At 40.4% G+C, this 57,671-nt stretch carries 56 protein-coding genes and 1 tRNA gene (2 of these 57 cut by a window edge); 48 read left to right on the forward strand and 9 right to left on the reverse strand.

Annotation, left to right across the window (positions count from 1 at the left end; all coding sequences use genetic code 11):
* From BLP46_RS01990 to BLP46_RS02080, 19 genes are all read left to right on the forward strand, one after another.
* Positions 1 to 419: the end of a beta-ketoacyl synthase N-terminal-like domain-containing protein gene (locus BLP46_RS01990; protein ID WP_092974824.1), read on the forward strand. Its footprint begins 6,418 nt before the window's first position; the window shows 419 of its 6,837 coding nt (coding positions 6,419–6,837); its start codon lies beyond the left edge, outside the window; its stop codon occupies positions 417 to 419.
* 24 nt (positions 420 to 443) lie between these two features.
* Positions 444 to 5,120 carry a beta-ketoacyl synthase N-terminal-like domain-containing protein gene (locus BLP46_RS01995; protein ID WP_092974827.1) on the forward strand — a complete coding sequence of 1,559 codons (4,677 nt, stop codon included), beginning with the start codon at positions 444 to 446 and terminating at the stop codon, positions 5,118 to 5,120.
* Between the two features lie 206 nt (positions 5,121 to 5,326).
* Positions 5,327 to 6,253, forward strand: a complete 927-nt coding sequence (locus BLP46_RS02000; RefSeq protein ID WP_092974829.1) for an ABC transporter ATP-binding protein — start codon at positions 5,327 to 5,329, stop codon at positions 6,251 to 6,253.
* The gene (locus BLP46_RS02005) at positions 6,246 to 7,043 is read left to right on the forward strand and encodes a hypothetical protein (protein WP_092974832.1); all 798 of its coding nucleotides are present in this window, start codon (positions 6,246 to 6,248) and stop codon (positions 7,041 to 7,043) included. Before BLP46_RS02000 ends, BLP46_RS02005 begins: the two co-directional genes overlap by 8 nt.
* 55 nt (positions 7,044 to 7,098) lie before the next feature.
* Positions 7,099 to 7,911 (forward strand): hypothetical protein, encoded by an 813-nt coding sequence (locus BLP46_RS02010; protein WP_092974835.1) that lies wholly within the window; start codon positions 7,099 to 7,101, stop codon positions 7,909 to 7,911.
* Between the two features lie 65 nt (positions 7,912 to 7,976).
* Complete coding sequence (locus BLP46_RS02015) at positions 7,977 to 8,189, forward strand: hypothetical protein (protein ID WP_092974838.1); 213 nt, start codon at positions 7,977 to 7,979, stop codon at positions 8,187 to 8,189.
* A gap of 2 nt (positions 8,190 to 8,191) precedes the next feature.
* Complete coding sequence (locus tag BLP46_RS02020) at positions 8,192 to 8,920, forward strand: ABC transporter ATP-binding protein (RefSeq protein WP_092974842.1); 729 nt, start codon at positions 8,192 to 8,194, stop codon at positions 8,918 to 8,920.
* Complete coding sequence (locus BLP46_RS02025) at positions 8,921 to 9,655, forward strand: ABC transporter permease (protein ID WP_092974846.1); 735 nt, start codon at positions 8,921 to 8,923, stop codon at positions 9,653 to 9,655. It begins immediately after the preceding gene.
* 215 nt (positions 9,656 to 9,870) lie between these two features.
* Complete coding sequence (locus tag BLP46_RS02030) at positions 9,871 to 10,596, forward strand: 4'-phosphopantetheinyl transferase family protein (RefSeq protein ID WP_092974849.1); 726 nt, start codon at positions 9,871 to 9,873, stop codon at positions 10,594 to 10,596.
* A gap of 14 nt (positions 10,597 to 10,610) precedes the next feature.
* A complete protein-coding gene (locus tag BLP46_RS02035) occupies positions 10,611 to 11,288 on the forward strand; it encodes an MBL fold metallo-hydrolase (RefSeq protein ID WP_092974852.1) in 678 nt (225 codons plus the stop codon).
* 27 nt (positions 11,289 to 11,315) lie between these two features.
* A complete protein-coding gene (locus BLP46_RS02040) occupies positions 11,316 to 12,272 on the forward strand; it encodes an acyltransferase domain-containing protein (RefSeq protein WP_092974855.1) in 957 nt (318 codons plus the stop codon).
* A gap of 29 nt (positions 12,273 to 12,301) precedes the next feature.
* On the forward strand, positions 12,302 to 14,578 hold the full coding sequence (gene fabD / locus BLP46_RS02045; protein ID WP_092974858.1) for an ACP S-malonyltransferase: 2,277 nt from the start codon (positions 12,302 to 12,304) through the stop codon (positions 14,576 to 14,578).
* Positions 14,579 to 14,601: 23 nt separating this feature from the next.
* The gene (locus tag BLP46_RS02050) at positions 14,602 to 15,867 is read left to right on the forward strand and encodes a hydroxymethylglutaryl-CoA synthase family protein (protein ID WP_092974861.1); all 1,266 of its coding nucleotides are present in this window, start codon (positions 14,602 to 14,604) and stop codon (positions 15,865 to 15,867) included.
* Positions 15,868 to 15,870: 3 nt separating this feature from the next.
* Positions 15,871 to 16,629, forward strand: a complete 759-nt coding sequence (locus BLP46_RS02055; RefSeq protein ID WP_092974864.1) for an enoyl-CoA hydratase/isomerase — start codon at positions 15,871 to 15,873, stop codon at positions 16,627 to 16,629.
* A gap of 42 nt (positions 16,630 to 16,671) precedes the next feature.
* Positions 16,672 to 17,424: a polyketide synthase gene (locus tag BLP46_RS02060; protein WP_318259410.1), complete on the forward strand. Its 753-nt coding sequence runs from the start codon at positions 16,672 to 16,674 to the stop codon at positions 17,422 to 17,424.
* A gap of 54 nt (positions 17,425 to 17,478) precedes the next feature.
* Positions 17,479 to 17,724 (forward strand): acyl carrier protein, encoded by a 246-nt coding sequence (locus tag BLP46_RS02065; RefSeq protein WP_092974870.1) that lies wholly within the window; start codon positions 17,479 to 17,481, stop codon positions 17,722 to 17,724.
* Entirely contained in the window at positions 17,717 to 18,994 is a 1,278-nt protein-coding gene (locus BLP46_RS02070; RefSeq protein WP_167669143.1) for a beta-ketoacyl synthase N-terminal-like domain-containing protein, read from the forward strand. The genes BLP46_RS02065 and BLP46_RS02070 overlap by 8 nt, the downstream gene beginning before the upstream one ends.
* 26 nt (positions 18,995 to 19,020) lie before the next feature.
* Positions 19,021 to 19,758 (forward strand): 3-oxoacyl-ACP reductase family protein, encoded by a 738-nt coding sequence (locus BLP46_RS02075; protein ID WP_092974876.1) that lies wholly within the window; start codon positions 19,021 to 19,023, stop codon positions 19,756 to 19,758.
* A gap of 152 nt (positions 19,759 to 19,910) precedes the next feature.
* Positions 19,911 to 20,942 (forward strand): FAD:protein FMN transferase, encoded by a 1,032-nt coding sequence (locus BLP46_RS02080; RefSeq protein ID WP_092974879.1) that lies wholly within the window; start codon positions 19,911 to 19,913, stop codon positions 20,940 to 20,942.
* A 393-nt stretch (positions 20,943 to 21,335) separates the two neighbouring features.
* On the opposite strand, the gene BLP46_RS02085 is transcribed toward BLP46_RS02080, so the two are convergent.
* Genes BLP46_RS02085 through BLP46_RS02095 form a run of 3 tightly spaced genes read right to left on the reverse strand, consistent with a single transcriptional unit; the run spans position 21,336 to position 23,518 of the window.
* On the reverse strand, positions 21,336 to 22,241 hold the full coding sequence (locus tag BLP46_RS02085; RefSeq protein WP_318259411.1) for an FtsX-like permease family protein: 906 nt from the start codon (positions 22,239 to 22,241) through the stop codon (positions 21,336 to 21,338).
* 10 nt (positions 22,242 to 22,251) lie between these two features.
* Complete coding sequence (locus BLP46_RS02090; protein WP_092974882.1) at positions 22,252 to 22,944, reverse strand: ABC transporter ATP-binding protein; 693 nt, start codon at positions 22,942 to 22,944, stop codon at positions 22,252 to 22,254.
* Entirely contained in the window at positions 22,937 to 23,518 is a 582-nt protein-coding gene (locus BLP46_RS02095) for a TetR/AcrR family transcriptional regulator (RefSeq protein ID WP_092974885.1), read from the reverse strand. The genes BLP46_RS02090 and BLP46_RS02095 overlap by 8 nt, the downstream gene beginning before the upstream one ends.
* Before the next feature lie 346 nt (positions 23,519 to 23,864).
* Here BLP46_RS02095 and BLP46_RS02100 point away from each other — a divergent pair, with 346 nt between their 5' ends.
* From BLP46_RS02100 to BLP46_RS02175, 17 genes are read left to right on the forward strand one after another with little or no spacing between them, the layout of a single operon-like run.
* On the forward strand, positions 23,865 to 24,332 hold the full coding sequence (locus BLP46_RS02100) for a terminase small subunit (protein ID WP_092974888.1): 468 nt from the start codon (positions 23,865 to 23,867) through the stop codon (positions 24,330 to 24,332).
* The gene (locus BLP46_RS02105; RefSeq protein WP_092974891.1) at positions 24,322 to 25,587 is read left to right on the forward strand and encodes a PBSX family phage terminase large subunit; all 1,266 of its coding nucleotides are present in this window, start codon (positions 24,322 to 24,324) and stop codon (positions 25,585 to 25,587) included. Before BLP46_RS02100 ends, BLP46_RS02105 begins: the two co-directional genes overlap by 11 nt.
* On the forward strand, positions 25,584 to 26,726 hold the full coding sequence (locus BLP46_RS02110; protein WP_092974894.1) for a beta/alpha barrel domain-containing protein: 1,143 nt from the start codon (positions 25,584 to 25,586) through the stop codon (positions 26,724 to 26,726). Before BLP46_RS02105 ends, BLP46_RS02110 begins: the two co-directional genes overlap by 4 nt.
* Positions 26,719 to 27,714 (forward strand): hypothetical protein, encoded by a 996-nt coding sequence (locus tag BLP46_RS02115; RefSeq protein ID WP_092974897.1) that lies wholly within the window; start codon positions 26,719 to 26,721, stop codon positions 27,712 to 27,714. Before BLP46_RS02110 ends, BLP46_RS02115 begins: the two co-directional genes overlap by 8 nt.
* Positions 27,715 to 27,727: 13 nt before the next feature.
* Positions 27,728 to 28,063 (forward strand): hypothetical protein, encoded by a 336-nt coding sequence (locus BLP46_RS02120; protein ID WP_092974900.1) that lies wholly within the window; start codon positions 27,728 to 27,730, stop codon positions 28,061 to 28,063.
* 17 nt (positions 28,064 to 28,080) lie between these two features.
* Positions 28,081 to 29,088: a phage major capsid protein gene (locus BLP46_RS02125; protein WP_092974903.1), complete on the forward strand. Its 1,008-nt coding sequence runs from the start codon at positions 28,081 to 28,083 to the stop codon at positions 29,086 to 29,088.
* A 13-nt stretch (positions 29,089 to 29,101) separates the two neighbouring features.
* Positions 29,102 to 29,452 (forward strand): hypothetical protein, encoded by a 351-nt coding sequence (locus tag BLP46_RS02130; RefSeq protein ID WP_092974906.1) that lies wholly within the window; start codon positions 29,102 to 29,104, stop codon positions 29,450 to 29,452.
* Positions 29,452 to 29,823 carry a hypothetical protein gene (locus BLP46_RS02135; RefSeq protein ID WP_092974909.1) on the forward strand — a complete coding sequence of 124 codons (372 nt, stop codon included), beginning with the start codon at positions 29,452 to 29,454 and terminating at the stop codon, positions 29,821 to 29,823. The genes BLP46_RS02130 and BLP46_RS02135 overlap by 1 nt, the downstream gene beginning before the upstream one ends.
* Positions 29,795 to 30,226 carry a hypothetical protein gene (locus tag BLP46_RS02140; RefSeq protein ID WP_092974912.1) on the forward strand — a complete coding sequence of 144 codons (432 nt, stop codon included), beginning with the start codon at positions 29,795 to 29,797 and terminating at the stop codon, positions 30,224 to 30,226. The genes BLP46_RS02135 and BLP46_RS02140 overlap by 29 nt, the downstream gene beginning before the upstream one ends.
* Before the next feature lies 1 nt (position 30,227).
* The gene (locus tag BLP46_RS02145) at positions 30,228 to 30,605 is read left to right on the forward strand and encodes a hypothetical protein (RefSeq protein ID WP_092974915.1); all 378 of its coding nucleotides are present in this window, start codon (positions 30,228 to 30,230) and stop codon (positions 30,603 to 30,605) included.
* On the forward strand, positions 30,595 to 30,735 hold the full coding sequence (locus BLP46_RS12930) for a hypothetical protein (protein ID WP_167669144.1): 141 nt from the start codon (positions 30,595 to 30,597) through the stop codon (positions 30,733 to 30,735). The genes BLP46_RS02145 and BLP46_RS12930 overlap by 11 nt, the downstream gene beginning before the upstream one ends.
* Positions 30,732 to 31,247, forward strand: coding sequence for a LysM peptidoglycan-binding domain-containing protein (locus tag BLP46_RS02150; protein ID WP_092974918.1), 516 nt, complete (start codon positions 30,732 to 30,734; stop codon positions 31,245 to 31,247). The genes BLP46_RS12930 and BLP46_RS02150 overlap by 4 nt, the downstream gene beginning before the upstream one ends.
* The gene (locus tag BLP46_RS02155) at positions 31,241 to 32,179 is read left to right on the forward strand and encodes a hypothetical protein (RefSeq protein WP_092974921.1); all 939 of its coding nucleotides are present in this window, start codon (positions 31,241 to 31,243) and stop codon (positions 32,177 to 32,179) included. The genes BLP46_RS02150 and BLP46_RS02155 overlap by 7 nt, the downstream gene beginning before the upstream one ends.
* Positions 32,179 to 32,511, forward strand: coding sequence for a phage baseplate assembly protein (locus BLP46_RS02160; RefSeq protein ID WP_092974924.1), 333 nt, complete (start codon positions 32,179 to 32,181; stop codon positions 32,509 to 32,511). The genes BLP46_RS02155 and BLP46_RS02160 overlap by 1 nt, the downstream gene beginning before the upstream one ends.
* Positions 32,512 to 32,853 carry a hypothetical protein gene (locus BLP46_RS02165; RefSeq protein ID WP_092974927.1) on the forward strand — a complete coding sequence of 114 codons (342 nt, stop codon included), beginning with the start codon at positions 32,512 to 32,514 and terminating at the stop codon, positions 32,851 to 32,853.
* Positions 32,840 to 33,898, forward strand: coding sequence for a baseplate J/gp47 family protein (locus BLP46_RS02170; protein ID WP_092974930.1), 1,059 nt, complete (start codon positions 32,840 to 32,842; stop codon positions 33,896 to 33,898). The genes BLP46_RS02165 and BLP46_RS02170 overlap by 14 nt, the downstream gene beginning before the upstream one ends.
* A gap of 1 nt (position 33,899) precedes the next feature.
* The gene (locus tag BLP46_RS02175; protein WP_092974933.1) at positions 33,900 to 34,376 is read left to right on the forward strand and encodes a putative phage tail protein; all 477 of its coding nucleotides are present in this window, start codon (positions 33,900 to 33,902) and stop codon (positions 34,374 to 34,376) included.
* A gap of 140 nt (positions 34,377 to 34,516) precedes the next feature.
* Here the strand turns inward: BLP46_RS02175 and eno are convergent, their stop codons facing one another.
* Both eno and BLP46_RS02185 read right to left on the reverse strand, forming a co-directional pair.
* Positions 34,517 to 35,809 carry a phosphopyruvate hydratase gene (gene eno, locus BLP46_RS02180; RefSeq protein ID WP_092974938.1) on the reverse strand — a complete coding sequence of 431 codons (1,293 nt, stop codon included), beginning with the start codon at positions 35,807 to 35,809 and terminating at the stop codon, positions 34,517 to 34,519.
* A gap of 503 nt (positions 35,810 to 36,312) precedes the next feature.
* Positions 36,313 to 37,104: a ZIP family metal transporter gene (locus BLP46_RS02185; RefSeq protein WP_353961292.1), complete on the reverse strand. Its 792-nt coding sequence runs from the start codon at positions 37,102 to 37,104 to the stop codon at positions 36,313 to 36,315.
* Between the two features lie 278 nt (positions 37,105 to 37,382).
* Between BLP46_RS02185 and BLP46_RS02190 the strand changes: the two genes are divergently transcribed.
* The 10 genes from BLP46_RS02190 (at position 37,383) to BLP46_RS02235 (ending at position 48,652) form a co-directional block, all read left to right on the forward strand.
* Positions 37,383 to 37,459: transfer RNA gene (locus tag BLP46_RS02190), tRNA-Pro, on the forward strand.
* A 308-nt stretch (positions 37,460 to 37,767) separates the two neighbouring features.
* The gene (locus tag BLP46_RS02195) at positions 37,768 to 40,755 is read left to right on the forward strand and encodes a starch-binding protein (RefSeq protein ID WP_092974941.1); all 2,988 of its coding nucleotides are present in this window, start codon (positions 37,768 to 37,770) and stop codon (positions 40,753 to 40,755) included.
* A 271-nt stretch (positions 40,756 to 41,026) separates the two neighbouring features.
* The gene (gene thyX, locus BLP46_RS02200) at positions 41,027 to 41,827 is read left to right on the forward strand and encodes an FAD-dependent thymidylate synthase (RefSeq protein ID WP_092974944.1); all 801 of its coding nucleotides are present in this window, start codon (positions 41,027 to 41,029) and stop codon (positions 41,825 to 41,827) included.
* 11 nt (positions 41,828 to 41,838) lie between these two features.
* Positions 41,839 to 42,510, forward strand: coding sequence for a dTMP kinase (locus BLP46_RS02205; RefSeq protein ID WP_092974947.1), 672 nt, complete (start codon positions 41,839 to 41,841; stop codon positions 42,508 to 42,510).
* 56 nt (positions 42,511 to 42,566) lie between these two features.
* The gene (locus BLP46_RS02210; protein ID WP_092974950.1) at positions 42,567 to 43,106 is read left to right on the forward strand and encodes a DJ-1 family glyoxalase III; all 540 of its coding nucleotides are present in this window, start codon (positions 42,567 to 42,569) and stop codon (positions 43,104 to 43,106) included.
* Positions 43,097 to 43,687, forward strand: coding sequence for a 5-formyltetrahydrofolate cyclo-ligase (locus BLP46_RS02215; RefSeq protein ID WP_092974953.1), 591 nt, complete (start codon positions 43,097 to 43,099; stop codon positions 43,685 to 43,687). The genes BLP46_RS02210 and BLP46_RS02215 overlap by 10 nt, the downstream gene beginning before the upstream one ends.
* A 13-nt stretch (positions 43,688 to 43,700) precedes the next feature.
* On the forward strand, positions 43,701 to 45,059 hold the full coding sequence (mltG, locus tag BLP46_RS02220; protein ID WP_092974957.1) for an endolytic transglycosylase MltG: 1,359 nt from the start codon (positions 43,701 to 43,703) through the stop codon (positions 45,057 to 45,059).
* Positions 45,046 to 46,266, forward strand: a complete 1,221-nt coding sequence (locus tag BLP46_RS02225) for a peptidase U32 family protein (RefSeq protein ID WP_318259418.1) — start codon at positions 45,046 to 45,048, stop codon at positions 46,264 to 46,266. Before mltG ends, BLP46_RS02225 begins: the two co-directional genes overlap by 14 nt.
* Before the next feature lie 221 nt (positions 46,267 to 46,487).
* Positions 46,488 to 47,606, forward strand: a complete 1,119-nt coding sequence (gene alr / locus BLP46_RS02230; protein ID WP_092974960.1) for an alanine racemase — start codon at positions 46,488 to 46,490, stop codon at positions 47,604 to 47,606.
* Positions 47,607 to 47,620: 14 nt separating this feature from the next.
* Positions 47,621 to 48,652: a sugar-transfer associated ATP-grasp domain-containing protein gene (locus BLP46_RS02235; RefSeq protein WP_092974963.1), complete on the forward strand. Its 1,032-nt coding sequence runs from the start codon at positions 47,621 to 47,623 to the stop codon at positions 48,650 to 48,652.
* A 66-nt stretch (positions 48,653 to 48,718) separates the two neighbouring features.
* Here the strand turns inward: BLP46_RS02235 and BLP46_RS12935 are convergent, their stop codons facing one another.
* Complete coding sequence (locus BLP46_RS12935; protein WP_167669141.1) at positions 48,719 to 48,898, reverse strand: hypothetical protein; 180 nt, start codon at positions 48,896 to 48,898, stop codon at positions 48,719 to 48,721.
* 240 nt (positions 48,899 to 49,138) lie between these two features.
* On the opposite strand from BLP46_RS12935, the gene BLP46_RS02240 reads away from it, so the two are divergent.
* The gene (locus BLP46_RS02240) at positions 49,139 to 50,854 is read left to right on the forward strand and encodes a glycosyltransferase family protein (protein WP_092974966.1); all 1,716 of its coding nucleotides are present in this window, start codon (positions 49,139 to 49,141) and stop codon (positions 50,852 to 50,854) included.
* Positions 50,855 to 50,884: 30 nt separating this feature from the next.
* On the forward strand, positions 50,885 to 51,775 hold the full coding sequence (locus tag BLP46_RS02245) for a patatin-like phospholipase family protein (protein ID WP_167669145.1): 891 nt from the start codon (positions 50,885 to 50,887) through the stop codon (positions 51,773 to 51,775).
* Positions 51,776 to 51,976: 201 nt separating this feature from the next.
* Here BLP46_RS02245 and BLP46_RS02250 read toward each other — a convergent pair whose 3' ends face one another.
* The 3 genes from BLP46_RS02250 to mfd all read right to left on the reverse strand — a co-directional run.
* Positions 51,977 to 52,828, reverse strand: coding sequence for a hypothetical protein (locus tag BLP46_RS02250; protein WP_092974973.1), 852 nt, complete (start codon positions 52,826 to 52,828; stop codon positions 51,977 to 51,979).
* Positions 52,829 to 52,860: 32 nt separating this feature from the next.
* Positions 52,861 to 54,063: a hypothetical protein gene (locus tag BLP46_RS02255; RefSeq protein WP_143000428.1), complete on the reverse strand. Its 1,203-nt coding sequence runs from the start codon at positions 54,061 to 54,063 to the stop codon at positions 52,861 to 52,863.
* Between the two features lie 162 nt (positions 54,064 to 54,225).
* A protein-coding gene (gene mfd, locus BLP46_RS02260; protein ID WP_318259419.1) for a transcription-repair coupling factor crosses the window boundary here: on the reverse strand, positions 54,226 to 57,671 show its 3' portion. 16 nt of this gene lie beyond the right edge of the window; 3,446 of the gene's 3,462 nt are visible here — the last part of the coding sequence; its start codon lies beyond the right edge, outside the window — the gene reads right to left on this strand; its stop codon occupies positions 54,226 to 54,228.

A 57,671-nucleotide genomic window follows, 5' to 3' on the forward strand; every position in this document is an offset into this window, starting at 1 on the left:
ATACAAGTCAGTATCTAAAGTCATTTGCGGATTACAGAAACACATTGTGCGGCGACAAAAAGAGATTCGGAAAGTCAGTTTCCGTTTTGTGGCCGTTCTACAAAGAGAGCAATGTTTTGTCCGGTGCAGAAACAGAAAAATGGTTTGAAAAGAGCTTCGGAATTTCGCCTCTGGATTCTGAACAGGGACAGGAAATTTGCGATACATTGTTCAAGTTTGATTACGACAGCATCGGCATTATGTACGGCGACATTGATAAAATTCGCACATTGTTTGGTTTTGCGGCTAATGATGTTTATGAGTACTTTGACGATTCTAATGCTGATTCGGAAGATGACGATGCAATTGACGAGGAGCTTAACGATATGAGCGAGGACGAATTGGCTGATATGCTCAAGAGTATGCTTGAAGAAGATTAATTGGTAAAGGAGAAATTTTAGGATATGACCAATAATGATAAGAGTGAATTACTAAAACAATCCATTTCTAAAATTAAGCACCTGCAAAATAAGCTTGCGCAGGCCAATGCCGAACTCAACGAAAAAATAGCTGTTATCGGTATGGCTTGCCGCTTTCCTGGCGGATGTAACAATCCCGAAGAATATTGGCAGTTTTTGAATGCCGGCGGAGACGGAGCAATTGAAATTCCTGCCGACCGCTGGAATATTGATGATTATTATGACCCAATGCCCGGAAAACCCAACAAGATGTATGTAAGAAAAAGTAACTTTCTTAAAAGGGATGTTTCTGAGTTTGACGCAAAGTTTTTTCAGATTTCACCCGCAGAAGCAAATGTTATGGACCCGCAGCAGAGACAGTTGCTGGAGGTTTGTTGGGAATCTCTTGAAAACGCAGGTCAAAATGCCGATGAATTAAAAGGAAGCAATACAGGCGTTTTTATTGGAATTTCAAGTAACGGCGAATACGGAAAACTTCCCCAGGATGAGTCAAAAATAAACCAGTATGTCGGTACCGGTAACAACTCAAGTATTGCCTCGGGAAGAATATCATATTATTTTGGCTGGAACGGCCCTGCCGTATCGGTTGATACAGCATGCTCTTCCTCAATGGTAACAACACATTTGGCTGCCGAATCATTGAGAAAAAGAGAATGTGACATGGCAATTTCCGCAGGCGTAAGCCTAATGCTTTCGCCGGTAGTAATGAGCTCGCTTTGTTCAATGAATGCAATCTCCGCAAACGGCGTCAGCAAACCTTTTGATGCAGACGGAAGCGGTTACGGCAGAGGCGAAGGCTGCGGCGTTTTGGTATTAAAGCGTTTGTCGGACGCACAAAGAGACGGCGACACAATATATGCCGTTATTGAGGGCAGTGCGATTAATAACGACGGTGCCAGCAGTGGCTTGACCGTTCCAAACGGAAAGGCACAAAAGAAAGTAATCGGAGACGCATTGGCAAATGCTAATTTAAATCCGAATGACATTGATTATATTGAGGCTCACGGAACGGGAACTCCTCTTGGAGACCCGATTGAGTTTGACGCAATCAAGGATGTGTATTTTGGCAAAAACGTTAAAAAGCGTGACCATGATTTGGTTGTCGGCGCTGTAAAAGGCAACATAGGACACTTGGAGTCGGCTGCTGCCGTTTCAAGTATCATCAAAGTTGTACTTAGCCTTACAAATCACGAGATGCCGCCTATTGCCAATTTTCACAATTTGAATCCGAGAATTGTTGTCGGCGATAATCCGATTGTATTCCCGACAAGCAGTATGCCGTGGAACTCAGTCAACGGCAAAAGAAGAATTGCCGGTATCAGCTCCTTTGGTTTCAGCGGAACAAACGGACATATGATTTTGTCGGAGTATGTAAGTGATGACAACGCAGAAGAGAGACCGATGGACAACCACATTCTCTTCCTCAGCGCAAAAGATGAGGAAAAGCTTGTTGAAAAAATCAAGTCATACAAAGATTACTTTAACACACATAAGGACTTGAATGTTGCAGATGTTTGTTTTACCACAAATGTTTGCAGAGTAAAATACAGACACTGCGCTGTATTTATCGGTAATACAATTCCAGAATTTATCAGTGAATTTGATGGAGTTCTTGAAAAATATGAAAAGGAAAAATCTATCTATATTTCAAAGGTAGAGCTGATTGGAAGCAGCCTTGGCGACGACAGACTCAAAGCAAAGCGCACATTGTTTGGCAATATAAGCGATTCTATATACACTTCGAGCGTTGACGATATGATTAAGCCGAAGCTTGCGTTTGTATTTAACGGCAAAGACGGAAATCTTATTGGTACAGCCTCAAAACTTTATGAAGTATTTGACTTGTTCAAAGAAGAAATGAACAACTGCTTTGAGTGCTTCAAAAATGTTTATAAAAACATTGAAAGTGACTTTAAAAATTTTGAAAAGGCAAATACAGATGAAAAACAAACCGACATTTTGTTATTCTCTGTTGAATATTCTTTGATTAAGCTTTTTGAAAGCTTTGGTATTGTACCTGAAATCACGGTTGGTGAAAAAGTCGGAGCATATGTTTCCGCAGTTACTTCGGGCATAATTGATTTAAAAGCTGCCGCCGATATGCTTATGTTTGAAACCGACGGAGACAATTCCGAGTCAATGACAGGCAGATTTGCGGATGTTGAATTCAAAAAGCCAAGATACAGATATATGTCGGCTGATTCGGGTGCAACTCTCAGAAGTACCGATGAAATCAAAAAAGATTTAATACAGCCTCATTTATCTTCAAAGGCTGATTACGAAAAAATAATGGATTCCCTTTATCAGCAGGGATACAGATTCTTTATAGAATTTGGAATTAACAGTTCAGATTCAAGTGATTGTCTGAATGACAAAGCTGACGTTGTAAAACTTGCTCTTTTGCAGAACGGCAATTCGCTTACAGAGATTTTACAGCTTATTGCAAGATGCATATGTCTTGGCGGTAATATTAAGTGGCGCGGATATTACAACGGCTACAATTACAAAAAGATACTGCTTCCTAACTATCCGTTCGGCAGAAATCACTATTGGATAACCCCTCCATGCTCAGACAGCGAGGGCTTCGGAACTGTCGGAAAGGTTAGCGAAAGATTTATCGGAAAACCGATTAACCTTCCGTACGCACAAAAGCAATATCACTTTGTATTTTCAAGCGAAAACTTCAGAGAAGTTGCGGACAACTCCGGTGTGGTACACGTTGGATATTATTTTGAAATGCTCAAAAATGTTATGGGTGACGCTTACGCCGATGAATCATACAGGGTAACAGATATGGAATTTGTATCCGCACTGATGATTTTTGAGGGTGAAAACAAGGAAGTGTTGCTTGTTTTAGAGCCTAATGAAGACGATTCGCTAAGCTTTAAGTTTTACAGCAAAAACGTTGAGCAAAATTCTTGGAATATGAATGTGAACGGCAAGATTGTAGAATCAGACAGCAAATACGTATCCGATATTGCGGATATTCCGAGCCTGCAAAAATCCTGCGGCAACGAAGAAGTTAACGGCGAAGACTTTTATAATATGCTTGAAGAGAAAAAGGGAATGTACTTTGGCGGTTCGGTAAGATGGATTGACAAGGTTTATCGAAGCGGAAACGAAGTTTTTGCAAAATTCCGTCAGCCTACAATTGAGGACGGCAACTTTAAATACGGGTTAAATATGAATCCGGGCATTGTTGACAGTGCGGCTCAGATTTGCAATTATATCGTAATGTGCGAAGTTCCCGAAAGCAAAAAGTACATGGTGTCAAGTATAAGCGGAATATCTTTCAGTGAAAGCGAAAACACTCCAAAAGATGTGTTTGGCCATATTGCAATGAAAAAGTTCGATATGGAAAACAGCGTTATTGAAGGTCAGCTTGAAATATTTGACGAAGCAGGCAACATTCTCATTAGAATTGATTCAATTGAACTCAAAGAGTTTGATGAAGAAAAAATGGGTATGCTTCAGGAAATGCTTGCGTCCAAGGGAAACAAAAACGGCAAGGACGACCACTTCCTGATGCAGTATATGAATGCTGAAAATGACAAGAAGATTGAACTGCTTACCGAATATGTGCGCGGCATTATGGCTGATGTTTTGGGTTGTAAGCCTGATGAAATCTCAATTGACGAACCGATAGACGATTTGGGACTGGATTCAATGAGCGGCTTGCAGTTCTTTAATAAAACGGTAGAATTGCTCGGAGTTGAAATTCCGTTCTCGGATTTGGCTCAGTGTAAGAACCTTGTCGTAGTTGCCAAAAAGGTAAGCCAGCTGCTTCCGGGCCGTGTAAAGGTTGACCTTGACGAAATTGAGGAAGACAACGAAGAAGCAGTTGACGATATGAGCGTTGAGCATTGGATTTATAACTATAAGCCAAATCCAAAGGCAAAGTTAAGATTGTTCTGCTTCCCGAACGGTTTCAGAAGCGCCGATATGTTTGACGAATGGCAGAAAAAGCTTGGTGATGATATTCAGGTTTGTGCAATTATGATTCCCGGACTTGACATTCAGAGAATAAAAGAAAATGCGCCTACCGACGTTAACAAATTTGTTGAAAAACTTGAAAAGGTATTGGAAGACGCTGGATTGCTTGACGTTCCGTGTTCATCTTTCGGACACAGCTGGGGTTCCCTGTTCTCTTACAGACTGGGATACAAGCTTTCACACAATCCAAAGGCTGATTACAGAAAGCTGTTTATATCGGGTTACACAAGTCCGCAAATTAAAAACTCAAGTATAGTTAAAATTCTTAATGAGATTAAACCGCAGGGCTTTAACCGTATTCCTGAGTATAGAGAAGTCAGAGACGACCCTAAGGCAATTGACGTTATTGCAAAAGCGTACCAAAAGGTTTGGGATTACGACGAGAGCAGCACAAAGGCAATATTGCCGCTTCTGCTGTCGGCTTGCTGCATTATTGACAGATATGAGCATAATCCCGATGAGAAATTTGAAGTGCCGATTGTAGGTTTCCACGGCATTGACGACTATATTGTAGACATTGATGAAATGAATGCATGGGAGAATATTACTTCGGATTCGTTCAAACTTTACACAATGGCAGGCGACCATCAGTTTGTTAATGAGAACCAGTCCGAAGACAGATTGATAGGGCTTATCAGGCAAGAAATTGACGAATTTGTTTCAGATTAATTGCATATATTTTTCGCAAATATTTTTCCAAATACTATATCATATTTTGTTTTAATATGGTATAATAAGTCTGCATTATTCGTTCTGTTTTTTAATTAAGTACACAAAATGTTTACGGCAAAACAAGGGAGAATTTTTATATAATTTGCTTTTTTGTGTTTTCTTACAAATAATGTGGAACGGGTTACTTGAATGGAGGTAATATAGTGTCGAACTATGTGTTAAAAACAACAAACTTATGTAAGTGTTTTAAATCATATAAGGCCTTGGACAATGTATCTGTTACTTTGGAAAAAGGAAAAATCTATGGTTTAATCGGAAAAAACGGTGCCGGCAAAACAACTCTTATGAGAATTGTTTCGGGACTCAGTTATGCAACCGAAGGCACAATTGAATTGTTTGGTGCTTCAAGCGCCAAAGAATACAACAAGCAACTGTCGAAAATCGGTACGCTGATTGAATATCCGAGCCTTAACGGAAGAATGACCGCAAAGCAGAATATTAAGCTTGTTAAAATTATGAGAGGCATAAAAGACAAGTCGGTTGATGACGAACTGCTTGAAATGGTCGGACTTGGCAGTGTTGACCCAAAGAAAAAGGTTAAGGATTTTTCCCTTGGTATGAGGCAAAGACTCGGAATTGCAATTGCAATGCTGACAAACCCCGAACTTTTGATTTTGGACGAACCTGTAAACGGTTTGGACCCGGTTGGTGTTGTTGAGATACGAAATCTTATCAAAAAACTTAACCAGGAAAAGAATATTACGGTTTTGATTTCAAGCCATAATTTGCCGGAACTGTATCAGACCGCAACAGATTATATTATTATTGACAAAGGCGTTATAAAGCAAACATTAACGCTTGACGAACTTGAAAAGAAATGTGAGCATTATCTTTCAATTACTTGTGACGATCCCGATAAGGCAATAAAGGTAATTGAAAATGAACTCGGAACAAAGAAATACAAGAGAATGCAGGATGGAAGCATAAGACTGTATGACTTTGTGGACGAGAAGCAGAAGGTATCGGATGCTTTGTTTAATAATCACATAAAGGTTTATGAATTCTCACGCCTTGGTGAGACTTTGGAAAATTACTTTTTGAGCGTTATAGGAGAGAGCGGAAATGTTTAATTTAATTAAAGCAGAGCTTTATAAAATGTCTAAGATGACATCTATATATATCAGTTTTTTGATATGCTGTGTTAGTGCGATAGGCGTTACATATGTTTTGTACGGAATTAACCAGGGAACATTTGAGCTTGAGATGAGCACAAACGTTTCATTGCTTGGAGACAGTATGTTGGTTTCCTTGTTGGGAGGTATTTTGTCGGGTGTTTTAATTGCCGGAGACTTTACCAACAAGAACATTCACAGCCAGATTGTTTGCGGCAAGGGAAGACTGGCAATTATTTTGTCTAAGTTCTTTGCCTTTGCAATCGGAATGGTATTTATCACTCTGCCTTATGTAATCACATCTGTTATTGGTTTTGCTACCGAAATGGATTGTCACGACCTTATCGGTGTTCCGTCTCAGTTTATGGACGTTTTGACAAATGCCGACGGAGTAGAGGTTAACGGCGGTCACATAGCAAAAGCTGTTCTTGTCGTTTTACTTATAGTATTTCTCTATATTGCAAGGCTCAGCATCTGTATTCCGGTTGCATTTAAGACCAAAAAGACTATCCCGGTAATTATCACCGGATTTGTATCGGCATTCTTGTTTGACATTATTTCTTCTGCCGTTAGCAGTGTTGACGGAATTTCAGATTTCTTCTCGGCTTTGCCGTACTCAATGATGACAGAGTGTACAATGAGTGTTGACACAGAGGGAGTAATTAAGATATTAATCAGCGGCATTGTATTTACAGCAGCAATGCTTGCAATTACATTTGCAATGTTCCGTAAGGACGAAGTAAAATAATTTTAATCTCGTTTAAATTTAAATGAATTATTTTTAACAGTTGGGAGGGAGTTTTATGAAAAGAGTACATTGGTTTGAATTTATGGATTTTAAATGGTTTCCGAATTTCCTGCGCGATATCATTACGGACACAATAAAAGTCAGCGACAAAAATCCGATGTTTGACAGAATTGTTCCTGTTATAGTTAATGCGTTAGACCAAAGCAAGACAAACACAGTTGTTGACCTTTGCTCTGGCGGCGGTGGTCCTTGGTTTCGTCTGTTCAATTTAATCAAGGCAGAAAAGCCTGATTTTGAATTGGTATTAACAGATTTGTATCCGAATAAAAAAACAATAGACAGTATTCCGGCAGAATTTAAAGAAAAAGTTGAGTACATAACAGAACCTGTTGATGCAACCGACGTTCCTGCGTCGCTAAAAGGTGTTCGTACTTTCTTCGGAAGCTTCCACCACATGCGCCCGCAACAGGCAAAGCAGATTCTTGAATGTGCTGCAAAAGAAAATAACGGAATTGTTGTTGGCGAGGCGGCTATGTTTCCGCGTGAAAAATCTTGGCTTATATTGATTTTGCAGATTGTGTTCTTTCCGCTGTATTTAATTATGTATTGGGTCATGGCTGCAAAAGCAATTAAGGGCAGCGTTCTAACCAAAATTCTTAGATTTATTTTAGTATATCCTATCCCTTTGATTCCGCTTATTATGATGTGGGACAGTGCGGTTTCTGCAATGAGGGTGTACACAAAAGAGGATTTGGATAATCTTATAAAAGATATCAAGGTTGACGGTTATATTTTTGAAGCAAAGAAAATTCCGTCTTATCGGGACAAACCGGCAATACATTATTGTGTCGGTTATCCTTGTGATTAAATATAATTTTATGATTACTAACTAACAAACTAAAAATATAATTTAAATGTTTGGAGGCAAATTGTATGTTTGGTAAAAAAAGTTCACAGGAAAAGGCAAGCTACGTTGTTCAGGTAAAAGAAGACGGAAGCATTGTTTTGCCAAAGGAAGCAATGGATATGTTCGGTATTGTTCCGGGCGATAACGTTGCAGTTTTGGGCGAAAAATCTAAGGGCGGCTTGGTTATCATCAAAAATGATATGATGGTAAAGATGCTTATGAAAGGTCAGGCGAATTAAGGTTGAATTCAATTGAAATTAAGAACTTGACGCGCAAGTTCAAGACAAGAACCGCTGTTGATTCTTTGAATCTTGAAATTGGCGAGGGTGAAATGTTTGCTTTGCTCGGACAGAACGGTGCCGGCAAATCAACAACAATCAATATGCTTTCGTGTATATTGATTCCTACTGACGGAGATGCATTTATCTACGGACACAGTATTAAGAACGATTATGAAAAGGTTAAGGAAATAATCAACGGTTCTCCTCAGGAAACAGCCGTTGCACCGAAGCTTACCGTAAAAGAAAACCTTGAGCTTATTGCAAGAATATACGGCTGTGACAAGGAAGAAGCCGAAAAACGTGCTAATGAGATGATGACACAGTTTAAACTTGCTGACAGAGCAAACGACAAGGCAAAGTCTTTGTCGGGCGGTATGCAGAGAAGACTGAGCATTGCAATGGCATTGATTTCTGACCCAAAGGTTCTGTTCTTGGACGAACCTACACTCGGTCTTGATGTAAGAGCAAGAAAAAATCTTTGGGAAGCTATTGCTGAACTTAAGGGTAAGATTACAATAATACTTACAACACATTATCTTGAGGAAGCAGAAAACTTGGCCGACAGAATCGGAATAATGAATAACGGAAAGCTCAAAGCCCTTGGTACGGTTGATGAAATTCTGAAAATTACAAATAAGACTAAGTTTGAAGATGCTTTTCTGAGTTTGACCGATACGGAGGTAGAATAAATGAGATTTTTAAACTTTTCTTCAAGAAACCGTAAAGAAATTTTAAGAGACCCTTTGAGTTTGGTTTTCGGTATAGGATTTCCTGTAATAATGTTGGCACTGTTTTCTGTGCTTTCTAACAGTATTCAGGGAATGCCAAAAGAGATTTTTTCAATTTCAAACTTTGCTCCCGATATGGTTGTGTTTGGATTATCATTTATAACACTGTTCTTGGGAACATTGATGGCTAACGACAGAAAAAGTTCATTCCTTACAAGACTTTTTTCATCTCCTCTTAAAAAGAGAGATTATGTTTGGGGATACCAGTTCCCAATGGTAATAATGGCTATTTTGCAGGCTATTGTATGCTTTATTGCATCATTAATTTTCGGCTTGGAATTTACACCAAGGATTTTCCTTGCACTTGTTGTTATTATTCCAGTAAGTCTTTTGTACATTTCATTCGGTCTGTTACTTGGAACTTTCTTTTCACCTGAACAGGTTGGCGGTATGGGTTCAATGATTGTCAGTGTATCAATCATTTTGAGCGGTACATTCTTTGATTTGGACACAATGGAAGGCGGCTTTGCTACTTTCTGTAATATCCTTCCTTTCAGACACGCTGTTGACTCAATTCAGTATACATTGTCCGGAGATTATAAAGAAGTAATTATAAATCTTATTTGGGTACTTGTGTATGCAGGTGTTATAAGAGGAGTTGCAACCGAGTTCTTTGGCAAACAGATGAGATATTAATTTCAATTAGGTATTGCATTCGTCAATAGTTAAATTTATTGGCGAATGCAATATAACTTGAATTACTGCAATTTTTTGAATGATAACAATCGGTTCTGTCGGTTGGTGTTAAGACCGTACCGGATAATTAATGTGTTTTTGTTTTGTTTTGTTAATTATGCGGTTTTGTCTTAAATGCAAATAATTTTAATAATAACAAGGTGTGTTGAGTTTTTGTGGACGCTTTTTTAAAAGAAATTGACTATGACAATAATATTCATAAAATCGGAGTGTCATTTATTGATTTTAATGAGATAAATTATGATAATTCAGAGCTTAGCAAAATGCTGTCTATGAAAGAATATCTTGAACTTCAAACAATGAAATTCGAGAAGAGAAAGCACGATTATGTTTTGGGAAGACTTTGCTCAAAAATTGCTGTTCAGCAGATTTATCCCGAATTAAATTACAGTCAGATTGATGTTTCAAACGGAGTTTTTAATCAGCCTGTGGTTAACATACCAAACAACAGTATTCAAATTTCGCTGTCACATTGCAACGATTACGGAATTGCAATTGCGTTTGACGAATCTATTCCGATGGGTATAGACATTGAGGAGATAAAAGAAAGAAACTATAAGGTTATTAAGAGTCAACTTACGCAGGGCGAAATGAATATAATAGATGAAGACGAAAACCCTTGGTTGTTTACTGCTTTTTGGGCACTAAAAGAAGCAATATCAAAAGCCCTTAAAACGGGTTTTTTGACACCTATCGAAGTTTATGAAATTTCAGAATATAAGATTGATGAAAATATGCTGACTTGCGAGTTTAAAAACTTTCCTCAGTTTGCAAGCACTGCGTATGTAACCGAAAACTATGTTACTGCGGTTGTGTTCCCAAATCGAATTGAAAACGAGTTTGGAATTGACTTTTTTAAGAATTTAAAAACTTTGTGTTGATTTGAGAGGAATCAATGAAAAAAAGTTGCAGCGTATACATTATAAGAACAACCAATTTAAATATTATCAACTATTGTTATGTTGTCATTGACAATGAAACCAAAAAAACAGCCCTGATTGACCCGTCTTGGAATATTGATTCAATAATAAAGGTGGTCAATAACATTGGCGGCTTGGTTGAAAAGGTGTTTTTAACACATTCGCATATTGACCATATTAATTTGGCAGATGAATGTGCCGAGCGGTTTAATGCTCAAATATATATGAGTGAAATTGAGATAAATACATATGGCTTCAGCTGTAAAAACCTTTTGGGAGTAAGGGACAGACAAATTGTAAACATAGGTAAAACCAACGTTCACTGCATTTCCACTCCGGGACATACGGCAGGAAGTATGTGCTTTTACTGCGACGGCAATTTTTTTACCGGAGATACGGTCTTTATCGAAGGTTGCGGAATGTGTGATTTTCCCGGTGCATCGCCCGACGATATGTATCACAGCCTGCGGAAAATCAAGAGTATTATACCGAAAGATACGATAATATATCCTGCTCACAGTTACGGTGAAAAAGTGGGCAAGCCGTTTGGGTATTTACTTAACAATAACGTGTATTTTAACATTGACAATAAGGAACATTTTATAAAATTCAGAATGAGGAAAGACCAAAAAGGCCTGTTTGATTTCAAGTAATTACAAATTTTCAAGTAGGGTGAATATATGGGGAGCAAGTATTTTTTGTACTCCGGACAGGGTTCTCAATATATGAATATGGGCAAAAAGCTCTATATGGAGGATGAGACCTTTTCAAAATATATGAGATATCTGGATGATATTGTTATTGATGAAACAGGAGATTCCGTTATTGAGTATATGTACAACGAACCGCTGATGACTTACAAGATTTTCGATAACATTATTTTTACACACCCGGCTATATGCATGGTTGAGTATTCAATGACAAAGACGCTGAATAAACGCCGGATTATACCTGACGGATTGATTGGGTGCAGCTTGGGCGAATACACCGCAATGGCTGTTGCGGGTGTTGTTGATATAGAAGAACTTATGCTTATAATTATAAAGCAGGCAAGGCTGCTTAGTCAAAGCAATATTTCAGGCGGAATGCTTGCAATTATTGACGATTTTTCAAGGTATCAAAAATCTTATTTTGAAAGAATCGGTTTGCAGATTATATCTGTAAATCATAACAGCCATTTTATTGTTTCGGGAGACAGAAACAGCATAGATAAATTGATTTATGATTTAAAAGGTAAAAATATAAATTATTTTGACTTGCCGGTAAAATACGGATTTCATTCAAGTAATATTGAGCCGTTTTACGATGTGTTTATGAATGAAGTGGCTGACATCACATTGAAAAAAGCAAAGATTCCGGTTTATTCCTGTTCACAGTGCAGACCGGTTAGCGAGTATACCAAAGATATGCTTTGGAATGTGGTGAGAAACAATATTATGTACAGAGAAGTTTTACAAAAGTATGTAAAAGAAAATGATGTACTTATTGATGTCGGTCCACAGGGCACACTTGCGGGTTTCAGCAAAAAAATTCTCAACAGAACATCGGGCATATTCAGCACAATGACTTTATTTAATCAAGAGCAAAAAGCCATATCTCAAATTGAAGATTATGTTAACAATAATAAGGCAAATTAATAAATACATTTGATTTTAGGAGGAAGGTTATGTTAGCTTATGTATTTCCCGGACAGGGGTCTCAGGTTGTCGGGATGGGAAAGGATTTGTTTGACGAATTCAAAGAATATGTTGACGCAGCAGACGAGATCTTGGGATATTCAATAAAGGAACTTTGTTTGGAAGACCCTAACGGAGTTCTTGGATTAACACAGTATACTCAGCCTGCTTTGTATGTTGTAAATGCGCTTACATATTTAAAAGAGGTAAAAACCACAGGTGTTAAACCTGATTTTGTTGCCGGACACAGCCTTGGTGAATACGATGCGCTGTTTGCGGCAGGTGTTTTTGATTTTGCAACGGGACTTAAACTTGTCCAGAAGCGCGGCGAGCTTATGTCACAAGCCAAGGGCGGCGGAATGGCTGCGGTTCTTGGACTTAAGGAAGAAGAAATCAGAAAGGTTTTAAAAGAAAAAAATCTTTCATCTATCGACATTGCAAACCTCAACTCACCAAGCCAGACGGTTATTTCGGGTTTGAAAGAGGACATTGAGGCTGCCCAGACGATTTTTGAAGAGGCAGGAGCATTAAGATATGTTGTTTTAAAGGTTAGCGGTGCTTTCCATTCAAGATATATGAAAGAGGCTCAGGAAAAATTCGGTGAATTTATGAACCAGTTTGAGTTTAAAAAGCCTGAGATTACCGTTATTTCAAACCTTTATGCCCGTCCTTATAAAGCAAAGAACCTCAGAGAAACTTTGCTCGGACAGATTACTTCGTCGGTAAGATGGACTGAAACAATAAGATATATATGGGGCAAGGACGAAAATGTTGATATTGTTCAAATTGGCCCCGGCAATGTGCTTAAGGGACTCACACGAGGCATAAAAAGAGATTGTCAGCCGTTGATTGTAAATGACGAAGACGATTTTGATGATACAGATGATGCAATTGAAGAGAGCGGCGTTGAGATTGAAGAGCTTAACAGCAGCAATTCATTGGGCAGCAAACTGTTTAAAGAAAGATACGGTTTGAACTATGCTTATGCGGCAGGTCCTATGTATTGTGAGATTTCATCAAAAGAATTTGTTGAAACAATGGCAAAGTCAAGAATGCTCTCGTTCTACGGCACGGCAGGTGTTGAGCTTAGCAAAATTGAAGAAGCATTGGAATATCTTAAGAAGAATATCGGCGACAAGGCTTCATACGGCGCTAACATTATGCCTGACATAATGAACGGTGAAAGAGAAGGCAAAATTGTAGACTTGCTTCTTAAATATGATGTTAAGACAGTACTGGCTTCGTTTTACATTAATATGACTCCGGAGCTTATAAGATATAAGGTAAACGGATTAAAGAGAGATTCGTCGGGCAAGGTTGTATCTACTAACAGAGTTATTGCAAAGCTGTCACGTCCTGAGGTTTTGAACTCGTTTTTGTCTCCGATTCCGTCTGAAATTCTCAGCAGTCTGTTGTCGGAAAACAAGATAACCAAGGAGCAGTTTGATATGGCACAGAATATTCCTGTTGCCGATGACGTTTGCGTAATTTCCGATTCAGCCGGAAATACAGATATGGGCGTTGCCTACACTATGATTCCTACAATGGTTAATCTTAGAAACGATTTGGTAAGCAAACACAATTACAGCAACTATGTTTGCATTGGTTGTGCCGGAGGAATCGGAACTCCTGACGCAATTGTTGCTGCTGTTATGCTTGGTGCGGAATTTGTTATGACAGGTTCAATCAATCAGTGTACGGTAGAAGCCAAAACAAGCGACACTGTTAAAAATATGCTTCAGGAAGCAGAGATTCAAGACACGGAATATATTGTGTCGGGCGATAATTTTGAATTTGGAACAAAGTCTCAGATTTTCAGAAAAGGCGTTTTGTTCCACGTTCGTGCAACAAAGCTTTATGAAACATACAAGCTTTATAATTCAATTGACGAGATTGACGATTATACCAAGAAGCAGATTGAAGAAAGATATTTCCAAAAAAGCTTTGAACAAATTTATGATGAGATAAAAAGCACCTGCTCTCCGATTCAGCTTGAACGTATGCAGAGCAATCCGAAGTATAAAATGTCTATGATATTCAAGTGGTACTTTGACAACGGAACAAAGCTTGCTTTGAGCGGCAACGAGGACAGAGTTGTGGATTATATGATTAACTGCAGTTCTGCTATGGGTGCGTTTAACACATATGTTAAGGGTACAAACCTTGAAAACTGGCATAACAGAAATGCCGACGTAGTCGGAAAGCTGTTGATGGATCAGGCAGACTATTTATTAAAAAGAAAAATATCGGCTCTTAAAATGAATTGACATAATTTAAGGATGTGAACACAATGGGCAAAGTTAATGTTGGAATCGAAGCAATTAATTACTACGGCGGTTCGGCATATGTTAATGTAAAAAAACTTGCAGAGTTAAGAAATTTGGATAATAACAGATTTGAAAACCTTCTTATGAAAGAAAAGTCCGTTCCTCTCAACTATGAGGATCCGATTTCGTTCGGCGTAAACGCCGCAAAGCCGATAATCGATTCTCTGAGTGATGAGGACAAGGACAGAATAGAGATGTTGGTTACCTGCACGGAGTCCGGAATAGATTTTGGTAAATCTATAAGTACATATATTCACCACTATCTCGGACTTAACAGAAATTGCAGATTGTTTGAGCTGAAAAACGCTTGTTTTTCCGGTTCGGCAGGATACCAAAACGCTTTGAATTTCGTTGCTTCTCAGGTAGCTCCCGGTGCAAAGGCATTGGTTATTGCTACCGATATGATAAAATTTGCCGCTGCCGACGGCGGAGAGGCTCTTACAGCAGACTGGTCATTTGCAGAGTTAAGCGGAGGCGCAGGCGCAGTTGCTATTTTGGTCAGCGAACAGCCTGATATTTTGGTTTCCGACTTTGGCGCAAACGGCTCTTACGGATATGAAATTATGGATACTTGCAGACCTATTACAAACGGTGAAGCAGGTAACGCAGATCTTTCGCTGATGTCATATCTTGACTGCTGCGAAGCTGCTTTTAAGGAGTATTGCAAGAGGGTTGCGGACGTTGATTATGTTAAGACATTTGACTATCTTGTGTTCCACACTCCGTTTGGCGGTATGGTAAAGGGTGCTCACAGAACAATGATGAGAAAGCTTTATAAGGCAAAGCCCGCTGTAATAGCCGAGGACTTTGACAAGAGAGTATTTCCCGGAATGCAGTATTGTATGCGTGTTGGCAATTCCTGCGGCGCTACTATTTTCCTTAACCTTATAAGCACAATATGTCACGGCGATTTTACAGAGCCAAAGCGTTTGGGCTTTTTCTCATACGGTTCCGGCTGTTGTTCGGAATTTTACAGCGGCGTTGTTACCAAGGAAGGTCAGGAAAAGCTGTTAAAGATGGATGTTAATAAGACGCTTGACGACAGATATGAGCTTTCTATGGACCAGTACGAGTTGATTTTGAGAAACAACGGTTCGGTTGAATTTGGAACAAGAAATGCAGACATTGACTTTAATCTTGTGCCTGAGCCTTTTGAAAAACTGAAGGGCAAGGGAATACTTGTTTTAAACAAGATTAATGAATATCACAGGGAATATATCTGGGTATAATCAATGGAAATCAATTTAAACGAATTTAAAGCGCTGAAAGTTTCCTTTAAGGACAAGATTTGCAGAATACAGTTTAATCGCCCCGAAAGCAAAAATACAATTGATTCGCAAACGGTAATTGAGCTTACGAAGATTTTGAATTATTGCGAAGACAAAATGAACATTGTAGTTTTAGAGGGCAATGACGAGGTCTTTTGCTTTGGTGCGGACTTTAAGCAGGAAAGCTCTTCCGACTCAAAAAAGCGTGAGCCTGGAGTGCTTTACGACTTGTGGAAAAAGCTTGCCTGCGGTTCGTTTGTATCAATAGCATATGTCAAGGGCAGAGCAAATGCCGGAGGTATGGGGTTTGTTGCCGCAAGTGATATTGTTATTGCCGGTGAAAATGCGATGTTCAGTCTTTCTGAACTGCTTTTCGGATTGTATCCTGCAATGGTGATGCCGTTTTTAATAAGAAAAATCGGTTTTCAAAAGGCTAAATATATGGCTCTTACAACAAAACCCGTTAATGTTCAAACAGCTTTTGAATGGGGAATAGTTGACGCCTTTGGCCCAAAAAGCGATATGATTTTGGGACAGCATTTGGCAAGGCTTACCAAAATTCCCAAGTCAGCGGTTGTTGCTTATAAGAATTATATGAATAAACTTGATTTGTCTATTGAAAATTTGGAAAGCGTTGCGGTGTCTGAAAATTTGAAAATGTTTTCTGATAAAGAAAATATGGAAAGAATCAGCCAATTTACGAATACAGGACAGATTTTATAATATTTTTATTGAATGGAATGAGGGAGTACTTTGCAGGAAAAAGTGATTTTTTTATCTGAGGTAAGACCCGGAGTTGCGTTAATTAAGATGGAGGACAGAGAAAACAAAAATCTTTTTACGCAGCAATTTATGAATGAGTTGTGCGCCGCCTTTGAAGAAGCGCAAAATGACGAAAAATACAAGGTTATAATTTTCACCGGATTTGATAGCTATTTTGCAACCGGAGGAACAAAAGAAACTTTGCTTGCCATACAGCAGGGTAAGATGACGTTTTTGACAGAGGACGGAAAGAGCAATGTTTACAGCCTTCCGTTAGAGTGCAAGATACCCGTTATTGCGGCAATGCAGGGACACGCCATCGGCGGAGGACTTTCGCTGGGGCTGTTTGCGGATTTTGTGATTATGTCTTTGGAGAGCATATATACCGCAAGCTTTATGAAGTACGGATTTACTCCGGGCTTTGGTTCAACATATATATTTCCCAAGAAACTGGGGATTCCCTTGGCAGAGGAGTTTTTGATTACAGCAAAAACTTTCAGAGGTCAGGATTTGATGAAGCGCGGAATACCGTTTGAGGTTTGCCGCAGACGAGAGGTTTTGGACAAGGCAATTGAGCTTGCAGAGTTGATTGCCGAAAAGCCGAGGACTTCACTGATTACGCTCAAGGACAATATGGTTGAAGAAATCAGGGCTAATCTTCCGCAGGCAATTGATAAGGAATTGGTTATGCACAACATTACATTCCATCAGCCGGAAGTCAAAGAAAAAATAATGGATTTATACGGTGAATCTTAATTACTGAACAAGAGGTTTGGTATAAGAAATAAATTTTAGATAGGAAAATAAATTATGAGCAAAGAAGAAATTTTTGAAATTATTAAAGAAAACATCTTAGACATTATCCCCGAATTGGATTTGTCGGAAGTTACAATGAAAGACAGCCTTAAGGAAATCGGTGCAAACTCTGTTGACAGAGCCGATATTATTATGTTTACAATGGAATCTCTTAATATCAGAATACCTATGGTAAAATTCGGCAATGCCGCAAACATAGGCGATATTGTTGATATTATGTATGAGGCAAAGAATGAGTAATGTTTATATTACTGGAATGGGTTCAATTAATGCCCTTGGGCTTAATTGCCAAGAGTTTTCCGATTTATTAAAAAACGGAGTTAACGGAATTAAACGCAGCTCGTACTTTTCTAAATTATCAGCGGACGTAAAAGTTGCGGCTGAAATCGGAGAATTCAAACTTTCAGAATATATAAAATCAAAGCCGATTGACAAAAGATTGCTCGAGGCGGTCAGACCCTTTAGAGGTTCCAGGACCACAATGGCAATTGATACTTTAATTGCTTCCGTTATGCAGGCATATGATATGGCAAAAATCAGCTGTGAAGATATGGAGCTGCACTCTGACAGAACTTCAATAGTTGTTGCAGGAAGTAATTTGAGCCAAAACAGAAATGATGAAATCAGAAACCGTTATTGCAATTCTAAAGAGTATGTAACTCCAAACTATGCAATTCAGTTTTTTGATACCAACTATGTTGGAATTTTAAGCGAGATATTTAAAATCAAAGGAGAGGGAATGACGGTTGGCAACGCCTCTGCAAGCGGTAATGCCGCTTTGATAAACGCTTACCGTATGGTAAAATCGGGCGTTTGCGACAGATGTGTTGTTGCGGCACCGATAGTTGATTTTTCTCCTTATGAATTGCAGAGCTTTAAAAATCTCGGAGCACTGGGCGGAGATGATTATGAGAATAATCCCGAACAAGCTTGCAGACCGTTTGACGCTGCGCATAACGGGTTTATTCTTGGACAGGGATGCGGATGTATTATTTTAGAATCCGACAGGATTTTGGGAAATAATCGTTCAAAAGCTCTGGCTCAGGTTTTGTCGGGAAGCATAAAACTTGACGGAAATCGACTGTCTGACGCACGCTTGGACGGAGAATATTCTGCAATGAAAAATGCTGTTGAATATGCCGGTCTTAAAGCGGAGGACATAGATTATATCAACGCTCACGGAACTTCGACTCCTCTCGGAGACGATGTTGAATTATCGGCAATCAAGGAGCTTTTCGGGGCTGATAACAATAACCTGAGGGTTAATTCAACAAAGGGTATGATTGGGCACTGTATGTTCTCGGCAGGCTTAATAGAGGCAATTGCCTGTGTTTTGCAAATGAACGGCAATTTTGTTCACGGCAATGCCAATTTATCTAAACCTGTGGCGGAAGATGTACGGTTAGTCGGCAATAAGGCCGAGAATTATACTATTAAATATGCTTTGAATAATTCTTTTGGCTTTGGCGGAATAAATACTTCTGTTGTAATAAAAAATGTGAATATATAATACTTTATATGAATTGGAGGCATAGAATGAGGTTAGAAGGAAAGACAGCTATTATTACCGGTGCTTCAAGGGGAATCGGCAGAGCAATTGCAATTAGATTTGCCCAAGAAGGCGCAAATCTTGCCCTGATATATGCAAGCAATGACGAAGCTATGAGAAATGTTTGCAATGAAGTTAGTCAGTATGGCGTTAAAGTTGAATCATATAAGTGTGATGTAAGCAACTATGAAGAAGTAAGCCAAACTGTAAAAAGTGTTAACGAGACATTCGGCGAAGTTGATATATTGGTTAACAATGCCGGTGTGGTTCGTGACGGAGTGGCTTTTTCAATAAAAGAAGAAGACTTTGACTTGGTAGTTGATACCAGCCTCAAAGGTGCCTTTCATATGATAAAGGCTTGCTACTACGGATTTATCCGCAGAAGATACGGAAAAATTATTAACATTTCGTCAGTTTCGGGAATTTACGGAAACGCAGGACAGTCTAATTACTCATCGGCAAAAGCCGGCTTAATCGGTTTGACTAAGTCAATTGCTAAAGAGCTTGGCGTTCGCAATATTTGCTGTAATGCTGTTGCTCCCGGAATTATAGACACCGATATGACAAGCAATATTTCGTATGATGAAAAACGACTGGAGGCAATATCGCTGAGACGTATCGGAAAGCCTGAAGATGTTGCAAATGCAGTATTGTTTTTGGCAAGCAGTGAGAGTGATTACATAACAGGTGAAGTGCTTAAGGTTGACGGAAACCTTGCTATGTAAGTTAATTAATCAGACTAATGTTTTATGGAGCAGTCGGTTGGCTGCTCCTTTTTTATGCTGTCATTGACTCAACGGCAGACAATAGTATATAATTGTTTACAAAGGTCATTGTTTGACCGAGATTATATTTGTAAAAGGATTTATCAAGATAAATGAAAAGACTTATTTGCATTTTAATTATAACGGCTTTGTTGTTCAGCACTGCGGCGCTTGTTGGCTGTAATGTGTCAGGCAAGCCTGCCGAAGATTCTTTTGAAGCAATGGACACTTTTATGAGTTTTAAGGCTTACGGTGAAAACAGTGATTCGGTTGTGTCACAAATTCGGGAAAAAATTCTGCGGCTTGATTCGCTGTTTTCGACTACAAATTCAGACAGCGATATTTATAGGATAAACAAGAGAACCTCTGATTCAGTTAAGGTTGACGACGTGACCGCTGATGCGGTTTCAAAATCGCTTGAAATATGCAAAAGTGTTGACGGGGTACTTGATATTTCAGTTTATCCGATTGTAAGGGAATGGGGATTTATTGACAAGGATTATAAAATTCCCGATAAAAGCAGAATTGACGAGCTTTTGAAATGCGTAGATTATACTAAAGTTAGCGTTTCAGACGGTCAAATTACCCTTTTGCCCGATATGGAGCTTGACCTTGGCGCAGTTGCCAAGGGTTATGCCGCCGATGAGGCGATTGAAATTTGCAAAAGCAATAATACGTCATCCGCTTTGCTTAACTTAGGCGGTACTATTGCGGCGGTAGGCAAAAAACCTGACGGTTCAAGCTGGAATATTGGAGTTGCAAACCCAAAAAACAGCGCAGATTACTTTGGTTATCTCAGTTGCTCGGATTGTGTTGCTGCAACTTCGGGCGGATATGAAAGATATTTTGTCGGCGATGACGGCAAGACATATATTCATATTATCAATCCAAAAACAGGTTATCCGATTGATAATGAAATCAGTTCGGTTACGATTGTTTCCAAAAACGGAATTAAAAGCGACGCTTTGTCAACTGCTTTGTTTGTTATGGGGATTGACAAAGCGGAGGAATATTGGAGAAACAGCGGAGATTTTGATTTTATAATTCTTGATAAGAACAATAAGGTGCATATAACCAAAAACATTGCCGACGATTTTAAACTTGCCGATGAAAATCAGGATATAAAAATCAATGTTGTTGAATAAACGTCTTGGCTTTTATTTAAGGTGTAAAAAGATTTTAGATTTTGCGTTGCTTATATTGATTAAATTAATATTCTGTTTTTAAGCATAAAAATGACCGGGCAGTCAAACGGCTGTCCGGTCAATGTTATTATAAGGGAAAAGTTTGTTATGATGGAAAAACTTTTAGTCGAGCATAATTTCTTTAACAGATAGTTTTTCCATTTTCTTTGTATATGCAAACATAGTTGCCTCATAAAGTATGATAAAAGCTGCCAGGGTAATAAACATAGCGGTAAAACTGAATTTGTATTCCGGGACATTTTCGACATCTTTGAATACAACTGAAATCATAATTCTTAATAATGAGTATTGATATACGGTTCCGACTGCAAACCCAAAATATGCCCATGGGCGTTACCCGTTTAAAACAGCTTTAGAGCATTGCCTGGTGCTGTAACCGAATACTTTCATCATAGTAATGGTTTTTTTGTTTGCGTCAACAACCGATGTTGTAGCGATAAACAATGTTACAACTGCAAGAACAATGCCTATTCCCATTATCATAATTGCCATCATTTTGCTTGCCAATTTGTCCATACAGGATGACATTTGCATCATTGCCGAAAAACAGAACACAGCAAATGTAATAAAGAAAATCAGCGACTTCCTCTGTCGTACATTACTTTTTTCAAGTTCACGCAGAAATGACATATCCGTATCTTTTTTTGCATGAACTACCTTCCGTGTTGATTGTCCCCTGATTAACCACAATGCAGGTATTTTTAACTTTATAAAACTGTAATAAACCGCCAGCAATGCAAAAAAGATTGTTGGAAGCACTACGAGTGCAAAACATAATCCCGGGTGGAATGAAATTGAAATATCAGGCAGAAGGCCTTCTTTATTTTGTAATTCATAAAGTTTTGGCATTAATAAGTGTGCGCCGGAATAACCAAGTGCAGTTCCGACAAATATGGGTAATCCGAATACCCAAAAGTTTTTTGCCACGGTGATTCTTGAATATCCCAAGGCCTTTAGAATACCGAGCTGCTTTTGGTTTGTTTCAATATAATGTCCTATGTAAAAGCAAATAAGTACGACGGTGGTAAGAAGCAGGCAGCCGCCTGAAACTGCGCTGATTACTATTGATGTATTGCATTGTGCTTCATAGAATATTCTTAACACTTCATGTGTTATTTGGTCGTCTATTGCAGATAAATCCAAATAATAATTTAAAAACATTGTACATACAATAACAGCGCAAAAGCTCACTATCAACATTCCGAGCATCTTGAAAATATCCTTGATACTTACTATCATATGTTACCTCCTACCAAGCAATCTCATATGCTGACTTTGGCTTATCGTTGTAATACTGTTCTATGTTTTTTCCGCTGTTCATAGATATAACGGTATCAGCCATTTCTGCAATGTTTTGGTTGTGAGTTACCATAACCATAGTAAATCCGATTTCTTTTTGCAGCCTGCAAATTAAATCCAGCACCAATCTGCCGGTAGTCTCGTCAAGCGCACCTGTGGGTTCGTCCAAAAACAAAACTTTGGGTTGCTTTGCCAGTGCCCTTGCAATTGACACACGCTGCTGTTCACCTCCGCTCAGTTCGTGAGGATATTTTTTTATTTTGTCCGAAAGTCCCACCGCTTTGATTAACTCTCGATAGTTTTTGTTTTTTGCCAAATCGGCACCCATTTTAACATTTTTGTCTACATTAAGATTTGGCAGAAGAAAATATTGTTGAAAGACGTATCCTATGGTGTCTTTTCTGAAACTTGTGATTTCGGCGTCAGTCATCTTGATAATGTTTTTGCCGTCATACAATACGGCACCCGAATCGGCAGGCTCCAATCCGGATATAATATTCAGAAATGTGGATTTTCCGGAACCGGAGGCACCGAGTATAACCATAAAATCTCCGTCTTTTATGTCTAATGTAATTCCTTTCAGCACTTCGTTTTTACCTTCGCCTGTGCCGTAAAATTTGTGCAGATTTTCAATTTTAATCATCTGTATTTCTACCTTTCTCAAATAACAGCAATCCCTTAAAGACCTCTGTCAGTCTTTCCTCAATTTGCTTTGCCGTATAGTTGCACAATCCTGTGGAAAACATAGTTGCAATTCCGTGTGTGTATGTCCACAGATGCTGATAAATTCTTTCGGCGGTTTGACTGTCCAAGCAATACGGCTCCTGTACCGACTTCAATATTTTTTCGTAGTTGTCATCAATACATGGCAGAATTGCAGAAACGTCTTTCTGCTCCTCTGAAGCTCTCATAAATAAAAGCTGAAACAACTTTGGCTTTTCGGCTGCAAAACGAATGTATGCAATACCTACTCCTTTAAATGCCGGCTGCATTTTAAGTCCTGTTTCAACGTATTTTCCATACAATTCTTTTGCTTTCAGTATTACCGAATGTTTTATCTCGTCCATGCTTTCAAAGACGGTAAATATCGGTCTTGCTGAGCTGCCCAGCCGTTTGCCCAATTCTCTTGCTGTAACGGCGTCAATTCCGCTTTCCTCAGTTATGGATAGTGCCGTATTCAGAATTTCATCCTTTGTGAATTTTGCTTTTGGCGGCATATGAATCTCCTTAATAAAACATGCGTTTTAAAACGTTAGTTTTATTATATGTGTAAAATTTCCGGGTGTCAAGCTCTTTATTTAAATTCTACAAGAGTTTCAGTTGATGAGGTAAAAATAAGCTCTAATTTTTAAATTAGGATAAAAATTTAATATTTTTTCTGAGATTGCATATTTTTATGCAATCTTTTTTGTTTTTACAGGGGTGGCTGAAAGGAGTTTCGGTCAAGTGTTTCGGTATGATGTTGCATTCAGGTTTTAGAACTTGAGCTGCAGCAAACCAAACTTTTGCAAAGATGTTGTGCCGACCTTTCAAAATCGGAGGTGACAGAATATAGATAAAAAACTGAGTAACCGTGAAAAGAACTTTTGCTCTTGTTTTGCAGTTCTCGGTAATGCCGAACTGGCGGCAAAATGTGTAGGATTTTCTGATGACGCAAAGCAGACGGGTGAGAAGTTGCTTTGCAAAAAAGAGATTACCGACGAGATTTCAAGGCTGATTGCACAGCGAAGAAAAACTCTTGCCAATATGGCAACAGCAGGGTATTACAGGCTTGCGTTCGGAAACATTGCGGACGCTGTTTCACTTTTGTTTGAGGAGAATCCGACAAGGGAGAGGCTGGGCGAGATGGATTTGTTTTTGGTGTCGGAAATAAAACGACCTAAGGACGGCACTATGGAGATTAAATTTTTTGACAGGCTCAAGGCTCTTGAACATCTTGAAACCAAGACGGAGGAGGAAACAACTGCTATGGAATTTTTTGATGCAATAGGTGACAGTGCCCGAAATGCAGGTGAGAAAATTGGGGATTAGACCGTTTTCTGCCAAACAGCGCATTGTGCTTAACTGGTGGCATAAAAACTCAAGGTTTTCAGCACGGGACGCTATTATTTGTGACGGTGCGGTGCGAAGCGGAAAGACATTTTGTATGGTGCTTTCGTTTGTAATTTGGAGCTTTTACGAATTTAAAAATTCAGATTTTGCTCTTTGCGGCAAGACCATACGCTCGCTTAGGAGAAATATGGTTACTCCTGCAATACCGATTCTGAAATCTCTCGGATTTGAATGTGAAGAAAAGCTGTCGCAGAATATCCTGAATGTGCGCCGCAACGGAGTTGTCAACAGGTTTTACCTGTTCGGGGGCAAGGACGAGTCCTCTGCGGCACTGATTCAGGGAATGACGTTGTCGGGAGTGCTGTTTGACGAGGTTGCTCTTATGCCTCGTTCGTTTGTTGAACAGGCTATGGCAAGATGTTCTGTTGCGGGTTCACGGTTCTGGTTTAACTGCAATCCCGAACACCCCGAGCACTGGTTTTATCTTGAATGGATAAAAAAGGCTGATGACAAAAACGCTTTGTATCTTCATTTTATTATGGACGATAATCCGTCTCTCAGCGAAAATGTTAAGCGCAGATACGAAAATCTGTATACGGGAGTGTTTTATGAACGCTTTGTCAAGGGCAGGTGGGCGGCGGTTTACGGTGCAGTTTATCCGTTTATGATTGATGAGAAAATGTATTGCAATGTGCCCTGTGATGAGTTTTCAAGGTATGCGATTTCCTGTGACTACGGAACGGTGAATCCGTCTTCGTTTGGCTTGTGGGGCAGGCATAACGGAGTGTGGTACAGGATTGACGAATACTACTTTAACTCACGAACAGAAGGCTTTCAAAAAACCGATGAGGAGCATTACAAAGCTCTGTGTGCGCTTGCAGGCGACAGAAATATTGAAAGCGTTGTGGTTGACCCGTCGGCGGCAAGTTTTATTGAGACAATTCGCCGACACGGAAAATTCAGGGTTATCCCTGCACAAAACAACGTTGTAAACGGGATACGAAAAGTATCTCAGATGTTAAAGGACGGAAGCGTGAAAATCTGTAAAAACTGCAGGGCGGCAAAACGTGAGTTTGCAATTTACAGGTGGGACAACAAAAAGGGCGATGACAGTCCCCTAAAGGAAAACGACCACGCTATGGATGAAATAAGGTACTTTGTTACAACTATAATAGGCGGCGGTTCAAGAACGTTTGCACTTGCCGCTGAAAGACAGGAGGAAAACCTAGTTTGAAATTTGGAAGAAAAAAGCACGGCATAAAGTCTGTGGTTCAGACCGTGCCCGGGGCCGTGCAAAGCGAAAGCCTTTTGTTTTCAAGGTATGAAGCTCAAAGCAAAGCCGAAAGAGAACTTTACCTGAGCTTGCGGGAGTCGGTTCCCGTTATTGACGCCGCAATTAACAAAATTGTCAGGCTTATAGGGAATTTCAGAATAGAAACGAGCGGAAGCGCATCTCAAAAACTTGCGGACGAGTTTGTTAAAAATGTAAAAACGAACGGTTCTTCGGGCGGTATGATGAATTTTGTTTACTGCTACCTTGACAGCCTGCTGACCTATGGAGCGGCAGTGGGTGAAATGGTTCCCGACGCAGGCGCAAACGGCATTGCCGCACTGTATAACGCAAGTCTTGACGACGTTGAAATCCGAGCAGACAAAACGCCGCTTGACCTTGTTGTGTGCAAAAACGATATGGGGCAAATTGCGCCGGTTAAATATCAAAATTTGGTGTTTGCAACCTTGCTCAATCCCAAGTCGGGTACGGTGCACGGAACATCGGTTTTGAGCGGACTTCCGTTTGTCAGTTCAATTTTGCTGAGAATATTTCAATCGCTGAAAAACAATTGGGAAAGAGTTGGCGACGTGCGCTTTGCGGTTACCTATAACCCCGGTGCAAACGAAACTTTCAGCGAGGAGAGCGCAAGACAGATTGCCGACGAGTGGAAAAAGGCGATGAGAAGCAGAAACGTATGTGATTTTGTTTCTGTGGGTGATGTGAGCGTTAAGGTTATCGGAGCGGAAAATCAGATTCCCGATTGCGAGATTCCTGTTCGCACAATAATGGAGCAGATTCTTGCAAAGCTTGGAATACCGCCGTTTTTGCTTGGGCTTTCGTGGTCAAGTACCGAGCGTATGAGCGAACAGCAGGCGGATATTCTTACGAGTGAACTTGAGTATTACAGGGCGGTTGTGGAGCCTGTTGTGCGCAGGGCGGTTGAGTATCACCTTAGGCTCTCGGGATACAATGAAAAAATCAGGGTGATTTGGAACGACATAAATCTTCAGGACACTTTGGAGCTTTCTCAGGCAAGGCTTAACAACGCCCGTGCGGTTCAGATTGAAAAAGAAATTGGTTTGGAGGTAGTTGATGAGTAAAAACAATGTGCGAAAGCAGGCTGTTTCGGGAACTGTGATTGACGGCGGTGCCGAAGGCGTAAGCGAGGAAGAACTTAAACTAATCAACGGCTACACAAGGCGAAAGCTTAGTGCGAACGAGGTATATGTTTTTTCGGTTGTACTGTGTGACAATGACATTGACCGTGACGGCGAACGCTTTACGGTGGAATCGCTTTTTGAACTTGAAAAGCTGTTTGTAGGTAAAACAGGAATTTTTGACCATACTCCGAGTGCCAAAAATCAGACGGCAAGGATTTTCTCCTGCTCGGTGGAGGCTGTCGGAGGCCGCAAAACTGAGTTGGGTGATGATTATTTCAGGCTCAAAGCAAGGGCGTATCTGCCAAAAAGCCAAAAGAACGGCGACATAATTCTTGCGCTTGACAGCGGAATTATCAAAGAGGTCAGCGTTGGCTGTGCGGTTGAAAAAGTTGTGTGCAGTGTTTGCGGCGAAGAAATCGGAATGTGCGCCCACAAAAAGGGCGAGATTTACGGCTCAAAGATTTGCTGTGGAGAGTTGACCAATCCGTATGATGCATATGAATGGAGCTTTGTGGCGGTGCCGTCACAGAGGGCGGCAGGCGTTACAAAGTCCTGTTGCGGAAAGGAATTGACAATGGAGAATATTTTAAAAAGACTTGAACTCGGAAAAGGCTTTGTGTTGGACGACAACGAATGCAGAAAACTTGCAGATTATATTGACAACCTAAAAAAATCGGCTAAGGACGGAATAATTTACCGTGATAATCTTACAAGAGAAATGCTGAGGCTTGCCGCCTGCGTTCAACCCGAGATTTCAAGAGAAACCATGGAAAGTATTGCAAAAAATATGACTGTGTCTCAGCTTAAAGAATTTAAGACTGCGTTTGAAAAGCAGAAAAACGAGAGCATTGCGCCGATGATACAGCTTTGTTCGGATAAAAACAAAGGCATAAACAACACCGTTTTAAACGGTCAATTCAGAATTTAACGGAGGTAATTATATGAATGTAAACTTTAACGGCTACGGCGAAAACGTTGCGACTTTTGTTGCGGACAGCAGTTTGACTGCGGCAGGCGTGCCTGTGAAAATTACGGCTGACGGAACCGTCGGCAAGTGTTCGGCAAACGATATATTTTGCGGAATTTGTGTTGGACTGCGTGACGGATACGCCGCTGTTCAGCTTTCAGGATATGCAAAGGTGGACGTTACCGCCAAACTTACGCTCGGATATTCAAAACTTGCCGCGGCGGCAAGCGGCAAAGTGGCTGCAAACACTAACGGCAGGGATATTCTTGTTATTGATTCCACAACGACAAGCGCAGGTATAATTCTTTAATACAAGGAGGAGAAAATATGGCTAACTATGAAAATATAACAATTGAAAAGGGAATGTATCAGGGCAAGGGAAGCCTTACGGACGTACTTGAAAAGCTTGACCCGTCGGAAAATTATGTCGGTACATCGCTTGAGGGTCTTGACGCGTTTTCACGTCAGCTTAAGCGTTTTGACATCAAGGTGAGCGGCAGGGGCAGTGACTGCGTTGAAAAATTCTTTCAGAGTTCTGATTCTTCGGCTCTCTTCCCGGAATATGTAAGCAGAGCGGTATATCAGGGAATGGAACGTGCTGATGTGCTTTCAAATCTTGTGGCTACCGTAACCGATATTGACGGTATGGATTACCGCAGTATTGTGTCAAATCCGAGCGATGATGATAAGACACTTAAAGTTGTCAGCGAGGGTGCGGTTATTCCGCAGACAACCGTGAAGACAAGGGAGAACCTTGTGAAGCTTCACAAGAGAGGCAGAATGTTGGTGGCGTCTTATGAGGCTTTGAGATTTCAGCGACTCGATTTGTTTACGGTAACGCTTAATCAGATTGGCGCATATATTGCAAGAGCACAGCTTAAGGACGCAATTTCGGTAATTATAAACGGAGACGGTAACTCAAATCCGGCGGCAAATATTGAGGCGGCAGAAAGCGGCAAGCTGAGCTATGACGACATTATCAAGCTTTGGGCAAACTTTTCTCCGTATGAACTCAATACGATTATTGCTCCGACTGAGCAAATGCAGAAAATTCTTTCGCTTTCTCAGATGCAGGACGCAAATGCAGGCCTTGATTTTCAGGGTACAGGCAAAATGATTACTCCGCTCGGTGCAACTTTGATTCACGCTCCTGAGATTGCGGCAGGCAAAATTATCGGTCTTGACAAAAACTGTGCGCTTGAAATGGTTCGTGCAGGCGGAGTAACTACCGATTATGACAAGCTCATTGACCGTCAGCTTGAACGTGCGGCAATTACCTGCACAGCAGGATTTTCAAAGATATTTACAGAAGCTTCCAAGACCCTTTCGTGCTGACGGAGGTGATTGTTTGAACATTGCAAACGTAATGTCACGGTTTTCGGCATTGTCGGGAATTGAAAATTCTCAGCTTTATAAGTGGCATACGCTGATTGAAGACGCCTGTGCGTTTGTCAGCTCAAAATGCATAAAATCGGAGCTTGACGAAAATGATATTAAAAGACTTGAAATGCTGTGTGCGGTCTATGCGCTTAAAATGAGCAGTATGTGCAATGATGATAACATAACCTCGTTTACAGCCGGCGACGTGAAAATCACGTCGCCCGGCGGCAGCAATTTTGAAAAACTGTGGAGCGAGCTTGCGGCAAAGTCGGCGGATTTGATAAAGATTGACGGATTTTTGTTTGGCAGGGTGATGTGATGGGCATTTTTAACTCTGTTAGAGAAACAATAAAAAAGTATGGCTCGTCAATCAATATAATCGACGGAGACAAAGTAATTAAGTCAAAAGCCTTTGTTGAACCTTTGAGATACAAAAACAGGGTGTATATCGGCGGCGAATATCATTGCCTCGGCTTTTTTAAAAAAGAGAAATACCTGTATGTAGGAATTGCCGATAATAAGCTGACGGAAAACAGCACTGTAATAGAAACAAACGGCGAAAAATATATTGTTAAAAGGCGCGAAAAATATTATGTGAAAGACATTCCGATTTATGTGTGGGCAATTTTGCAGCCGTACGGGGAGGTGTTGGAGGATGATTATGACTCAGATACAGAAACAGCTGGATAAAATAATTGTTGGGCTGAAACGCATCGAAACCCTGAAAAACGTCAGATTTGTGCGTGAATATGGCGCACACAAGGCGGAAGTACCGATAAATGATATGCTTGCTGTTGTTTCGGTTAAAGAAAGTGTTTTGTCAAACAGCTATATCGGGGGATATCTTTCATCTTCGGTCAGAGGCGACCAATATTCGGCAAATGCAGAGATTAGGGTTTATGCTCCCTCGGATAAAAGCGGAGCAGGTCTTAGCGAAACGGTGGGAGAAATACTTGCGGGACTGAAAACTGCCGATGAAAATAAAATAATCACGGAGTCAAGCGCAACTCCGATTGCCTTTGACTCTGATATGAATGCGGTGTACAGAACGGTAAAATTCGTGGTGGATTTTTGCCTTTGCGAGGAGGAATAGCTTGACGGAATTTAGATTTTTGAACGGCGGCGATACGGTTGTCAAACTTAACGGAGAAGTCTTGGGCGGAGTTAAAAAGGCGGTGTGTCGAAAAAATAATACGATTAACAAAATTATGGAGTTTTTGAATGAAACTCCTGTTGCAAGTTTTGCAGAGAGCAGTTATGTTGTTGAGCTTGAAATGAATCTTGCGGACATACATTTTTTTGATGACAAAAATACTTTTGACAACATTGAATTTTTAAACAACCAAAAAAGTGTAAGATACTCCGATTGCTGTGTTGAGCAGATTGAGGGCATTGTTAATCCCGAGGGGAATGTTGATTACAGGGTGAAAATCGTAGCGGAAAGAAGGAGCGTTGGCAATAATGACAGCTGAAAATCTTATTAGGCTTGCCGAGGAAAGCACTCAGGGGTATAATGCCGAGGAACTTAGCGAGCTTTTTGAACAGGAGAGCAGGAGATACAGCAGAAAACTCACCGAAGAGGAGGAGGCAAAGCTAAGATGAAACTTGTTCCTATGCGTTTTAAAGGAGTTGAATGGCACCACAATCCCAGAGAGATTTCGTTTGAGTGTGAAAAGGACATAAACGAATTAAGGTCGCCGTTCGGCAAAGCTTACATACAAAACACCGGAAGAAAAAATATGAAAATTACAGGTACTGGCGAACTTTTCGGTTATGACTGCCTGAGGCAGTTTGACAGACTGCTCGCTTTGTTTAAACAAGGTGGCGACGGGATCCTTGCTATTCTGCAAATTACCCCGATTTACGCTGTGTTTGAGAGTATAAAAATTGTAGGTCAGCCAAAGCCCGACGTGCTTGTTTACAGCTTTGTTTTTCGGGAGGTTATGGAGAATAAGCAAAGTGACAGCAAGTGTTTTTGCATAACCAAAGAGGGTGAAAATCTTTGGGATATTTCTTACGCATACGGAATCGGAATAGATTCGTTGGTAAGTTTGAATTCGCACATCAAACGCCCCGATATTGTTGAGGACGGGAGTGTGGTGCGGTTGTGCTGAATTTTAAGATTGTAAATACAAACGGTAGCGTAAAAAAGCTTGAAAAGATACTGACCGCTTCTCTTGACAGCGAAACCGATATTCCTGCCGACAGCCTTGTGATTACCTGCCCTTTTGACAGCGGTATAAGCAAAAATGCCGACCGCATTATGGCTTTTGATGAGGACAAGCTTGTTTTTAAGGGGCAGATTGATGAAATAATCAACATCAAAAAGTCAGGCGGAGTAATTACAAAGCTGAGCGCAAGAAGTCCCGCTGCGGCACTGCTTGACAATGAAGCCGAGCCTATTACATATTTATCGCCTGCGCCGGTTCTTATATTTGACCGCCATCTCAAACCCTTTGGAATCACACAATATTTTGCCGACAATATTCCGTTTTTCGGCAGGCTTAAAATTGATAAGGGAATGTCACATTGGCAGGTGTTCAAAAATTTCTGCAAAAACCGTTATGGCTGTGAGCCGAGAATTTCGGGAGACGGCAAGGCATATTTTAACGGGTTCGGGCGCGATGAAATTATAAAATTCGGCGGTGCGGACAACATAGAGTATTATTCGCTAAAAGAAAACAGAATCAGGTGCAAAATCATTTCGCAGGTGAAGCTGAAGCTCACCGAGTTCGGCACATACAGTTCAGTTATTAATAATACTAATTTGCAAAGCAGGGACATTAACCACGTGCGTTATGTAAATGCCGCTGCTGACAATTCAACGGTTGAAACCGCAGATAAAATGATTGAGCAAAGCAATCTTGACAGTTACAGACTGACGCTTGAGTGCGTTGGTTGTTATCCGAATTTGTTGGGATGCCGTGCCGTTGTGGATGACGAAACTTTAGGCAAAGCAGATGGGCTCAGAATTATCAAGACGCTTTGCAAAATTGACGGCAGCGGAGCAAGGACAACCGTTGTGCTGAGAAAGGAAGAATTTTAATGTGGCTGATGAATTATATTACTCAAAATTCTATTACCGCACCTAATGCGGTAAAGGGTAGCGTGAACAAAAACAACAACGACGGCACGGCTGTCACATCGTCCGACGAACATAAGAATTTAAAGTCATGTTTCCCGTACGGAATTGTCAGCGTTGCACCGACAGGACAACGTGCTGTGGTACTGCCTCTTGACGACGGAGAAATCGGACTGGGCGTAATAGCCGACAGAGCAGAGCTTGAGGAGGGCGAAGTTATGCTGTATTCAAAGGGCGGCGCTTCTGTCATACTCAAAAACAACGGAAAGGTTTTAATTAACGGTGAGGAGTACTAAATGATTGACGCAAAAATTGAAAACGGCGACACTGTTGTGGACAGTTCGGGAAACGTAGTGATGATTTCCGATTCCGACGCTCTTTTTCAAAGAGCGGTTATGTGTATTTCCGCAAAGCTCGGCTCATTTATATACGATAGAAAACTCGGTTCCCGTCTTGCCGAATTTGACCTTACGGTAACTAACGCAAAGGGCAGGGCAGAGGTATTGGCAAACGAAGCGTTGGCTGACTTTGAAGATACATACGCAGAGGCGCTTGAACTTGGAGATAAATTGAAACTCAAAATAACCATAGACGGTGAAAGCAGAACAGAGGAGGTGCGTTTGGGTGGAAACATTTGACGAGATTTACGCAAGAATGAAAGCAAAGTATATTGAAGAAAGCGGAAGTGAATTTCTTGAAACAAGCGATATTGCAATAAGGCTCAGAGTGCTTGCAGGCGAAATTTATAATGCGCAGACAAGCCTTGAATGGCTAAAAAAACAGATGTTTGTAAATACCGCAAGCGGAGAAAACCTGGATTATCTTGCTTCGGAGCGAGGCCTTAAACGCAAAGAAGCAACAAAGGCAAAAGGCGAGATTATGTTTATGATTCCCGAAGCCGTTGACCACAAGATTACTATCCCAAAGGGTGCTGTTGTATCGACAAACGACAAAACGCCGATTCGCTTTTGCACAACCGAAACAGAAGAAATAGGCATTGGCGGAACATTTGTAAGCGTGTATGCAGAAGCTGAGCAGGCAGGCAGTAACGGCAATATTCAGCCAAACACCGCAACTGTTCCTGTGAGCGTTCCGGCTGAAATCGTCACTGTCAAGAACCCTGTGTTGTTTGAAGGCGGCGCAGACGAAGAGAGTGACGAAGAACTGCGAAGCCGAATCAAGGCGACATTCATCAGTCAGGCTAACGGTGCAAACGCCGCTTATTATCAACAGCTTGCTTTGTCGGTGAGCGGTGTTAAAAAGGCAGGAGTAATTGCAAGGGTACGCGGTACAGGCACTGTGAACGTTTATGTGTGCGCAAACGGCGAGGCTGTGGACTCTGCAACCCTTGCCGAGGTTCAAAACTTATTGAATGAAAAACGTGAACTTGTGGTTGACGTTCAAGCTTTGAATGCAACTTTTATAAATTATGATTTAAAGGTAAATGTGGTTGCCAAGGCAGGATATGAAGATACCGAGGTCAAAAATCTTTGTACAAATGCGTTTAAGGATTATCTTAATACAATTCCGATAGGCGGCAAGTTGTATCTTTCGGCATTGGGCAAAAGTTTGCTTGAAACCGGCTGCATTGAGAACTACGAGTTTGACACATTTATGCAAAACCAGTCTGCCGCAAGCTCGCAATGCTTTAAGGCGGGAACAGTTACGATAGGAGTTGAGTAGTTTGGACAGCTTTAGCTCAATGAAAAACAAGCTTAGTGCTATCGGAATATATAATATTGAAAACGGCTCAAATATTTATAATGAATTGAAAGCATATTCGGTGGAACTTGACAGAATATTTTCGGAGCTTGACACTATGCTCAGAGAATATTTTATTGAAACTGCTCAAAGCTACGGAATTACATTGAGAGAGAAATTTTTGGGCAGAGAAAAGACCGAATATTCTCTTGAAAAACGCAGAGAGATGCTCAAAATTCAACAGCAGATGATGGGCGGAGAATGTACGCCGAAGTCGTTTGAAAAATTTTTGAAAGGCTGCGGACTTACAAACGTACAGGTATCGGAGTCATTTGCAAGGCAAAGAATTGCCGTGAATATCAGCGACGAGCTTTCTTTGGCGGCAAAAAAGGAGATTGAAGAAAAGGTCAATGCGGAAGTACCCGCACAAATTCTTGTAACATTCAATTATTCTGAATAAAGTAAAACGGTCGGCGTAAACTTATGCGCCGACCGTTTGTTATGTTGATAAAGGTAAAGCAGCAGGCTCCTATATTCCTGCTGCTTTAGATGAGGATTATGAAAATTCCTTAATGGCTGAAATGAATTAATGGAAGTATTTTACTTAATGTTAAATGCACCCATCTGAGGATAAACAGCGCTGCTGCCGAGTTCTTCCTCAATTCTGAGAAGCTGGTTATATTTTGCAACTCTTTCGCTTCTGCTTGGTGCGCCTGTTTTAATCTGGCAAGTGTTCAGTGCAACTGCAAGGTCAGCAATTGTTGTGTCTGCGGTCTCGCCCGAACGGTGCGAAGCAATTGCAGTGTAACCTGCTTTGTGAGCCATCTTGATTGCCTCAAGAGTTTCAGAAACAGAACCAATCTGGTTGAGTTTGATAAGAATTGAGTTGCCGCAGCCAAGTTCAATACCCTTTGCAAGTCGCTCTGTGTTAGTAACAAAGAGGTCATCTCCGACAAGCTGAACTTTGTCGCCGAGTTCCTTTGTAAGCTGCTGCCAGCCTTCCCAGTCCTCTTCGTCAAGTGCGTCCTCAATGGATACGATAGGATATTTTTCAACAAGCTTTTTCCAATGCTCGATAAGCTCTGCCGAAGTGAACTTTGTGCCTGCTTTCGGAAGAATATATTCGCCTTTCTTTGAGCCTTTCCATTCCGATGAAGCCGCATCCATAGCAATCATAAAATCTTTCTTTGGTTCATAACCGGCATTCTTTACTGCCTCAAGAATATACTGAATTGCTTCTTCGTCGCTTGCAAGGTCAGGAGCAAAGCCGCCCTCGTCGCCAACCGAAGTTGCAAGTCCCTTTGATTTAAGAAGTGCTGCAAGTGCGTGGAAAACTTCTGCACACCAACGCAAAGCTTCTTTAAAGCTCGGAGCGCCGACAGGCATAATCATAAATTCCTGAACGTCAACTGTGTTTGCAGCGTGAGCACCGCCGTTAAGAATGTTCATCATCGGAACAGGAAGTCTGTTGCCCGAAATTCCGCCCAAAAATCTGTAAAGAGGAATATCAAGCGATGTTGCAGCAGCTCTTGCACAGGCAATTGAAACCGCAAGAATTGCATTTGCGCCAAGTTTTGACTTGTCCTTTGTTCCGTCAGCATCAATGACAGCCTTGTCAACGGCGTAAATGTCCGAAGCGTCAAGACCGATGATTGTGTCTTTAATTACTGTATTTATATTTTCAACCGCTTTTGAAACGCCCTTGCCAAGGTATCTTGACTTGTCGCCGTCACGCAGCTCAAGCGCCTCGAATTCTCCTGTTGAAGCGCCGCTGGGAGCAGTGCCTCTTGCAACAGTTCCGTCATAAAGCGTAACCTCAGCTTCAACGGTTGGGTTGCCTCTTGAATCAAGAATTTCTCTGCCTTTTACATCTACAATTTCCAAATATGACATTAAACAAAACTCCTTTTTGCAGACATTCCTTCGGGAGGTAAGCACATCCTCCCGAAAAGAAAATAAAAGATAGAAGTAGAAAAACTCTTTTACTTTGAAAGGAAGTCCACATGATTTATTCACTCAGTTAGCAGTTGCTAACTGAGGCTATTATACTATTTAATTTTTGCAAAGTCAACAATTTTTTTATTATCCGCAGTTTTTGCTCCGAACAAAGTTTTGTTTTGCTTGCAAGAAAAGCAAATCTTAAATTTATCGCAAGCAGAGCAGTAGAGCGTTAGCCCCTCAGGTTTTCAGCAGGGTATTATAAACTCAAATTGAAATTCTGGTGTAATAAAATACAAACCGCTTGCAAATCTCGGATACTGCCGATTTCAACTCATAATACGTCAGTTGATGTGCACAATGATTATTGAATAAACTGTTTTTGCGTTTGATATATTTTTATTTCATTAATATTATGCACCGCTTTTTAACTTATATTCATTTTGCTTTATAAAAATTTATCCGAGAACAACGTCAAGAATCATCATAACCGAAAATCCTATTGCAAAAAACACAGTGCCGATGTTTGAATGTGAGCCGTGTGACATTTCGGGAATCAGCTCCTCAACCACAACGTATATCATTGCCCCGGCTGCAAATGATAAAAAGTATGGCATAACAGGCACAATTATGTTTGCAAGCATTATTGTTATAATTGCTCCCAAAGGTTCGACTGCACCTGAAATCACTCCGCCGAGAAACGCCTTTGATTTGCTCATTCCCTCGGATTTGAGCGGCATTGAGATAATAGCACCCTCGGGAAAATTTTGTATTGCAATTCCGACTGCAAGCGCAAATGCTCCCGCAACAGAGATTCCTGTGTTTCCGAGCATACATCCTGCATACACCGCTCCAACCGACATTCCCTCCGGAATATTGTGTATGGTTACGGCAAGCAAAAGCATTGTGGTCTTTTGAAAGTTGCTGTGCAGTCCCTCCGATTCACTGCTGAATTGGTGCAAATGCGGTACAAGCCTGTCGATGCCGTAAATAAATAGAATCCCTATCCAAAAACCAATTATAACCGGAACAATTGCTTGTGAACCGTTGTCTTTATTCATTTCAATTGCCGGAATTATAAGACTCCAAACAGAAGCGGCAACCATAACTCCGGCTGCAAATCCCGTAAGAGCTCTTTGGACATTGTCTCCTATACTGTTTTTTAGCAGGAACACACAGGCTGAACCAAGTGAAGTTCCTAAAAACGGGATAAGTATTCCCACTGCTATTTCGGTATTTACTATAATCACTCCTTTAAATCAATTTAAGTTAGCAGTTGCTAACCGAGTTAATTATAATGCAGAAAAATTAATTTTGTCAATATAAATTACGGCTGTTAAGTTGAGATATTCTTTAATAATTTTAAGTAATGCATTTAAAACCTGCATGCCTAATTATGTATAATTATTCAATTTTATGCAAAAACAATTCATAGAATTGCATAATAATTAAATATAATATATGGAATTTTTATTTTATGCTCTTGACAATGCATAAGGTTTTTGATAAAATATTATTTGATATTTATCGGGATGTAGCGCAGCTTGGTAGCGCACACGTCTGGGGGGCGTGGTGTCGCAAGTTCAAATCTTGTCATCCCGACCAAAGAAGCAGTCATATTGGCTGCTTCTTCTTTTTTTGTTTTTTATTATCCTAAAATGTCACTTCCCGTGGTATTGAGTCTTTGTAAAACTTAATAATCAGTATAAGATTGAAATATTTGGTAAATATTGTTAATATTTAATAAACATTTTTGATTGTTTTGTATATGTTTAAATATTGTTGTCAGATTGACTAAAAACATAAATTTTTTATTGTTAAATAAGCAGATTGAATAAATTTACATAATTTGTTATTATGTAAGTGTTAATGCAAACGGGCATTTACGGTAAAAATTTTTAGGAGTGAGAATTTTGAAGAAGAGAATCACAAGTATTGTACTCTCAGCTTGCATGCTACTTTCTTGTGTTGCAGTCGGAAGTTTTTCAACTCAGGCTGCCGAAGTAACAAGCTCTGAAGCAGTATCATCAGGAAGTCAGGAACCTCTTGATCATATCCAGGGTGCCAACATCCTCCACTGCTTTGACTGGTCGTACAATTCAATCAAGGCAAACCTTAAGGACATTAAGGACGCAGGCTACACAGCAGTTCAGACATCGCCTGTTCAGACACCAAAAGATTACAGCGCAAGTTATAAGAAACAGAGTGATGAATGGTGGAAGCTCTATCAGCCAATATCATTTAACATTGCAGACGGCAACACTTGGCTCGGCACAAAGGCTGAATTAAAAGAGCTTTGTACAGAGGCTGAGAATTACGGTATCAAGGTTATTGTTGATATCGTTGCAAACCATATGGCTGACGTTGACAGTTCAGGTAACACAAGAGGCAATATTTCTTCACAGATTGAAGCTGAAGTTCGTAACAACGACAGCAACTGGCATCTTAACAGTTCTTGGGCAAACAGTGACAACGACAGATATTCCATGACCCAGGGTTCAATCGGTCAGCCTGACGTTAATACAGGTAGCAGCTATATTCAAAACAGAGTTAAAAATCTTTTGATTGATTGTATCAATCAGGGAGTTGACGGTTTCCGTTTTGATACAGCTAAGCACATTGAGCTTCCGACAGACTCAGGTTTCGGCAGTCAGTTCTGGCCTACTGTTGTAAACGGCTCACAGAGCTCAACAAGCAATAAGATTTTCTATTACGGCGAAGTTCTTAACGGCTGTGCAACAGATATTTCAAATTATACAAAGTACTTATCCGTTACAGATAACTACTCAGGCGACACAAAGCTTTATGCCGCAAATACAGGCAATGCTAAGGGCCTTGCTGATTCTAACTATGCAAAGGGTGCAGGCGCAAACAAAACTGTACTTTGGGCTGAATCACACGATACATATATGGGTGGTACCGGTTCCAGCGGTTATCAAAATACAAAGAGTGTACCTGATTCATCAATTGTAAAGGCTTGGGCAATGGTTGGTTCAAGAGCTGACGCCTCTTCACTGTTCTTTGCAAGACCTGCTGCAAATATGGGTGACGCAAGTACAGATACAACATGGAAGTCAAAGGCAGTTGCAGAAGTAAACAAGTTCAAGAACTATTTTGACGGCGAGTCAGAGTATCTTTCATCATCAGGCAGTGTAGCTTATAACGAACGCGGAACTTCAGGCGTTGTTATTGCAAAGCTTGACGGTGCAGGTTCTGTAAACATTTCTGCAAAGAGAATGAAAGACGGAACATATACAGATCAGGTTACAGGCAACGAATTTAAGGTTTCAAACGGCAACATTTCAGGTATAGTTGGTTCAACAGGTGTAGCTGTCGTTTATAACGCAGTAACTCCTGGTCCTTCGGTAAGTGCTGTTCCGGGAACATCAAGCTATAAGACAGACACACTCACAATCACACTTAACTACAAGAACGGCGCAACAAGCGGTTGGTACTCAATTGATGGCAGCGATTATAAGAGTTTTACTAACGGTGAGAAGATCACAATCGGCGCCGGTGTTGCATACGGTACATCTACAATATTAAATGTTAAGGCTTCAGACGGCACAACAACATCTGATCCTATTTCCTATAAGTATACAAAGGTTGACCCAAGCGTAGTTCAGAAAATTTATTTTGACAACTCATCATACAACTGGTCATCTGTATACGCTTACATCTATTCTGATAAAACCACAAAGAACGCTTCATGGCCGGGAGAAAAGATGACTTTGGATTCTTCAACAGGATATTATTCAATTGAAGTTCCTGACAATCTTGCAGACGGTTATGTAATCTTTACAGAGACAAATAATGCAACAACTAACCGCTATCCTGCTGATATGCAGCCCGGACTTAGCCTTAACAGCAAAAATATGCTTTTCAAAGCAAACCATGAGTGGGTTGAATACAATGTTGTAGCACCAACAACTCCAACTCAGCCAACAACAGCAACTACCCCTTCAACAGCAACTGAGCCTACAACAACACCGACTCCTGTAATCAGAGTACTTATCGGTGACGTTGACAATGACGGTGTTGTTTCAATCAAAGACGCAACAATAATCCAGAGATATATCAATGGCGTTAATACAATCAATGATACAGAAGAATTCAAGCTTGCTGCTGATACAAACGGCGACGGTAGCATTGATATTCTTGATGTAACAGCAATTCAGTATTACCTTGCTAACAACAGAGCAATGGCAGGCAACTGCGGAAAATATACAGGTGAAGAAGATCCTACAACACCTGCAACAGAGCCTACCGAAACAACAGAGCCTACAACACAGCCAGCAAGCAATACAATTTACTTTAAGAATACAGGCAACTGGTCAAACGTAATGGCTTACTATTGGAGCGAAGATGATACTAAGATGACAACTTGGCCCGGCGAAGCAATGACAAGCGTTGGAGATAACGTATACAGCATTGATTTACCTTCAGATGCAACATATATTATTTTCAACAGCAACGGCGGAGCTCAGACTGATGACATTAAACTTCAGGGATTTGGTAAAATTTATGAGAACGGAAGCTGGAGCGATTACAGCGGTTCTCCTGTACAGCCTACATCTCCCGAAACTCCAACAAACCCGGATTCCGGTGACAACTACACAATTACATTCACAAACAACAGAAACTGGGGCAATGTAAACTGCTATTATTGGAGCGAGGCTGATACAACAATGACAGCTTGGCCGGGAACTCAGATGACTTACTCAACCACAAATGACTTTGGTGAAAAGATTTACACAATTGAGATTCCAAGTTCTGTTGACCATATAATTTTTAACGATGGCAGCGGTTCACAGACAGTTGACATTGCAGTAACAGGCAGTGCAAAATACTACATTTCAGGCGGTTCTGGTTCTGCCTGCACAGTTGAAACCTGGGAATAATTAAAACAGAATTGCTTAATTTCAGCATTTAGTTTTATTGCTGAGGCTCTCAAATTGAGGGCCTCAGTTTTTTTACGCCGATTTTCACAATAATAAATATACAATTTATAAGATATAATATTAACTTGATTTAAAATATATGTTTTACATTCTGTTTGCGACTTTAATGTGTTTTAAGTCATATTTTAGATATTGAAAAAAACATAGTAAAATGATATAATAATTATATCTATGTAACGATATGTACTTTTTAGACGAAAGAAGGCATAAAATGGCTATCAAAGTAACTTTGCTTACACATACTCCGAATCCTGAAAAGACTGTCGCTATGGCAGCAAAACTTTGTTATTCTCCGTCAGGAATAGAGGATATAAGCGAAGGTCTAACAGAAGAAAAAACAGCCTCTTTTATAAATATGCTTGCCGACCTCGGCCATGCAAGTCCTACCGAGCACGCCTCATTCACTTTTGGCATTGAAGGTATTTCACGTGCTTGTTCGCACCAGCTTGTTCGTCACAGAATTGCCTCATACAGCCAACAGTCTCAAAGATATGTTGACGGTTCAAATTTTGAATTTGTCACACCTCCTGCAATTGCTGAAAATGAGGAGGCGTTAGAGGCATATAATGTTGTTATTGATATGCAGGCAAAGGCTTACAAAAAAATCCGCAACGCACTTACGGCAGGTTATATAAAAGAATATTTGAATAATAATGTTGACGGCTCAGACGAGGAAATAATGGAGAAGTTTAAGTCTGAAAATAAGTCACAGTATAACGCCTTTGTAAAAAAGGCAAATGAGGACGCTCGATTTATTCTTCCAAATGCTACCACAACCAAAATCGTGTGCACATTTAATGCACGCAGTTTGCAAAACTTTTTTGCTCATCGTTGTTGCAACAGAGCACAGTGGGAGATTCGCGAGGTTGCCGAACAAATGCTTTTGCAGTGCCTTAAGGTTGCACCGAACCTGTTTAAAAACTGCGGTCCGTCCTGCCTTTTCGGCCCTTGTCCCGAGGGAAAAATGTGCTGTGGCAAACAAAAAGAAATGCGTGAAAAATATGGCAGATAACAGGAGTTTATATGAAAAGCAAACTTATAGTAATTGAGGGGCTTGACGGAAGCGGAAAGGCAACGCAGACAAAACTGCTTGCGGATAAGCTGACTTCAATGGGCAGGACCGTAAGAAAACTTGAATTTCCCGATTATGACAGCCCGAGTTCTTCTCTTGTAAAAATGTACCTCAACGGTGATTTCGGAAAAAATCCGGAAGACGTAAATGCATATGCCGCTTCCGCATTTTATGCTGTTGACAGAGCTGCAAGTTATCTGAAAAATTGGAAAAACGATTGTAATAACGGTAGCGTGATTTTGTGCGACAGATATTGCACATCAAACATCATTTACCAGATGTCAAAGGTAAAGAATGATGAGCGTGACGGCTTTATTGAGTGGCAGAGCGATTTTGAGTATAACAAGCTCGGTTTGCCTGTGCCCGACGCAGTAATTTATCTTGACGTTGACCTCGATGTTTCTCAAAGGCTTATGGAAAAGCGTTACGGCGGCGATAAGTCCAAAATGGACTTGCATGAACAAAATGTCAAATTCCTGCGTGAATGTCGTGAAAGCGCAGTTTATGCAACACAAAAGTGCGGTTGGATAAAAATTGATTGCTGTGAAAACGGCGATATAAAGTCTATTAAAAAAATAGCCGCAGAAATTGAAAAGGTAGTTTTTGATATTTTAAAACCATAACGAATATAATTGATTTTGCAGCGTAAAATCTGTATAGGTCAGAAAGGATGAAAAATATGTTTTATGTATTTCTTGCAGACGGATTTGAAGAGACCGAGGCAATAGCTCCAACAGACGTTATGCGACGTTCAAAGCTTGATGTACAGACTGTCGGCGTAACCGGAATACAGGTAAAGAGCTCACACGGCGTTACAGTTACTGCCGATGTGTCGATTGATGATATAACCTTTGACAATCTTGAGGGTGTTGTGCTTCCGGGCGGTATGCCGGGTACGCTCAACCTTGAGAAAAACAAAAAGGTGCTTGAGTATACTAAATATTGTTTTAATAACGGTAAGATTGTAGCCGCAATTTGTGCCGCACCGTCAATTTTGGGACATCTCGGAATACTTAGAGGCAAAAGTGCAACGTGTTTTCCCGGATTTGAAAATGAGCTTGACTGCAAAGAATATACATCTGCCCACACCGAAACAGACGGTTTGGTGGTTACGGCAAAGGGTGCAGGCTGTGCAATAGAATTTGGCCATGCAATCGTAAGTCTTGCGGCGTCAAAAGAGACAGCCGACAAGGTGATTGAGGATATGCAATGCCTCTAAAAAATATCAAAGAGCGCAAAAGAGAGCTGAGGGCTTACTACAAAAAGCTCAGGGCTGAATGCCCTCAGGATATAAAGCAAGACCTTGACAAAGAGCTTACTCAAAAATTTTTGTTGCTTGATGAGTACAAAAATTGTGACACACTTTTTGCGTTTGTGTCAATGCCGATTGAGTGTGATACATCTAAGATAATTGATAATGCTTTGCTTGATAATAAGCGTGTTGCTCTGCCAAAATGCAAAAACAAATCGGGCATAATGGATTTTTATTTTATCAATTCTAAGGATGACTTAAAAAAGGGAATGTACTCAATTTTTGAGCCTGACTCGGATAAGTGTAAGCTTGTAACGGACTTTTCGCACGGACTTTGCCTTGTTCCGGGTTTGTGCTTTGACTTTCAGGGCTATCGTCTTGGCTTTGGCAAGGGGTATTATGACAAATTCTTAAATGATTTCGGAGGAACATCTGTCGGAATCTGTTATTCAAGATATGTTGAAAAAAGCCTGCCGCACGGAATTTTTGATAAGTATACGGATATTCTCGTAACTGAAAAATTTGTAAATCACAACCATAATGATTAAAGGATTGGTGTAAATGAGCGTTGATAACTACGGTAATCACCCAAATCTTGAAGAAGAAAGACGCAAAAAAGCGGAAAACTTTCGCCTGAATATTCCTGACAGGGATAATTACGATGATTATAACTATATGGATGACTATGACGACGAAACATCTGAGCTTAATTCTTACAGTGGAGAAGATGTCAGGCAGCAGATAGAGCGACAGTCCAGACATGCTTTAAAAAAGCAAAAACGTGCAGAAAAGAAAGAGCTGAGGGCAAAAAACAAACACAACAGAAGAATTTTTCGCCTTGTGTGGCTTTTTTCTGTTATTATCGTCGGCGCAATGGCTGCGGTGTTTATAATTACAGGTGTGAATGATTTGCTTGCTATAAACCGCACAAGTTCAGATACCGTCAAAGTGAAAGTCCCAAAAGACCCAACAGTAGACCAAATCAGCGACCTGCTTAAATACAACGGCGTAATTGATGAACCGCTTTATTTTAAGATGTTTGCAACGCTTACAAAATCTTCAGATGATTTTTCACAGGGTACATATGAGTTAAGAAAAAATATGGATTATCAAGCCATAATAACAAACCTTGAGGGTTCAGCCAGCCGTACAGATACGGTTTCGGTTACAATCATTGAAGGACAGAACGTGCTTGAAATTGCCAATACTCTCTATGATGAGGGTGCTCTTGAAGATAAGGATAAGTTCCTTGAACTTTGCAACTCAGACCAGTTTGACGATGATTTCAGCTTCATCAAGGCCATTGATAATAAGGCTGACAGATATTACAAGCTTGAGGGCTATCTCTATCCCGATAAATATGATTTCTATCTGAATGAAGAACCGGAAAGCGTTATCTACAAATTCCTTAATAACTACGAGTCCAAAATGAACGAGAAACAGGAATTTAGCGGATATGATAAGACCTATACAATCAATCAGATGATTGAAGAATCAGGGACAAGCTATTCTCTTGACGAGATTATGAGAATTGCTTCAATTATTCAGGCTGAGGCTGCCGACAAGGATGATATGTACTACATTTCCTCAATTCTTCACAACAGACTTTCGGCTGATGAAAGTATGGGTGTTTCTAACCTTGGTCTTGATTCAACAAAATATTATCCTTACAGAAGTGCCGTTGATATTCCGTCAAATGTGGGAAGCGACTATGTGAGCAAGTACGAAACCTATGATAAGGCAGGCTTGCCGGCAGGCTCAATTTGTAACCCCGGTATGGATGCCATAAAAGCCGCTATCCTGCCAAAAGAAACGGATTATTACTTCTTCTGTCACGACAAGGACGGACAAGCCTACTACGCAACAACGTTGTACGGTCATAATCAGAATTTGGAGAAAATAAGCAATGACGATGAATAAACCCGAAATATTGTCTCCGGCAGGAGATATGGAATGTCTCAATTCTGCGTTAAATTTCGGTGCAGACGCCGTGTTCCTTGCAGGAAAGATGTTTGGAATGCGTTCCGCACCAAAGAACTTTGATAATTCCGATTTAAAAAAGGCTTGTGAGCTTGCACATTCATTGGGCAGAAAGGTTCACCTGACCTGTAACATATTGCCACACAACAGTGAACTTTCTGCATTGCCCGACTTTTTGGCTTATGCTCAGGAGTGTGGCGTAGACGCATTCATTATTGCCGACTTGGGAATTTTTGAAGCGGCTAAAAAATATGCTCCAAAGGTTGCACGTCATATTTCCACTCAGGCGGGTGTGACCAATTATGCAACCGCAAATGTGCTGTATAATATGGGAGCGTCAAGAGTGGTTCTTGCAAGGGAAATTCCGCTTGACGAGATTGCCGAGATGCGTGCCAAGGTGCCGAGTAAACTTGAAATTGAGTGCTTTGTGCACGGAGCTATGTGTGTTTCATTTTCGGGCAGATGTCTAATTTCAAGCTATATGACCGGCAGAGACGCAAATCACGGAGATTGTGCTCAGCCCTGCCGTTGGAAGTATCATTTGTTTGAAGAAAACCGCGAGGGACAGTACTTTCCTGTTGAGGAAACAGGCGACGGAACATATCTTTACAATTCACGTGACCTGTGTATGATTGAGCATATTCCCGAGCTTGTAAAGGCAGGAATCTCAAGCTTTAAGATAGAAGGAAGAGCAAAGTCGGCATATTATACTGCCGTAACAACAAATGCTTATCGCCATGCTGTTGATGGTTATTTTGCAAATACCGAAAACTTTGTCTTGAAACCTTGGATAAAGGAAGAACTTGATAAAATAAGCCACAGGGAATACAACACGGGCTTTTACTTTAATCATGAACCCGGTCAGGTGACAGGAAACGGCGGATATATACGTCACTATGACGCTGTTGCCGTTTGTGAAAAATCAATTGATGACAGCACTTCAATAATCTCACAACGCAACAAGTTTTATGTAGGAGATACTCTTGATGTTTTACCTCCGAGCGGAATACCGTTTTTGACTAAATGCCTGTCTCTTGAAAACAAGGACGGAATAATGGTTGAGAGCGCACCGCACCCAACAGAACGGCTGACTATGAAGTCAGACCACGTCATTCCTCAAAGTTCTGTAATAAGAAAGAAAAAGTAAATCAATCAAGGCGGTTGGCATAAGTCAGCCGCCTTATATATTGTGCATTGTCAGTATTATATGATTATGCAAAATAATATCATAACAGCCTAACTATAAAATATGACAATGTCAGAATTCGGTATGACAAACAAAAGTATAATAATATTGTAAAATAATAAAATATATGGTATAATCACAAATATATGTTATGATGTCTAATATTGAAAGAGGTTTGGAATTTGAGGAAACTGGCACAACGTACAGAAGCAGTGGTAAGCCTGCGTGCTCTTGAACATAATATAAATAATATAAAAAAACGTTTAAATAAAGATGTTGAAATTATGGCTGTATTAAAAGGTGACGGTTATGGTCATGGCGAAAAGGGAATATATCCGACCCTTAAAAAGTGCGGAATAAAGCGTTATGCCGTTGCCGTGTGGGAAGAAGGAGCGTCTCTGAGAAAAGCCGGAGCGGTTGAGCCCATACTTTTGCTGGGTGATACCTGTGACGGACAGCTTGAAAATCTCATAAAGTATAATCTTACTCCTGCCATATTTTCACTTGATACTGCCGAAAAACTTAATTTACTTGCAAAGTGGAATTGCACCGTTTGCCCGGTGCATATAAAAATAGACACCGGTATGAGTCGTATCGGTTTTACCTGTGACGATAATTCGATAGAGGTTATCAAGAAAATCTCAAAAATGGAGAACCTTAAAATTACAGGTGCTTTTACTCACTTTTCACGTGCAGATGAAGAGGACGGAAAAAGTGCTCACGAACAATTCAAAAAGTTTAATGATATGATGGACAGGCTTGAAAAAGAGGGCGTGTCAATTCCGTTTAAACACGTTGCCAACAGCCCTGCCATTTTGCTTCGCCCTGAAACTCAGCTTAATGCCGTAAGAGCGGGTGATATTGTGTTTGGACTTTGCCCGATTGATGAAGATGATTGGGCTAAAGAGGATTTTGAGCAGGTTATGCGTTGGTACACATATGTTGTTATGGTCAAAGAAGTTCCCGTGGGAACCGAGGTTGGCTACGGCGGAACGTTTGTAACCAAACGCCCCACAAAGATAGCAACTGTTCCTGTCGGTTTTGCCGACGGATACAGCCGCAAACTTTCAAACAAAGGAAAGGTTATAATCAACGGAAAAGAAGCCCCGATTATCGGAAGAATTTGTATGGACCAGTTTATGGTTGATGTAACCGATATCGGAGAAGTTAAGAGGGGCGATACGGTTTCGCTTCTTGACGACAAGCTCAGCGTAGTGTGGATGGCTGACTTGCTTGACAGTAATGTAGATGAAATAGTTTGCGGAATTTCAAAGCGTGTTCCGAGAATTTATGAGTATTAATTGAGGTAGATTAAATGGGAAAATCGTATATTTTTAAGGTTATTGCCCACGCAAGCATCGGCAAGATGAACAGCGTAATTGACGAAGTTCACAAACGCTCCGGAAAAAGCAAGGCAAGCATCTTTTTTGATATGGCATACTGTGCCAAAAAATACGGCGCAGGTTACTATGATTATGAAATTTTTGCTTTTTATAACCTTAACAAACAGCAGCGTGCAACCTATATGACGCGTATGATAAGCAAAAAGTTCAACACATTTATGAATAATTGGGATTATGCCCATTTTCTTGAAAACAAAGACGAATTTAACGAACTTTACCGAGATTATATCGGCAGAGATTTTATTGAAATGAATAAGGCAAGCAAGGAAGATATAAGAAAATTTGCCGAAAACCACGAGTACCTCTTCTGTAAGCTTCAGGACAAAGAATGCGGAATCGGATGCGAGCGACTAAAAGTCAGCGATTTTGAAAGCTTTGATAAGCTTTATGATTACCTCAAGAAAAAAGAGTTCTGCACAATTGAGGAAAATATCACGCAGCACCCGGCACTCAGCAAGCTGTATCCGAACGCTGTTAACAGTATGAGAATTATCACAGTGCTTGATAACAACAAGGTTGCGCACTGTTTGTATATTGTACAGAAAATGGGACTTGGCGGAAGCGTAATCGACAACAATTGTCTTTTTGCTCCTGTTGACCCTGAAACAGGCATAATTAAATATCCTGCACATTCGGGTGACACAACCAAGGGAATAGTGTATACCGAACATCCCGATACACACGTTAAAATTCAGGGATACAAAATTCCGTTTGTAAAAGAAGCGGTTGCAATGTGCCTAAAGGCTGCAACGGTTGTGCCGCAGATAAGATATGTGGGATGGGATGTTGCAATCACTCCCAATAGTCCTGCAATTATTGAGGGCAATACCTATTGTGCACACGATTTTTGGCAGCTTCCTCCGCATACTCCCAACAAAATCGGAATGCTTCCAACTATCAAAAAATATATACCTGAGTTTTTTGAGGCTAACCCAAAGCTATAAATTTGTTAATGTAAATTGTTAATAATAAAAAGGGCAGACCGCATTTGCAGTCTGCCCTCGGTATATTTAAACGTCAATGGTCAGCGGATAGCTTTGTTTAGCCGCAGCAGCCGCAACCGTTGTTGTTGTCTCCGTTGTTACCGCAGCAACAACTGAGGATAAGAAGCAAAACAATAATGCCGCAGCAGCTGTTGTTATTTCCAAACCAGTTACACATGAGTTTTCCTCCTTTCGTTTACAATACATACTATTGCAACTTTTAAATTTTGTTACAAAAACAATATTGAATTTGATTCTTTTCTGATTTTTCAATATCAAAACAGGCAATAAATATTGCGATTTAAAAATACTGTGATATAATTAACATATAAAATTGTTGTTTGTAACTGTTTCATAAATGGATTATTACCTGCATTGTTTAATTATGGAAAATAACAAACAGATTGTGCTTGCAGATGTCAAATAAACTTTGTTCAGGAGTTAAATATGAAAATCAGCAGTAAAACCTCAAGGATAGTCCTTGTGTTTATAATTGTTCTCAGTCTTGCGATAAGCACCTTATTTATGGTTAACAAGCAGGGATTTCATGAGGACGAACTTCTTACATATAACCTTGCAAATTCATCAAAACAGCTCTCAACAAACGGCGAATGGAATACTCCCGAGGATTTTAATGAGTATTTGTCCGTAAGTGAAAACAACAGGTTCAATTACGCACAAGTATATCAAAATCAAATCATTGACGCTTCTCATCCGCCGTTTTATTATGCCTTGGTTCACACTGTCTGTTCGCTGTTTCCGGGCGTTTTCAGCAAGTGGCTCTCCTATTCAATCAATGTAATTGCAATGGTTGGCGTATTAATTCTGTTATATAAAATAGGGCAGAGGGTGACAAACAATAATTTATATGCGCTGATTGGTGTTGGAGCGTATGCTTTGAGCATAGCCTGTGTTACCACCACAATTTACCTTCGTATGTACGCAACTCTCACATTCTTTGTACTGGCATTTTTATATATGTCACTTAAAATGTATGACAAAAAGAATACGGTAAACTTTGGTGACTGCATTTTGCTTACTCTAATTGTAATTCTCGGCGTGCTCACCCAGTATTACTTCATACTTTTTGCCGCACTTGTGGGATTGACATTTCTTGTATTTAAAATTAAAGAAAAATGTTTTAAAGACTTAATAAAGTATATTATTTCGGCAATAATCGGCGCAGGGATTGCACTATGCATTTATCCGTACATAATTTCAAATGTCCTTGGCGGCAACAGGGGCTTTGGCTCTCTGAGCTTTTCAATTGACGTAATTACGGCGGTAACATACATAATCTATAAGCTTTGCACATATGTTCAGATTTTGTCCAAAGATATGTTCCTAAATAAGATTTGGCTGCTTGTGCTCTGTGCTGTATGCGTATTGGGTTTTGGAGTTTATTTAAGATTTTTCAAAAAACAGAAACTCAGTCGAAAGGCAACCATTATAGCAGTGCCTGCCGTGGTATTCTTCATAGGAATCTCGCTTGTATCGCCGTTTAACAGTGATCGATATGTAATGGCTTCGCTTCCGCTGATTGCAATGCTGTTTGCTTTTGCTTTCATCAAGATTTTAACCACGCTGAACATAAAAAGGGTAAACGTAATTGTACCTGTGAGTGTGTTGCTTGCAAGCACAATTGCATTTATTACCGTAAAACCATACTATACCTACGGAAAGACAAATCTTTATGAGCCGCAAACCGACAACTGCATCTTTGTGGGAACGGCAATGCTTGAGTGGAACAAGTGCATTGATAAATTTATGCAATACGACGGTACTATGATTGTTCAGACTTCGCAAATGTCAACAACCCTCGGCGATGAACTTGAAAATTTTGCCACGAAGCGCGGAATTATTACAAACGGAAAAATTAACGAGCTTGCCGGCGCATATATGAACAACGGCGATGTGAACAGGCAGAAGACCGACAGCATATCGGCTATAAAAACTGACGAAAAGCTTAACACTCTTAACAGTGTTACTGTTTATATTTCACGCCTTGCCGATAACTATGCGGTAATTAATTACATTACACACAATACGAAATTTAAAAATTATGATTTGATACAGGCTGATTACAGCTTTTACGAGTTTTACAATTGGTATGACTACTTTGTTGAAACCGAATCATATTGTAATGTTTACAAGTTTTATTGATATCTCAGATAAGGAAAACAGGTGACTATTGTGGAAAACAAAGACAGAAAGGATGCAATCGGCATTGCTTTTTCGGGTGGTGGATTGCAGGGAATTGCACATATCGGCGCAATAAAGGCACTGTATGAGCTTGGTATACGTCCTCAATACGTTTCCGGTACAAGCTCGGGAGCTGCTATGGCGGCAATTATTGCAATGGGATTTGAAGCTGACGAAATGAAAGCAGTTGCCAAAAAACATTGGAAGACGCTTGCTGAAATTGATAACGGCTTAATTTTTAAATCACTTGCACAGTTGATTTTAAATAAAAAGATAAAAAAGGACGGAATTAAGTCCGGTGAACTAATTTCCGACGTTATCAGCTCTATAATGGCAGAAAAGGGAATAAAGGGCTTTGAAGATTTGCCGATTAATCTTTCAATTGTTACTGTGGATACCCTGACAACAGATGAATGTATATTCACCACAAAGGACGAACACCTGCAAAATGACCATGTTCATTACATAACAGGTGCGCCGCTTGACCTTGCGGTCAGGGCAAGTATGTCCTTTCCTGCAATATACACCACATGCAGTTATAAAAACTATAACTTTATCGACGGCGGCTCAAAGGATAATTTGCCTGTAAAGGTTCTTAAGGATATGGGTGTCGGCAAGGTGCTTGCCATTGGATTTAATATTATAAATTATAATCCGGACGCAGGACTTGGCGGATTAATCAAGGTTATTTGGAGAGCTCTTGACGTTTACTCAATTGATGGAACAAGAGAGTCAATGAAGATGGCGGATTATGCGGTAGAAATTAACAACGAGAATACGCAGTTGTTTTCGATGGACAGCGTTGACGAAACCATTCAGGAGGGCTATGATGCAATAATGGCCAATAAGGCTGAAATCATCAGGATATTTGGAAAAAGTTAGCTTATTGTTGCTTATTGGACTTATGGTATAATCGGTATTACCTTGCAAAAAATTATATGCTATTATTTATTGAAAACAACACGGATATAGTTTTTTGCTGAGTGAGAATATAGTTATAACAATTTTTGTTGATATACAAAAAGCAGACTTCAATCGAAGTCTGCTTTTTTTAGTGCTTAAATTTGGTTTCTGTAATACTAATTATTTGTATCGTCTGCCGCCGTTTTTGTAACGCTTACCGCTTGAATTTTTAGGAACGTGAACTTCAGCGGTATTATATTTTCTGCTGCGCTCAAGTTCCTTTTCCTGCGCTTTTTGATATGATCTGTAAGCGGCATCATTATGATTGCTTTGCGGACGGTGGGCAACTGCGTTGCGTGATTTTACTCTGCCCGGCATTTTGCGGTGACTAAAACCTCCAACGGTTACGCCCTTGCGTTGCTTTATAATTTCTATAACAACGTAAGAAATTCCTGCAATGCTTAGGATAATTAAAGCAATTCCCAAGAACAACATCCAGTCGCCGTTATTAAGCTTGCTGTCGTTATTCTTGATGAAGCTAAAGTCATCGTCCCCCGAATTTGAATCTCCTGCGTTATTTAAGCTTGCCTGAATGTCTTTCCAGTCCTTGCTTGAAAGCACGCTGTCGTCAATTTTTTTGCTGTCAACATCGTATACCGGAACAGAAGCAGCCGTGCTTGCAGGCGGGTCATATGTCTGTCCGCCGCCTACATAAAGTTCAGAACTCTGACTGTTATCATTATAATCATAATCGTTGCTTGAATAATAGTCAGGTTCACTATAATAATTTGAACTGTTATTATAATCAGGATTATATTGGGGGGGGTCGGATGAAACGTCGGATTGTGAGCTTTGTGGGTCAGACTCAACCGGTGGAGCATAGGTTGGAGGTTCTATGATACTTGAAGTATCGTCACCGCCTGACGGTTGGTCTCCGGTGTTTTCTCCGACTGCATAAGCGGTAAAACTAAACGCAGTAATACAAAATATAAATGTTAAGAGAGCTGTAATCAGCCTGTGTTGCTTAATCATACAATTCTCCTTTCTCAGAAAGTGCACTGTGATTATTCGTCGGCAGTTGTTGTGGATGCTGAGGTAGTAGGTTCAACTGCCTTAAAGAACATCTTAGGATTATAAGAATCAATTACACCGGTATTAGCATCATAATCAAGGTCTTTTGTAAGGTCCTTGATGTAATCATTGAATTCGTCCTGCTTCATTGCCGAAAGAACCGAACTCTTTTGTGATGCATCGTCAAAATATGTTACTGCAGTGTCTTTAATATCATTTTTGTATATAAGGTAGTAAATTGCTGAGTCGCCTGAGCCAACTTTAATTGTTGTTGCTTTGCCGCCGTCAAGCTTCTCAACAGCTTCTTTAAGCTCATCACCGGCTGAGAATTTCTCAAGTGCTTCAATAGAAGATTTGGACGGATCTGTGTCAATGCTGTTTTTATCCATATATTTCTCTACGGCACCCTCAAACTTCATATCCGACTTGTTGATAGCGTCTGCATAGCCGTCGAGTTCATCGGTTATCTTCTTTGCATCGTCATCAGAAAGAGCAGTGTTAACTGACTTGCCTGATTCATCGGCAGATGAAGTATAAAGATTTACCGGCAAATATTTATAATCAACATAGTTTTCGGTGAAGTACTTTGTCAGCTCGCTGTCAGAAACTTCCTTTGAGCCGCCTTTTCCGTAAAGTGCATTAAACAATGCAGATTGCTTTGTTGAATACTCTGTTGTGCAGTATTTAAAACTTTCAAGAGATATGCCAAAAGGCTCTAAGTCATCTTTCATCGGCATAACATAACCGTACTGAGCGTACTGGCCAACGTTCCAATATGTTTCAGCCTGGTCATCGGCACTTTGCATTGTAGCTTCGTCAACGCTTGCACCCTCTTTGTCAAGCTGCTGGTCTACAACAAGAAAGCTCAGGCACATTGTTTCAGCCTGCTCCTTAATCCAATCCTTAGCAACCTTGGTGTTGCCGTCATCATCGGTGATTTCCATATCAAGCCAACTGTCCTTTGTGCTGTCGTAGTCGTCAAGCTTTTTTGCATATGTTTCAGCCTGACTGTAAGCAACATCAAGAGCGTAAATATAAACGCCGATAGAAAGTTCTTTGTCGCTTGTCTTGTATGACCATTCCTTGTTAAGGCTGCAGCCCGAAACAAAGACTGCAGAAAGAATCATTACAACTGCAAGCAGTAATGAACCGATTTTTACACTTGGTTTCATAGTTTTCATACCATCCTTAATCATTAAAATTTCCTTTGCAAACAAAATTGCAAACATACTCCAATATAAGTATACGTACTATATGATTATACACAATAAATTCTCAATTGTCCATATTTTGATAAAATTTTGTACAGATTTATTTTTTGTCTGTGTAAATCTTATACTTTCAGATGACTTTTTATATTATTGTATACTGAATATTTTTTTAAGGGTGTCAATTGACGAGTTTTCTGACGGGCAATTTACGGACAAATATGGTTTTGCTCCCGCATTAAGCATTGCCTTTCCGTTTAACGCAATCAACAAATCTGCAACGGCAGGGGACTTAATCTCTTTGACATAAAGCAAAAGTGTATTTCCGTTTTGCCTGATTTCGTAAATTCCCATTGCATTTGCCTTGTTGCGGATAAGCGCAATATCAATAAGCCCGAGTACCGATTTTGGAATTTCGCCGAATCTGTCTTTAAGTTCGTCCTTTACATCGTTGCTGTCTTCAAGTGAACGAATGTCTGCAATTCTGCGATAAACATCAAGCCTAAGCGTCAGACTCTCAACATAGCTTTCCGGAATATGTGCGTCAACGGAAATGTCAATGAGGCAATCCATATCCTTGGTTGTGGTAATTTCGCCTTTTTCTTCACTTACTGCCTCTTCAAGAAGTTTAAGGTACATGTCGTAGCCGACAGATTCCATATGACCGTGCTGTTGTGCACCCATAATGTTGCCTGCACCTCTTAACTCAAGGTCACGCATTGCAATTTTGAAGCCGCTGCCAAATTCCGTAAATTCACGAATGGCGGCAAGTCTTTTTTGCTGAATTTCGGTAAGCACTTTATTTTTGCGGAAAGTAAAGTAAGCATATGCTCGCCTTGAGCTTCTGCCGACTCTTCCTCTCAGCTGATGAAGCTGAGAAAGTCCCATTCTGTCCGCATTTTCTATTATAAGGGTGTTGGCATTCGGCAAATCCACACCTGTTTCGATTATTGTGGTGCAGACAAGCACGTCAATTTCTTGTGCAAGCATTTTTCGCCAAACTTCGCTCAATTCATTTTCACGCATTTTGCCGTGACCTATTCCGATCTTGGCTTCGGGAACAGCTTCAAGAATCCTGTTGGCTGTCGATTCAATGCTTTCTACATCGTTGTGCAGATAAAACACCTGACCGCCTCGCCTCAGTTCACGCCTGATAGCTTCGTTGATTACTCCGTCGTCGTGTTCAAGCACATAGGTTTGTACCGGCTGGCGGTTCATCGGAGCCTCGGTAATAACGCTCATATCACGCAATCCGCTCATTGCCATATTAAGTGTTCTCGGAATCGGTGTTGCCGAAAGCGTAAGCACGTCAACATTTTTGCAAAGTTCCTTAAAATGTTCCTTTTGAGTTACGCCAAAACGCTGTTCCTCATCAATTATTGCAAGTCCCAAGTCTCTGAACTCAACATCTTTTTGAACAAGCCTGTGAGTACCTATAATAATATCAACTTCACCGTGTTTTAGCTTTTTCAAAATTTCCTTTTGCTCTTTAGCTGTTTTAAAACGTGACAAAAGCTCAATTCTTACCGGGTATCCCTCAAATCGTTTGGTGACGGTCTGATAATGTTGCCATGCAAGAATTGTTGTGGGGCATAGGAACGCACATTGTTTTGAATCGGCAACGCACTTAAACGCCGCCCTTAGTGCCACCTCGGTTTTGCCGAATCCTACGTCGCCGCACAAAAGTCTGTCCATCGGTGAAGTTTTCTCCATATCACGCTTGATTTCAGAGGCACAGGTAAGCTGGTCGGGAGTTTCTTCGTATTCAAACTTTGCCTCAAAGTCACGCTGCCACTCATTGTCACGTGAAAAGGCATAGCCCTTTGACTTCATTCTTGCCGAATATAGCGCAATAAGCTCCTTGGCAATGTCTTTTACCGACGATTTTACCTTTGCTTTTGCCTTTTGCCAATCCTGAGAACCCAAACGGCTGAGCTTTACACGTGAGTTTTCCTGGGGACCAATATACTTAGCAACCATATCAAGCTGAGTAACGGGTACGTAAAGCACATCGCCCTTTGCATAGTCTATTTTGATATAGTCCTTTGTTATTCCGTGAGTATCAATTTTGCGTATTCCGCTGAAAACACCGATACCGTGAACGCTATGAACTACGTAATCGCCTGCTGAAAGCTCTGAAAGACTGTAAATTTCCTGGCCGTTCTTAGGCTTTTTGCGTTTTCGTGTTTCAACTTTGTACGCAGCCTGACCGTACGTTATCAGGAAAAATTTGTCACCCAACAGTTCAAAGCCTGAGCTCAGAGCACCGCTCGTGACAAATATCTTTCCGCTTTGAATCGAGTCTATATTTTCAGAGAAAACAGCGTTATATCCGTCTGACGTAAGGTTTTTAACAAGGTTTTTTGCGGACTTGTCTGTTCCTGCAAGAATAACTCCGCACCTATCGGGGGCAAAAAGTCCCTGTAAATCTTCAGAAAGCTGATTGTATGAACCGTTCCAAGCAGCAAGCTTGTTTGATGAAAAACTTATAGATGTTCCGAGGTTCAACGGAATTGAGCCGTGAAGAAAGCTTTCAAGCACAATTGTTCCGTGAGCATTCAGCAAATCAATGCACTCATTGTGCGTAAGCGAAAAACGGTCAAAGCCCCTGCAAAGCGTTCCGTCCTCAAAGCATTGACCTATCATCTCGTTATTTTGAAATTCGGTCGATTTCAGCCTGTCCTGTACTCTTGAAAATTCTGAAACAAAGAAAAGTGAATTTCTGTCAAAGTAATCAAACAGGCATTGGGGCTTGTCATATATTTGATTTATAAATTTGTCGCCGTTAGCAGGCATAGCGCCGCTTCGTATCAGCTCGGCTTCTTCATACAGCTTCTCACGTGCTTTTGGCGCACCTCTGCCGCGCAGTAAACCTGCCTTGTGTGTGATTTTATCCGCAAGCGCTTCCCTATCGTCAATTATAATTTCGGTTGACGGTGTAAGCCTGATTTTTCCCGATTTTTTAAAACGCCTCTGAGTTTCAATATCAAAATAGCTTAAATCGGTTATCTCGTCGCCCCAAAATTCTGCCCTTACAGGATACTCGCTGTCGGGCATAAAGAAGTCAAGTATTCCGCCTCTGAGCGAAAACTGACCGCTGCCGTCAACTGCGTCAAAACGCTCATATCCAAGCAGAGTCAAGGCCTTGACTGCCTTTTCAAGCGCAATTTCCTTTCCCTCCTCAAGCTCAAGGGTGCTGTCAATCAATGTGCTTTCGGGAACTGTCAGCTGACAAGCCGCGTCTATGCACGCAACAACAACGTCACATTCCTTTTCCGCAAGTTTCAAAAGGACCTTGAGCCGAGCGTGCTCATATTCATGAGATTTGCTTTGAATATCAATAAAGTTGTAGTCACGCACCGGATAGAACAGTGCTTTTACCCCCATTGAACAAAGGTCGTTGCAAAGAATTTGCGCTTCTTTTTCGTCTGAGGCAACACAAAGAGCCGTGACATTCCTGACACGGCACATTGAATAAATTATATACGCCTTGCTGACGGCTGTAAGACCGGACACGCAAAGTGATTTTCCTGTTTTGTCATTTTTGAGCAGAGTTTTAAAAGCGTCATTACCCTTTAAAACATCAATCAAAAAAT

Origin of the sequence: Ruminococcus sp. YE282 (assembly GCA_900101355.1) — a bacterium.
GTDB lineage: Bacteria > Bacillota > Clostridia > Oscillospirales > Acutalibacteraceae > Ruminococcoides > Ruminococcoides bromii_A.

Coding starts and splice junctions, on each gene's coding strand:
- BLP46_RS02140 (WP_092974912.1), top strand. CDS start 29,795: ATGACTCAGATACAGAAACAGCTGGATAAAATAATTGTTGGGCTGAAA.
- BLP46_RS02080 (WP_092974879.1), top strand. CDS start 19,911: ATGAAAAGACTTATTTGCATTTTAATTATAACGGCTTTGTTGTTCAGC.
- eno (WP_092974938.1), bottom strand. CDS start 35,809: ATGTCATATTTGGAAATTGTAGATGTAAAAGGCAGAGAAATTCTTGAT.
- BLP46_RS02165 (WP_092974927.1), top strand. CDS start 32,512: ATGATTGACGCAAAAATTGAAAACGGCGACACTGTTGTGGACAGTTCG.
- mltG (WP_092974957.1), top strand. CDS start 43,701: ATGAGCGTTGATAACTACGGTAATCACCCAAATCTTGAAGAAGAAAGA.
- BLP46_RS02160 (WP_092974924.1), top strand. CDS start 32,179: ATGTGGCTGATGAATTATATTACTCAAAATTCTATTACCGCACCTAAT.
- BLP46_RS02015 (WP_092974838.1), top strand. CDS start 7,977: ATGTTTGGTAAAAAAAGTTCACAGGAAAAGGCAAGCTACGTTGTTCAG.
- fabD (WP_092974858.1), top strand. CDS start 12,302: ATGTTAGCTTATGTATTTCCCGGACAGGGGTCTCAGGTTGTCGGGATG.
- BLP46_RS12935 (WP_167669141.1), bottom strand. CDS start 48,898: ATGTATTGTAAACGAAAGGAGGAAAACTCATGTGTAACTGGTTTGGAA.
- BLP46_RS02010 (WP_092974835.1), top strand. CDS start 7,099: ATGAAAAGAGTACATTGGTTTGAATTTATGGATTTTAAATGGTTTCCG.
- BLP46_RS02215 (WP_092974953.1), top strand. CDS start 43,097: ATGCCTCTAAAAAATATCAAAGAGCGCAAAAGAGAGCTGAGGGCTTAC.
- BLP46_RS02210 (WP_092974950.1), top strand. CDS start 42,567: ATGTTTTATGTATTTCTTGCAGACGGATTTGAAGAGACCGAGGCAATA.
- BLP46_RS02070 (WP_167669143.1), top strand. CDS start 17,717: ATGAGTAATGTTTATATTACTGGAATGGGTTCAATTAATGCCCTTGGG.
- BLP46_RS02255 (WP_143000428.1), bottom strand. CDS start 54,063: ATGATTAAGGATGGTATGAAAACTATGAAACCAAGTGTAAAAATCGGT.
- BLP46_RS02040 (WP_092974855.1), top strand. CDS start 11,316: ATGGGGAGCAAGTATTTTTTGTACTCCGGACAGGGTTCTCAATATATG.
- BLP46_RS02050 (WP_092974861.1), top strand. CDS start 14,602: ATGGGCAAAGTTAATGTTGGAATCGAAGCAATTAATTACTACGGCGGT.
- BLP46_RS02055 (WP_092974864.1), top strand. CDS start 15,871: ATGGAAATCAATTTAAACGAATTTAAAGCGCTGAAAGTTTCCTTTAAG.
- BLP46_RS02085 (WP_318259411.1), bottom strand. CDS start 22,241: ATGATAGTAAGTATCAAGGATATTTTCAAGATGCTCGGAATGTTGATA.
- BLP46_RS02095 (WP_092974885.1), bottom strand. CDS start 23,518: ATGCCGCCAAAAGCAAAATTCACAAAGGATGAAATTCTGAATACGGCA.
- BLP46_RS02225 (WP_318259418.1), top strand. CDS start 45,046: ATGACGATGAATAAACCCGAAATATTGTCTCCGGCAGGAGATATGGAA.
- BLP46_RS02205 (WP_092974947.1), top strand. CDS start 41,839: ATGAAAAGCAAACTTATAGTAATTGAGGGGCTTGACGGAAGCGGAAAG.
- BLP46_RS12930 (WP_167669144.1), top strand. CDS start 30,595: ATGACAGCTGAAAATCTTATTAGGCTTGCCGAGGAAAGCACTCAGGGG.
- BLP46_RS02240 (WP_092974966.1), top strand. CDS start 49,139: ATGAAAATCAGCAGTAAAACCTCAAGGATAGTCCTTGTGTTTATAATT.
- BLP46_RS02035 (WP_092974852.1), top strand. CDS start 10,611: ATGAAAAAAAGTTGCAGCGTATACATTATAAGAACAACCAATTTAAAT.
- BLP46_RS02235 (WP_092974963.1), top strand. CDS start 47,621: ATGGGAAAATCGTATATTTTTAAGGTTATTGCCCACGCAAGCATCGGC.
- BLP46_RS02075 (WP_092974876.1), top strand. CDS start 19,021: ATGAGGTTAGAAGGAAAGACAGCTATTATTACCGGTGCTTCAAGGGGA.
- BLP46_RS01995 (WP_092974827.1), top strand. CDS start 444: ATGACCAATAATGATAAGAGTGAATTACTAAAACAATCCATTTCTAAA.
- BLP46_RS02120 (WP_092974900.1), top strand. CDS start 27,728: ATGAATGTAAACTTTAACGGCTACGGCGAAAACGTTGCGACTTTTGTT.
- BLP46_RS02025 (WP_092974846.1), top strand. CDS start 8,921: ATGAGATTTTTAAACTTTTCTTCAAGAAACCGTAAAGAAATTTTAAGA.
- BLP46_RS02005 (WP_092974832.1), top strand. CDS start 6,246: ATGTTTAATTTAATTAAAGCAGAGCTTTATAAAATGTCTAAGATGACA.
- BLP46_RS02090 (WP_092974882.1), bottom strand. CDS start 22,944: ATGATTAAAATTGAAAATCTGCACAAATTTTACGGCACAGGCGAAGGT.
- BLP46_RS02115 (WP_092974897.1), top strand. CDS start 26,719: ATGAGTAAAAACAATGTGCGAAAGCAGGCTGTTTCGGGAACTGTGATT.
- BLP46_RS02065 (WP_092974870.1), top strand. CDS start 17,479: ATGAGCAAAGAAGAAATTTTTGAAATTATTAAAGAAAACATCTTAGAC.
- BLP46_RS02250 (WP_092974973.1), bottom strand. CDS start 52,828: ATGATTAAGCAACACAGGCTGATTACAGCTCTCTTAACATTTATATTT.
- BLP46_RS02135 (WP_092974909.1), top strand. CDS start 29,452: ATGGGCATTTTTAACTCTGTTAGAGAAACAATAAAAAAGTATGGCTCG.
- BLP46_RS02125 (WP_092974903.1), top strand. CDS start 28,081: ATGGCTAACTATGAAAATATAACAATTGAAAAGGGAATGTATCAGGGC.
- thyX (WP_092974944.1), top strand. CDS start 41,027: ATGGCTATCAAAGTAACTTTGCTTACACATACTCCGAATCCTGAAAAG.
- BLP46_RS02150 (WP_092974918.1), top strand. CDS start 30,732: ATGAAACTTGTTCCTATGCGTTTTAAAGGAGTTGAATGGCACCACAAT.